This window comes from Streptomyces megasporus, assembly GCF_000718985.1.
Lineage (GTDB): Bacteria > Actinomycetota > Actinomycetes > Streptomycetales > Streptomycetaceae > Streptomyces > Streptomyces megasporus.
Map to the genome: position 1 here is coordinate 55,632 of NZ_JODL01000024.1, position 56,295 is coordinate 111,926.

At 74.4% G+C, this 56,295-nt stretch carries 48 protein-coding genes and 1 pseudogene (1 of these 49 cut by a window edge); 19 read left to right on the plus strand and 30 right to left on the minus strand.

What is annotated here, in order from left to right; translation table 11 throughout:
- From IF47_RS0119545 to IF47_RS0119560, 4 genes are all read right to left on the minus strand, one after another.
- On the minus strand, window positions 1-313 hold the start of the coding sequence (locus IF47_RS0119545) for an aldo/keto reductase (protein WP_031510160.1). 677 nt of this gene lie to the left of the window's left edge; 313 of the gene's 990 nt are visible here — the first part of the coding sequence; its start codon is at window positions 311-313; the stop codon falls past the left edge of the window.
- A gap of 135 nt (window positions 314-448) precedes the next feature.
- On the minus strand, window positions 449-3,406 hold the full coding sequence (locus IF47_RS0119550) for a tetratricopeptide repeat protein (RefSeq protein WP_031510161.1): 2,958 nt from the start codon (window positions 3,404-3,406) through the stop codon (window positions 449-451).
- The gene (locus tag IF47_RS0119555; RefSeq protein WP_031510162.1) at window positions 3,406-5,274 is read right to left on the minus strand and encodes an HSP90 family protein; all 1,869 of its coding nucleotides are present in this window, start codon (window positions 5,272-5,274) and stop codon (window positions 3,406-3,408) included. The genes IF47_RS0119550 and IF47_RS0119555 overlap by 1 nt, the downstream gene beginning before the upstream one ends.
- A gap of 35 nt (window positions 5,275-5,309) precedes the next feature.
- A complete protein-coding gene (locus tag IF47_RS0119560; RefSeq protein WP_245641174.1) occupies window positions 5,310-6,347 on the minus strand; it encodes a hypothetical protein in 1,038 nt (345 codons plus the stop codon).
- Between the two features lie 284 nt (window positions 6,348-6,631).
- Between IF47_RS0119560 and IF47_RS0119565 the strand changes: the two genes are divergently transcribed.
- Entirely contained in the window at window positions 6,632-7,471 is an 840-nt protein-coding gene (locus IF47_RS0119565) for an SDR family NAD(P)-dependent oxidoreductase (RefSeq protein WP_037732983.1), read from the plus strand.
- 25 nt (window positions 7,472-7,496) lie between these two features.
- Here the strand turns inward: IF47_RS0119565 and ptsP are convergent, their stop codons facing one another.
- The 9 genes from ptsP to IF47_RS0119610 form a co-directional block, all read right to left on the minus strand.
- Window positions 7,497-9,155, minus strand: coding sequence for a phosphoenolpyruvate--protein phosphotransferase (gene ptsP, locus IF47_RS0119570; RefSeq protein WP_031510165.1), 1,659 nt, complete (start codon window positions 9,153-9,155; stop codon window positions 7,497-7,499).
- Complete coding sequence (locus IF47_RS0119575; RefSeq protein ID WP_031510166.1) at window positions 9,152-9,430, minus strand: HPr family phosphocarrier protein; 279 nt, start codon at window positions 9,428-9,430, stop codon at window positions 9,152-9,154. The genes ptsP and IF47_RS0119575 overlap by 4 nt, the downstream gene beginning before the upstream one ends.
- A gap of 158 nt (window positions 9,431-9,588) precedes the next feature.
- On the minus strand, window positions 9,589-11,703 hold the full coding sequence (locus IF47_RS0119580; protein ID WP_031510167.1) for a PTS fructose transporter subunit IIABC: 2,115 nt from the start codon (window positions 11,701-11,703) through the stop codon (window positions 9,589-9,591).
- Window positions 11,704-11,788: 85 nt separating this feature from the next.
- Window positions 11,789-12,736 (minus strand): 1-phosphofructokinase, encoded by a 948-nt coding sequence (gene pfkB / locus IF47_RS0119585; protein ID WP_031510168.1) that lies wholly within the window; start codon window positions 12,734-12,736, stop codon window positions 11,789-11,791.
- Window positions 12,733-13,494: a DeoR/GlpR family DNA-binding transcription regulator gene (locus IF47_RS0119590; protein WP_031510169.1), complete on the minus strand. Its 762-nt coding sequence runs from the start codon at window positions 13,492-13,494 to the stop codon at window positions 12,733-12,735. Before IF47_RS0119590 ends, pfkB begins: the two co-directional genes overlap by 4 nt.
- 164 nt (window positions 13,495-13,658) lie before the next feature.
- Window positions 13,659-14,084 carry a hypothetical protein gene (locus tag IF47_RS0119595; protein WP_031510170.1) on the minus strand — a complete coding sequence of 142 codons (426 nt, stop codon included), beginning with the start codon at window positions 14,082-14,084 and terminating at the stop codon, window positions 13,659-13,661.
- Between the two features lie 144 nt (window positions 14,085-14,228).
- On the minus strand, window positions 14,229-15,491 hold the full coding sequence (locus IF47_RS0119600; protein WP_031510171.1) for an NAD(P)/FAD-dependent oxidoreductase: 1,263 nt from the start codon (window positions 15,489-15,491) through the stop codon (window positions 14,229-14,231).
- 172 nt (window positions 15,492-15,663) lie between these two features.
- Complete coding sequence (locus IF47_RS0119605) at window positions 15,664-16,182, minus strand: DUF421 domain-containing protein (protein WP_211257231.1); 519 nt, start codon at window positions 16,180-16,182, stop codon at window positions 15,664-15,666.
- Window positions 16,183-16,365: 183 nt separating this feature from the next.
- Window positions 16,366-17,010: an Rv1733c family protein gene (locus tag IF47_RS0119610; protein ID WP_031510173.1), complete on the minus strand. Its 645-nt coding sequence runs from the start codon at window positions 17,008-17,010 to the stop codon at window positions 16,366-16,368.
- A 907-nt stretch (window positions 17,011-17,917) separates the two neighbouring features.
- Between IF47_RS0119610 and IF47_RS0119625 the strand changes: the two genes are divergently transcribed.
- Entirely contained in the window at window positions 17,918-19,525 is a 1,608-nt protein-coding gene (locus IF47_RS0119625; RefSeq protein ID WP_031510175.1) for a PucR family transcriptional regulator, read from the plus strand.
- 102 nt (window positions 19,526-19,627) lie between these two features.
- Here IF47_RS0119625 and IF47_RS0119630 read toward each other — a convergent pair whose 3' ends face one another.
- Complete coding sequence (locus IF47_RS0119630; RefSeq protein ID WP_051717903.1) at window positions 19,628-20,074, minus strand: ATP-binding protein; 447 nt, start codon at window positions 20,072-20,074, stop codon at window positions 19,628-19,630.
- Window positions 20,075-20,290: 216 nt separating this feature from the next.
- On the opposite strand from IF47_RS0119630, the gene IF47_RS0119635 reads away from it, so the two are divergent.
- On the plus strand, window positions 20,291-21,361 hold the full coding sequence (locus IF47_RS0119635) for a glycoside hydrolase family 5 protein (RefSeq protein WP_051717906.1): 1,071 nt from the start codon (window positions 20,291-20,293) through the stop codon (window positions 21,359-21,361).
- A 158-nt stretch (window positions 21,362-21,519) separates the two neighbouring features.
- On the opposite strand, the gene IF47_RS0119640 is transcribed toward IF47_RS0119635, so the two are convergent.
- Entirely contained in the window at window positions 21,520-22,380 is an 861-nt protein-coding gene (locus IF47_RS0119640) for a hypothetical protein (protein WP_211257232.1), read from the minus strand.
- Between the two features lie 256 nt (window positions 22,381-22,636).
- Window positions 22,637-23,278 (minus strand): TetR/AcrR family transcriptional regulator, encoded by a 642-nt coding sequence (locus IF47_RS0119645; protein WP_031510179.1) that lies wholly within the window; start codon window positions 23,276-23,278, stop codon window positions 22,637-22,639.
- A gap of 256 nt (window positions 23,279-23,534) precedes the next feature.
- On the opposite strand from IF47_RS0119645, the gene IF47_RS0119650 reads away from it, so the two are divergent.
- Both IF47_RS0119650 and IF47_RS0119655 read left to right on the plus strand, forming a co-directional pair.
- Entirely contained in the window at window positions 23,535-24,428 is an 894-nt protein-coding gene (locus IF47_RS0119650; RefSeq protein WP_031510180.1) for a Vgb family protein, read from the plus strand.
- A 136-nt stretch (window positions 24,429-24,564) separates the two neighbouring features.
- A complete protein-coding gene (locus IF47_RS0119655; RefSeq protein ID WP_051717909.1) occupies window positions 24,565-25,104 on the plus strand; it encodes a hypothetical protein in 540 nt (179 codons plus the stop codon).
- Window positions 25,105-25,148: 44 nt separating this feature from the next.
- On the opposite strand, the gene IF47_RS0119660 is transcribed toward IF47_RS0119655, so the two are convergent.
- From IF47_RS0119660 to IF47_RS0119670, 3 genes are all read right to left on the minus strand, one after another.
- A complete protein-coding gene (locus IF47_RS0119660) occupies window positions 25,149-26,609 on the minus strand; it encodes an aminotransferase class I/II-fold pyridoxal phosphate-dependent enzyme (RefSeq protein ID WP_031510182.1) in 1,461 nt (486 codons plus the stop codon).
- 195 nt (window positions 26,610-26,804) lie between these two features.
- Window positions 26,805-27,368, minus strand: a complete 564-nt coding sequence (locus IF47_RS0119665; RefSeq protein WP_031510183.1) for a hypothetical protein — start codon at window positions 27,366-27,368, stop codon at window positions 26,805-26,807.
- Between the two features lie 171 nt (window positions 27,369-27,539).
- Window positions 27,540-28,523 carry a hydroxyacid dehydrogenase gene (locus tag IF47_RS0119670; protein ID WP_031510184.1) on the minus strand — a complete coding sequence of 328 codons (984 nt, stop codon included), beginning with the start codon at window positions 28,521-28,523 and terminating at the stop codon, window positions 27,540-27,542.
- A gap of 205 nt (window positions 28,524-28,728) precedes the next feature.
- On the opposite strand from IF47_RS0119670, the gene IF47_RS0119675 reads away from it, so the two are divergent.
- The gene (locus IF47_RS0119675; RefSeq protein ID WP_031510185.1) at window positions 28,729-29,280 is read left to right on the plus strand and encodes a 2'-5' RNA ligase family protein; all 552 of its coding nucleotides are present in this window, start codon (window positions 28,729-28,731) and stop codon (window positions 29,278-29,280) included.
- A gap of 110 nt (window positions 29,281-29,390) precedes the next feature.
- Here the strand turns inward: IF47_RS0119675 and IF47_RS0119680 are convergent, their stop codons facing one another.
- Both IF47_RS0119680 and IF47_RS0119685 read right to left on the minus strand, forming a co-directional pair.
- Window positions 29,391-30,026 (minus strand): response regulator, encoded by a 636-nt coding sequence (locus IF47_RS0119680; RefSeq protein WP_031510186.1) that lies wholly within the window; start codon window positions 30,024-30,026, stop codon window positions 29,391-29,393.
- Complete coding sequence (locus tag IF47_RS0119685; RefSeq protein ID WP_031510187.1) at window positions 30,023-31,249, minus strand: sensor histidine kinase; 1,227 nt, start codon at window positions 31,247-31,249, stop codon at window positions 30,023-30,025. The genes IF47_RS0119680 and IF47_RS0119685 overlap by 4 nt, the downstream gene beginning before the upstream one ends.
- A gap of 174 nt (window positions 31,250-31,423) precedes the next feature.
- On the opposite strand from IF47_RS0119685, the gene IF47_RS0119690 reads away from it, so the two are divergent.
- Together IF47_RS0119690 and IF47_RS0119695 are read left to right on the plus strand one after the other, a co-directional pair.
- Window positions 31,424-32,512 carry an ABC transporter permease gene (locus IF47_RS0119690; protein WP_031510188.1) on the plus strand — a complete coding sequence of 363 codons (1,089 nt, stop codon included), beginning with the start codon at window positions 31,424-31,426 and terminating at the stop codon, window positions 32,510-32,512.
- The gene (locus IF47_RS0119695; RefSeq protein ID WP_031510189.1) at window positions 32,509-33,192 is read left to right on the plus strand and encodes an ABC transporter ATP-binding protein; all 684 of its coding nucleotides are present in this window, start codon (window positions 32,509-32,511) and stop codon (window positions 33,190-33,192) included. The genes IF47_RS0119690 and IF47_RS0119695 overlap by 4 nt, the downstream gene beginning before the upstream one ends.
- Window positions 33,193-33,297: 105 nt before the next feature.
- Here IF47_RS0119695 and IF47_RS0119700 read toward each other — a convergent pair whose 3' ends face one another.
- The gene (locus IF47_RS0119700) at window positions 33,298-34,404 is read right to left on the minus strand and encodes a CapA family protein (protein ID WP_031510191.1); all 1,107 of its coding nucleotides are present in this window, start codon (window positions 34,402-34,404) and stop codon (window positions 33,298-33,300) included.
- 319 nt (window positions 34,405-34,723) lie between these two features.
- The gene (ppk2, locus tag IF47_RS0119705; protein WP_051717911.1) at window positions 34,724-35,584 is read right to left on the minus strand and encodes a polyphosphate kinase 2; all 861 of its coding nucleotides are present in this window, start codon (window positions 35,582-35,584) and stop codon (window positions 34,724-34,726) included.
- 142 nt (window positions 35,585-35,726) lie between these two features.
- Here ppk2 and IF47_RS0119710 point away from each other — a divergent pair, with 142 nt between their 5' ends.
- The 3 genes from IF47_RS0119710 (at window position 35,727) to IF47_RS30305 (ending at window position 37,426) form a co-directional block, all read left to right on the plus strand.
- Window positions 35,727-35,978, plus strand: a complete 252-nt coding sequence (locus IF47_RS0119710) for an acyl carrier protein (protein ID WP_245641176.1) — start codon at window positions 35,727-35,729, stop codon at window positions 35,976-35,978.
- Window positions 35,979-36,044: 66 nt separating this feature from the next.
- Complete coding sequence (locus IF47_RS0119715; protein ID WP_031510194.1) at window positions 36,045-36,485, plus strand: YchJ family protein; 441 nt, start codon at window positions 36,045-36,047, stop codon at window positions 36,483-36,485.
- Between the two features lie 290 nt (window positions 36,486-36,775).
- Window positions 36,776-37,426: a peptidoglycan-binding domain-containing protein gene (locus IF47_RS30305; RefSeq protein WP_106982613.1), complete on the plus strand. Its 651-nt coding sequence runs from the start codon at window positions 36,776-36,778 to the stop codon at window positions 37,424-37,426.
- Window positions 37,427-37,548: 122 nt separating this feature from the next.
- Here the strand turns inward: IF47_RS30305 and IF47_RS0119725 are convergent, their stop codons facing one another.
- The 3 genes from IF47_RS0119725 to IF47_RS0119735 are packed head-to-tail and all read right to left on the minus strand — an operon-like array spanning window position 37,549 to window position 40,372.
- Window positions 37,549-38,301, minus strand: coding sequence for a cupin domain-containing protein (locus IF47_RS0119725; RefSeq protein ID WP_031510196.1), 753 nt, complete (start codon window positions 38,299-38,301; stop codon window positions 37,549-37,551).
- 5 nt (window positions 38,302-38,306) lie between these two features.
- Window positions 38,307-39,242, minus strand: coding sequence for a DUF6807 domain-containing protein (locus IF47_RS0119730; RefSeq protein WP_031510197.1), 936 nt, complete (start codon window positions 39,240-39,242; stop codon window positions 38,307-38,309).
- Window positions 39,239-40,372, minus strand: a complete 1,134-nt coding sequence (locus IF47_RS0119735) for a Gfo/Idh/MocA family protein (protein ID WP_031510198.1) — start codon at window positions 40,370-40,372, stop codon at window positions 39,239-39,241. Before IF47_RS0119735 ends, IF47_RS0119730 begins: the two co-directional genes overlap by 4 nt.
- Before the next feature lie 266 nt (window positions 40,373-40,638).
- Between IF47_RS0119735 and IF47_RS0119740 the strand changes: the two genes are divergently transcribed.
- The 5 genes and pseudogenes from IF47_RS0119740 to IF47_RS0119760 all read left to right on the plus strand — a co-directional run bounded on the left by IF47_RS0119740 (window position 40,639) and on the right by IF47_RS0119760 (window position 46,335).
- On the plus strand, window positions 40,639-41,052 hold the full coding sequence (locus IF47_RS0119740; protein WP_031510199.1) for a YciI family protein: 414 nt from the start codon (window positions 40,639-40,641) through the stop codon (window positions 41,050-41,052).
- A 92-nt stretch (window positions 41,053-41,144) separates the two neighbouring features.
- Window positions 41,145-43,334, plus strand: coding sequence for a DUF4139 domain-containing protein (locus IF47_RS0119745; protein ID WP_078591982.1), 2,190 nt, complete (start codon window positions 41,145-41,147; stop codon window positions 43,332-43,334).
- A gap of 8 nt (window positions 43,335-43,342) precedes the next feature.
- On the plus strand, window positions 43,343-45,010 hold the full coding sequence (locus tag IF47_RS0119750; protein WP_245641177.1) for a DUF4139 domain-containing protein: 1,668 nt from the start codon (window positions 43,343-43,345) through the stop codon (window positions 45,008-45,010).
- 151 nt (window positions 45,011-45,161) lie between these two features.
- Window positions 45,162-45,841, plus strand: a pseudogene (locus tag IF47_RS28020) (SAM-dependent methyltransferase).
- A 185-nt stretch (window positions 45,842-46,026) separates the two neighbouring features.
- Complete coding sequence (locus IF47_RS0119760) at window positions 46,027-46,335, plus strand: Thoeris anti-defense Tad2 family protein (protein ID WP_078591983.1); 309 nt, start codon at window positions 46,027-46,029, stop codon at window positions 46,333-46,335.
- Between the two features lie 154 nt (window positions 46,336-46,489).
- On the opposite strand, the gene IF47_RS0119765 is transcribed toward IF47_RS0119760, so the two are convergent.
- Together IF47_RS0119765 and IF47_RS0119770 are read right to left on the minus strand one after the other, a co-directional pair.
- Window positions 46,490-48,394 carry a calcineurin-like phosphoesterase C-terminal domain-containing protein gene (locus IF47_RS0119765; protein ID WP_031510203.1) on the minus strand — a complete coding sequence of 635 codons (1,905 nt, stop codon included), beginning with the start codon at window positions 48,392-48,394 and terminating at the stop codon, window positions 46,490-46,492.
- A 336-nt stretch (window positions 48,395-48,730) separates the two neighbouring features.
- Window positions 48,731-50,029, minus strand: a complete 1,299-nt coding sequence (locus IF47_RS0119770) for an alpha/beta fold hydrolase (protein ID WP_031510204.1) — start codon at window positions 50,027-50,029, stop codon at window positions 48,731-48,733.
- 225 nt (window positions 50,030-50,254) lie between these two features.
- Between IF47_RS0119770 and IF47_RS0119775 the strand changes: the two genes are divergently transcribed.
- Both IF47_RS0119775 and IF47_RS0119780 read left to right on the plus strand, forming a co-directional pair.
- Window positions 50,255-51,667, plus strand: a complete 1,413-nt coding sequence (locus tag IF47_RS0119775; protein ID WP_031510205.1) for a glutamine synthetase family protein — start codon at window positions 50,255-50,257, stop codon at window positions 51,665-51,667.
- Window positions 51,667-52,788, plus strand: coding sequence for an amidohydrolase family protein (locus IF47_RS0119780; RefSeq protein WP_031510206.1), 1,122 nt, complete (start codon window positions 51,667-51,669; stop codon window positions 52,786-52,788). Before IF47_RS0119775 ends, IF47_RS0119780 begins: the two co-directional genes overlap by 1 nt.
- An 80-nt stretch (window positions 52,789-52,868) precedes the next feature.
- Here IF47_RS0119780 and IF47_RS0119785 read toward each other — a convergent pair whose 3' ends face one another.
- Window positions 52,869-53,672: an SDR family NAD(P)-dependent oxidoreductase gene (locus IF47_RS0119785; protein WP_031510207.1), complete on the minus strand. Its 804-nt coding sequence runs from the start codon at window positions 53,670-53,672 to the stop codon at window positions 52,869-52,871.
- 189 nt (window positions 53,673-53,861) lie between these two features.
- On the opposite strand from IF47_RS0119785, the gene IF47_RS0119790 reads away from it, so the two are divergent.
- Window positions 53,862-54,662: an SDR family NAD(P)-dependent oxidoreductase gene (locus tag IF47_RS0119790; RefSeq protein ID WP_031510208.1), complete on the plus strand. Its 801-nt coding sequence runs from the start codon at window positions 53,862-53,864 to the stop codon at window positions 54,660-54,662.
- 79 nt (window positions 54,663-54,741) lie between these two features.
- On the opposite strand, the gene thiI is transcribed toward IF47_RS0119790, so the two are convergent.
- On the minus strand, window positions 54,742-55,953 hold the full coding sequence (thiI, locus tag IF47_RS0119795; protein WP_031510209.1) for a tRNA uracil 4-sulfurtransferase ThiI: 1,212 nt from the start codon (window positions 55,951-55,953) through the stop codon (window positions 54,742-54,744).
- Window positions 55,954-56,295: the final 342 nt, after the last annotated feature.

The following is a 56,295-nucleotide window of genomic DNA, read 5'->3' on the forward strand; positions in this document are numbered from 1 at the left end:
TCGCGGGCACCTGGAAGCTCTCGTCCGTGCGGCCCGCCGGGTCCTGGGGGACGAGGATTCGGCCGACCTTGGTCGACAGTGTGAACTCCCCGCGCGGCATCCGGCGGAGGAAGTCGCCGAAGCGGCGTTCGGAGTGCCCGATGCCGTAGTGCGGGGCGGTGTCGAAGTACCGGATGCCGTGCTCCCAGGCCGCCGCCAACGCTCCCGCGGCCGTGTCGTCGTCCAGCGGCTCGAACAGCCCGCCGAGCGGTCCGCCTCCGAATCCCAGTTCCGTGACCTCGACCGTGCTGCGTCCGAGCCGGTTCGTCCTCATTCGGCCGTTCCTCCTCGTGGTTGCGTCCCGACCGCGCCTTCCGGGGGGAGTGTTCCCCCGGAAGGCGGCGGCCCCCACCGTCTCCGGGAAGGCCGGCCCCGACCGCCCCCGGCCGGTGGCCCTCCGGGGGCGGGCTCAGCGGGAGACCAGGTCCTCGCGCAGGGCGCTCAGTATCCTGGCGGCCTCGTCGAGACCGGCCTGGGAGCAGCGGTGGATCGCCGCGTCCAGCCTGGTCACGGCGGCCTTCGGCCGGTTCAGTCCGTTGCCCTCGAACAGCGCGGCGAGCCGGGCCGTCTCCGCCCGCTCGACCTCGCCGTCCGGGCCGCCCTCGACGAAGCGCGCGTCCGCCCGTTCCGCCTCGGCGAGCGCCTCCTCGAAGCGCTCGGCGCGGGCCAGGCAGCGGGCGCGGCACCGGTGGTTCTGCCCGACCTGGTACCAGTGGGGGAAGCCCTCCCACCCCTCCTCGCCGGCGATGTCGGCCAGCAGCTCGTCGGCGGCGGCCAGGAACCCGAGGGCCTCGTCGATCCCGCCGCCCTCGCCCTGAGTGGCGAAGTCGGCGAATCCCCGCAGCATCTCCGCGACCGGGGCCGGATTCGGCGCCTTCGCGTGCGAGGCCAGGGCGCGTTCCCGGGCGGCCTCGGCCGCCTCCGGGCTGCCCGCACGGGCCAGTGCCACGGCTGCCTGGGCGGCGACCATGGTGTGGGTGACCTGCTCCTCCCATCCGGCCACCGTGTCGGCCAGGCGCAGGAACTCCTCCGCCGCCGCGCGGTGTTCCCCCAGGTCCACCAGGCCACGGGCGAGGGTGAGCCGGATCTGGGCCAGCAGCCGCTCGTCGAGCGGGCTCCCCGAGTCCGCGGCGCTCTCGCGGACCACCGACTCCAGCACGGCGACGGCGTCCTCCGCCTGCCCGGACGTGAACAGGGCGTCGGCGAGTTCCAGTCGGCACTCGGCGGCGGCGTCGTGGTCGCCCTCCCCGTCGAGCCGGGCGGCGGCCTCGGACAGGTGGCGGACGGCGCCGGAGAGTTCGCCGGCGTGCTTGCAGGCGTGGCCGAGCATCGCGTGGACGGACGTGACCGGGAACGCCCGGTCGCCGTACCGCGCGGCCTGTGCCATGGCCTGTCGGAACACCCCGACCGCGTCCTCGGGCCGTCCGGTCCGCATCAGGATCTGGCCCAGCAGCAGCATGCCGCGGGTGGCCCGCCACGGGGTGCCGATCTCCTCCAGGATCTCCTGGGAGCGGCGCTGCTCCTCGACGGCCTCCTCCGGCCGTCCGCCGCGGGCGGCGACGTCGGCGACGTAGAGGTGGGCGGCGGCCGTCTGGTGGGGGATCTTCCACCGCTCGGCCGCGGCGTGCAGGGCCGCCACCTCCGTCTCGAACCGCTCCACCACCGCCGGGTCGGCGTCCGGCAGTCGGTCCACCAGTTCGGCGTGCGCGACGAAGGCCCGGCAGTGGACCACGACGAGGTACCTGTCGGGGTGGAACTCCTCGCCCGGCTCCCGCCCGTCCTCGGGGAGCATCCGCTCGGCCCGCTCCAGCAGGGAGTCCAACTCGGCCCACGCGTCGGACGGTGTGGTCGGGGCGTCGTCGGCCTCCGCGGCGCCCTTCGCCGGCATGTCCCGGCACACCGCGCGGGCCCGCGCGGCCAGCGCGTGCCAGGGCATGCCGGCCCGGTCGTACAGGTCGGCCGCCTCGGTCATCCCCGCCCGGCCCTCGGCCACCCGGTCGTTCTCGTAGGCGGCGAAGGCGCGCTGTTCGGCGAGTTCCGCCGCCAGGTGGTCGGGGTGGCCGAGCGCCGGGTCGTGGACGTACCCCTCGGCGGCGACGCGCTCGGCGATCCGCTCCCACAGCGGTGTGTCGCCGGGGTGGCCGTCGGCCGCCATCCGACGGGCCGTGGCGACCAGTTCGGCGAAGTCCTCCGGGACCGTCACCCGGTGTTCGACGGCGGGAGCGGCCGGGGCCGTCCCCGCGCTCCTCGGACCGGCCGGCGGTGTGACGCGCAGGCCCAGCGGGAGCGGCTCGTCGAGCAGCGGGCGCTGCGCCAGGCGCCGGCGGCGGCGTTCGCCGACCGTCGGGGTGCCGTTGCGCCGGTCGAAGGCCGCGGCCGACTCCTCCGCCTCGGCGCCGATGTGGGCGAGCAGGGAGTGGGCCGTCCACTGCCGGCCGGGCGGTCCGGCGACGGGCGTCTCGGTGTGTCCCTCCTCGACGAGGCGGCCGAGCAGCACCTGGACACCGGTGAGGAAGGCCAGCCGCGCCCTGGGGGCGCCGGTGAAGCCGAACAGCTCCCGGTTCTCCGCGAGGATCTCCAACCCGCGGCCCTCGTTGCGGGTCAGCGCGCAGAACTCCAGGTGCAGGCCGATCTCCTCGACCATCCCCGTCTTCCCGCGCGCGTGGCGGTACCCGGCCAGATGGTGCGAGCGGGCCTGGTCGAGGCGGCCGGTGCGCAGCAGCGGCAGCAGCGCGAAGGCGTGGCTGACGTACGGCTCCTCCTGACAGCTCACCATGCCGGCGAAGAGCGGCGCCCAGATCTCCAGCGCCTTCTCGTCGTCGCCCAGGGCGACGTGGTGGAGCGCCCGGTGCCGGACCTCGCACGCCTCGCAGTCGCTGAGTCCGTCCCGAGGGCGGGTCACCCACAGGTCGTAGGCGGACTCCAGGCCGTTGCCGGTGTGCATCGCGAGGCGGTGGGCCATCGCCGCCGGCGGCTGCATGCCGTGGCCGGCGTCCCGGTAGCGCTCCCGCATCCGTTCGATCCACTGCTCGATGGTGGCCAGCGGGACGTCCGGCACCTCGATCAGGGAGGTCGTCACCCATTTGAAGCACCAGTGGAGCCGGTGGACCTCCCACTCGCTGAACGCCTTCGGCCGGCTGTCGTGGAGTTGGAGCAGCCGGGCGAAGACCACCGGCGACTTGCGGTGCTCGCCGGTGTACTCGTACGCCTCCAGCAGCTCCAGCAGGGCGGTGACGAGCACGTCGGGTTCCTCGAACTGCTCGGCCGCGGCCACCAGTTCCTCGGCGGTCACCGTCCTGGGCAGCCCGTAGGGGCGTTCGTGGTTCTCCCGCAGCGCGTCGAACACGGCCTCCGGGGTGTCCGGCATCACGGCTCCTTTCGGGTGGCCGAGCCGCCCCGGGGGGCGTCGTGGTCGTGCATGGCGTGGTCGAGCAGGCCGAGGAAGGCCCGGTTGAGCAGGGCGCTCTCGGCGGCGCGCAGCGGGCGGCGGGTGAGCAGCAGCGCCTGCCCGTAGAGCGCCTCGGCGGTGACGCCGGCCAGTCCGCGTTCGGTGATCGTCACCGCGCGGCGGACCAGTGGGTTGAGGTGGTTGAGCACCAGTCGGGCCCGGGGGGTCTCGGTGCGCAGCGAGCCGAGGATGTCGGCCCACAGCCCGTCGGCGGCGCCGGCCAGCTCGGATCTGGTGCGCTCGTGGCGGGCCTCCCGGTCGTCCAGGAGCAGCGCGGGGGCGGTCACCGGCTGGAAGCTGCGCAGCACCACGTCGCAGTCGTGGGCGCCGATCACCTCGCGGGCGACGGTCAGGAAGGGCGCGGCGGCCAGTTCGGCGGCGGGGTCCACCGCGTCCAGGTGCGCGGTGACGGTGGCCGGGTCCAGGTCCTCGACCAGGGTGCCGGGCCGCACCTCCGGCAGCCGGTGCACCAGGTCCCGGTCGTAGGTGTAGCCGCCGTTGACGACGCCGAGGCCGGCCGCCGCGGCGACCGGGGCGACCTGCCGGAACTCCTCCACGGTGCGGGTGACCAGGATCGTGGAGTGGCCGCGGGCGAACTCCTCCAGGGTGACGTTGCCGTCGGTCGTCTCGAACGGCAGCCAGGGCAGCAGCATCCGCAGCAGGGCGTCGTCGTGGCGGGCCAGCGCCTTGACGGCCAGGTGGTGGATGTCGACGAAGCGGTGCAGGAGGGCCGGGTCGCTCGCGGCCAGGCCGGTGAGCCAGTCGCGCAGCCGGGCGCCGAGCGCGTCGCGGACGGCGCCGAGCGTCTCGTCCTCGTACAGCGCCTCTCGGGAGGCGGTCGGCCGCAGTCCGGTGGTGTCCACCACGCAGCGGACGAAGAACGCCCAGTCCGGCAGGAGTTCGGACGCCTGGTCGGACAGCAGCATGCCCTTGAGGTGTACGCGGTGCCCGGCGCGCTGCGACGGGCTGACCGCGGTCGGCAGCACGTGGGCGACGCCGCGCAGCCCGACGATCGGCAGGTCCAGCTCGATGGTGTCCAGCGGGGTGAAGCCGAAGGTGGACCGGCAGTGTTCGGCCAGCGCCTCGCGGCGGGCGAGCGGCGAGGCGTGCCGCCGCTCCCACGGCGGGGTGCGGTTGATCCGGGTGGCCGTGCCGCGCGCGTCGACCACGGTGACCTCGTGCCGCAGCAGGCCGCCGTAGTGCCGGGCGAGTTCGACGACCCGGTCGTGGCGCGTCCACTCGGTGCCGTCCGCCCGCGGGGTGAGCCGCACCGTCGTCCCCGGCTCGGGCTTGGCGCGCGGGGGCAGGGTGCGGAGGGTGTAGCTGCCGTCGGCCCGTCCGCACCATTCGACGACCGGGGCGTCGGGGCGGGCGGCCGAGCGGCTGACGACGGTGATCTCGTCGGCGACCACGAAGCAGGCGAGCAGTCCGATGCCGAACTGGCCGATGAACTCGGAGCGGGCGGAGGCGATGGCGGTGCCGTCGAGGCCGCCGTCGGCGGAGCGTTTGGAGCTGCGGCCGATCGTCGCCAGGAAGGAGTGGACGTCCCCTTCGGAGAGCCCGACGCCGGTGTCGGTCACGGCGAGCGTGCCGTCGCCGGCCTCCACGGTGATGCGGGCCGGGGCGTCGGGGTCCAGCGCCTGCCGCGCGGTGATGGCGTCCACCGCGTTCTGGAGCAGCTCGCGCAGGTAGACGCGCGGGCTGGAGTAGAGGTGGTGGGAGAGCAGGTCGACCAGGCCGCGCAGGTCGACCTGGAAGGTGTGGGCGGTGTGGGAGTGGGGCGCCAAGGTCGTTTTCTTCCGTGAGGATCGGGGGCGGAGTGTCAGCGGCCGGCGTGCCAACGCCACTTGCGGAACACCGCGACCGGGTCGTCGGAGCCGAAGTAGCTCCAGGGGAACTCGGTGACCCGGCCGTCGAGCGCGGCGAACGCGGCCGCCGCCGCCTTGCGTTCGCCGGCCAGTGAGAAGGCCATCGCGAAGGTGTTGTGCACGCCGATCCACTCGTATGGACGGCCGGGGTCGAAGTCGGGGTGCCGGATGGAGCGGTCGGCGGCCTCGTGCAGGTCGGCACGGACCTCGGGGCGGCGCATGTACTTCTCGTCCTCGTCCGCTTCCAGGTCCACCCAGCGCTCCAGGTGGGCGAGGGCCACGAGCTCGCCCAGCGCGCTTCCCCGGGGGGCCGCGAGCATCGAGTCGCGGGCGAAGGCGTGCATCTCCTCGTGCGAGCCGCCCCACTTGGCGCACACCTGCTGCAACTGCTGCCGGTGGGCGCCCAGGTGTCCGGGGCAGCGGCGCACCGTCGCCTCGAAACGACGTCGGGCGATCTCCTGTCCGACCTGGAGACCGCGCCCGGAGACCTGGAGCATGAACCAGGGGGCGACCCAGTCCGGTTCGCGTTCGGCCACCCGGTAGAGCAGGTCCTCCGCCACTCTCAGCCGCTCGTGGAAGATCCGGAACTGCTCGCGGGAGACCTGGGAGGCCTGGGCGGCGGTGCGCGCCTCCCATCCCCAGTGGATGTGGTGCGCGCCGGCCGTCAGCAGGGCCAGGGTGCCGTCCGGCTCCCGATCCAGCACACCGCCCATCCAGCCGCCCATCCGGTCGGCCATGCCCGGGGTGCCACAGGTGTGCCACACGAGCCGGCACAGCCTCTCCCCGTCGGTCACCGTCTCCAGGATTCCCCGCATCGCGGGCCAGTCGCCCGCGCGGGCCGCGTTCCGGAGCCGGGCCGACTCCGGGTCGTCGAAGTCCGTCGCCAGACGCGCCGGTGACGCGCGCCTCCACGACCCGAACGAGAACAGCGACCGGCGCCGTCCGCTGCCGTCCTGCTCCCGTGTCGTGGAGCGGTGATCGGCGAATGCCATGACGTCCCCCTCGTGAAAACCCCGACAGGGCCGTTGATCACCGCCCCCGGAGAACGAATATCATGCGGTGCCGACAACGCTTCGACCAAGGGTTTTCGAAGAGTGATCGCCTGTGGTCCCGGCGGCGCACGGCCGCCCCGGTCGGGAACGGGGCGGGGCCGGCCGGGACGGTCCGGCGGGCCTCGGCCGTGGCCTCGCCCGTGGGGCCTCCACCCCGCCCGAGGCGTCCTCGGCCCCCCGGGACGCCCGAGGTGACGGAGCCGGACCAGGGGTACTCGGGCGGCATGAGCGAACACCCCACCACCGACACCCGACCGCTGGCCCTGGTCACCGGAGCCTCCAGCGGCATCGGTCTGGAACTGGCCCGACAGTTCGCCGAGCACGGCTTCGACCTGCTGGTCAACGCCGAGGACGATCGATTGACGGACGCCGCCGAGCGGCTGCGCGCCTCCGGGACCGAGGTGCTGCCCGTCCGGGCCGACCTGCGCCGGCACGACGAAGTGGAGCGGCTGTGGTCGGCCGTCGCCGGCACGGGACGACCGGTCGACGCGGCGGCTCTCAACGCCGGCATCGGCCGGGGCGGCGCGTTCGTCGACACCGACCTGGCCGACGAACTCGACCTGATCGCCCTCAACGTCGCCTCCACCGTGCACCTGGCCAAGCTGCTGTTGAGGGACATGGCCGCCCGCGACGAGGGACGGTTGCTGATCACCTCGTCCGTCGCGTCCACCATGCCCGGCCCCTACCAGGCGGTCTACAACGCCTCGAAGTCCTTCCTGCAGTCCTTCGCCGAGGCGGTGAGCGACGAGTTGAGGGACACCGGGGTCACGGTCACCTCGCTGATGCCCGGACCGACCGACACCGACTTCTTCCGCCGGGGCGACCTGGAGGACACCAAGCTCGCCGAGCAGGCCACGGACGACCCGGCGCTGGTCGCCCGGCAGGGTTTCGACGCCCTGATGCGGGGCGAGGAGAAGAAGCTCGCCGGCTCGGCGAAGTCGCGTGCCCTGGGCCGGGCCAACGCCGTGCTCCCCGACCGTCTCAAGGCCGCCGGGCACCGGAGGACGGCCGAGCCCGGCTCCGCCGACCGGAGCGCCGGCCGGAGCCGGGACGAGAAGGGCTGAGTCCGGGGACGGCCCCGGCGTGCCGTCAGTCCAGTGCCTCGCGCACCGCGGCACGGGCCGCGGTCGCGTCGGGGGCGGCCAGCGCCAGGTCCGCCAGGCGGCGGCAGTCCCGGAGGGTGTGGTCGGCCAGGGCGGCGCGGACGTCCGCCAGGCGGCCGGGGGCGGCCGACAGGCTCGTCACGCCGAGGCCGGTCAGCACCAGGGCCAGCTCGGGGTCGGCCGCGGCCTCCCCGCACACCCCGACCGGGCGGCCGTGCCGGGTTCCCTCCCGCGCCGCCGTGCGCACCAGTTCCAGCAGCGCCGGCTGCCAGGGGTCCAGCAGTTCGGCGAGGCTGCCGAGGGTGCGGTCGGCGGCGAAGGTGTACTGGGCGAGGTCGTTGGTGCCGACGCTGAGGAAGTCACACGCCCGGGCGAGTTCCCCGGCGCGCAACGCCGCCGCGGGAACCTCCACCATGGAGCCCGCGACCGGCAGGCCATGAGCGCGGACCCGCGCGGCGAACTCCGCCGCCTCCCGCGGCAGCGACACCATGGGCGCCATCACCCACACCTCGGCCCCGCTGTCCTCGGCGGCCGCGGCGACAGCGGCCAACTGGGTCTCCAACAGGTGCGGGTCGCGTACGGCGGTGCGCAGTCCGCGGACGCCCAGGGCCGGGTTCTGCTCGTCGGTCGCGGTCGCGAACGGCAGTGGTTTGTCGGCCCCGGCGTCCAGGGTGCGCACGACGACGCGACGTCCGGCGAAGGCCGTGAAGACCTTCCGATAGGCGGCGGTCTGTTCCTCCTCGGTGGGCGCCTCGGCGCGGTCGAGGAAGATGAACTCGGTGCGGAACAGGCCCACGCCCTCGCTGTCGGCCGCCGCCGCGGCCGGCAGTTCGCCCAGCGCGCCGAGGTTGACCAGCAGCTTCACCGGGTGTCCGTCGGCCGTGCGACCGGGCCCGTGGGCCCGCGCGGCCCGTTCGCGCCGTCGCTCCTCCCGCCGGGCCGCTTCGGCGACGGCCTCGGGGCTCGGGTCGGGTTCGACGGTGCCGGCGGTGCCGTCGACGAGCACCCGACGCCCGTCGGTCAGGCCGGCGGCGAGGTCGCAGCCGACCACGGCGGGCAGTCCGAGGGTCTTGGCCAGGATGGCGGTGTGGCTGGTGGGGCCGCCGCGCTCGGTGACCAGGGCCAACACCTTCGCCGGGTCGAGGAGGGCGGTGTCGGCGGGCGCGAGGTCCTCGGCGACCAGGACGTGGGGGTGTCCGGGGTCGGGCAGGCCCGGCATGGGCAGGCCCAGCAGCCGTGCCGTGCAGCGGTCCCGCAGGTCGTCCAGGTCGGCGACCCGTTCGGCGAAGTAGCCGCCCGCCGCTTCGAGGGCGGTGCGGAACTCCCCGAAGGCGGCGGCGATCGCGTGGGCCCCGTCGGTGCCCTCCAGCACCAGGGACTCGACCCGATCGCCGAGGGCGGGGTCCTCGACCATCAGGGCCTGTGCGGACAGCACGTCACGCGCGGTGTCGTCGGCGGTCTCCGCGCGTCGCCGGAGGTCGTCGGCGGTCTCCCGCAGCGCGCGGCGGGCGGCGTCCGCCTCGGCGGGCGCCCGGTCCGGTTCGACCGCGCGCGGCGCGGGGAGGGCGGGCGGGGGCGCCATGCGGGCGACGGGGCCGGCGACGCTGCCGCCGCCGATCCCGATGCCGGTCAGCACGGTCGTCATCGCAGCTCCTCGGCGTCCAGGTCGCTCGCGAGGAGGCGGGCCAGTTCCTCGATCGCGGCCTCGGCGCCGTCACCTTCGGCGGACAGCACCACGGAGTCGCCGTGCCGGACGCCCAGGGCGAGCACCGAGAGCAGGCTCCGGGCGTCGACCGGGGCCTGACCGTCACGGGCGATGGTCACCTTGACGGGCCGGCGGGCGGCGGCCTGGACGAAGAGGGAGGCGGGGCGGGCGTGCAGTCCGCTGCGGGAACCTATGACGACGGTGCGCTGGGGCACGGGGATCACACTCCGTTGGGGGTGGTGGAGCCATGGGGCTGGTGAGAGACGGCCGAGCGCGCGGGGCACGACGGTGGGCGTCCGCGCGTCCGGCCGGGCCGGTGGGGCGGTTCGACGATGGGTGCGCGACGGGCGGGTCGGCGGGGGCGGGGTTCGGCTCAGGCCGCCACGGGCGCCCCGGTCTCGGCGGTCTCGGTCCCGGTGGGCGCGGTCCGCTCCTCGGGGGCCCGCCGGCGACCGCTCTTGAGGAGGACGACCAGGGTGGCGGTGACGACCGTGCCGGCGGCGATCGCCACCAGGTAGAGCAGCGGTCCGCCGATCAGCGGCACCACGAAGACACCGCCGTGCGGGGCGCGGAGCGTGGCGCCGAAGGCCATCGACAGGGCACCGGTGACCGCGCCGCCCGCCATCGCCGACGGGATGACCCGCAGCGGGTCGGCCGCGGCGAAGGGAATGGCGCCCTCGGTGATGAACGAGGCGCCCAACACCCACGCCGCCTTGCCGTTCTCCCGTTCGGTCCTGGTGAACAGCCTGCCGCGCACCGTCGTGGCCAGCGCCATCGCCAGCGGGGGCACCATGCCGGCGGCCATCACCGCGGCCATCACCTTGAGGCTGCCGTCGTTGGGGGCGGTGAGCCCGCCGACGGCGAAGGCGTACGCCACCTTGTTGAGCGGTCCGCCCAGGTCGAAGCACATCATCAGGCCGAGCACGGCGCCCAGGACGACCGCGTTGGAGCCGGACAGGCCGCTCAGCCAGTCGGTGAGGGCCTTCTGGAGGGCGGCGATCGGCTCGCCGATCACCACGAACATCAGGAAGCCGACGGCCGCCGAGCCCAGCAGCGGGATCACCAGGACGGGCATGATGCCGCGCAGTGTGGCGGGGATCCTCACCCGTTGGATCGCCGTGACCACCCCGCCCGCGATGAGGCCGGCCACGAGGCCGCCGAGGAAGCCGGCCTCGATGGTGACGGCGATGGCGCCGCCGACGAAACCGGGGACGAGTCCGGGTCGGTCGGCCATGCCGTAGGCGATGTACCCGGCGAGGACGGGCACGAGGAAGCCGAAGGCGGCGCCGCCGATCTGGTTGAGCAGGGCGGCCCAGCTCTCGGTCTCGGTCCACACGAAGTGCTCGGCCACGGACTTCGCGTTCGCGATCTCGTAGCCGCCGAGCGCGAAGGACAGCGCGATCAGCAGGCCGCCCGCGGCGACGAACGGCACCATGTAGCTCACGCCGCTCATCAGGTAGCGGCGCAGCCGTGATCCGAAGCCCTCTCCGGAGGCGGTGTCGGCTCCGGCTCCGACTTCGGTGGCGGTGGCGGTTCCGTCCGGGCCGGTCGCGGCCGGTCCGGCGGCGTTCGCCGTCTCCCCGCGGGCGGCCTTGGCGCGTACCCGGGCGATCAGGTCGGCGGGCCGGTTGACGGCTGCCTTCACCCCGACGTCGACGGTGGGCTTGCCCGCGAATCGGGCGCGTTCGCGCACCTCCACGTCGTGGGCGAGGATCACGCCGTCGGCGGCGGCGATCACCTTCGGGTCCAGCCGGGTGAATCCGGCCGAGCCCTGGGTCTCGACGACCACCTCGACGCCGGCCTCCCGTCCGGCCCGCTCCAGGGCCTCGGCGGCCATGTAGGTGTGGGCGATGCCGGTGGGGCAGGAGGTGACGGCGACGATCCGGAAGGGCGCATCGGCGGGCGCCGATCCGTCCGTCCCGTCCTCGGACGTCTCCGCAGCGGACGTCTCTGCGGCGGGCGTCCTCTCCTCGGGGTCCCCCGCGCTCTTCCCGGTCTCCTCGGTTCCGGCGGGCGCGGCCGGGGTGTCCTCGGCGGTCGGCGGTTCGTCGCCGCGTATCAGGGCCGCCGTCGCCGCCGCGTCGGCGGAGTCGCGGAGGGCGGCGGTGAAGTCGTCGTCCATCAGCCGGCGGGCCAGGGCAGAGAGGATCGACAGGTGGTCGGAGTGCGCGCCGGCCGGTGCGGCGATCAGGAAGACGAGGTCGGCGGGGCGATCGTCCGGCGCCCCGAAGTCGATGCCGCCCGTGCTGCGGCCGAAGGCCAGGGTGGGTTCCGTGACGTGTCCGCTGCGGCAGTGCGGAATGCCGATGCCGCCTTCCAGACCGGTCGGCATCTGCGCCTCGCGGGCCGCCACGTCGGCGAGGAACCCTTCGAGATCGGTGACGCGGCCGGCGGCGACCATCCGCTCGGCGAGCGACCGCACGGCGTCTTCCTTGGTCCGGGCGGACAGGTCGAGGTCGACCAGTTCCGCGGTGATCAACTCGCTCATCACGCGGCTCCTTCCTGGCGGACCGCCCGGTGGGCGGAGGGACGGGGGACGTGGGGGCCCTGTGGGAGCGGCCGGTGGCGGAGGGTCATGGCACGGGCTCCGTCAGGGCGCGGTCCGAGGGGATGTCTGCGGTGGTGGTGACCGCCGTCGGGTCCAGGTCGGTCGGCGTCGGCATGGCACTGCCGGGCAGTTGCACGGCGGCGGCCCCGTGGGCGACGGCCGCCGCGAGCGCGGCGGGGCCGCTGCCGCCGGCCGCCAGGAAGCCCGCCAGCGAGGCGTCGCCCGCGCCGACGTTGCTGCGCACCACCCCGACCGGGGCGCGGCCGAAGTGCGTCCCGGTGTCGTCGACCAGGAGTTGCCCGTCGGCCCCGAGGCTGGCCAGGACGGCCCGGGCACCGCGTTCGCGCAGTTCCTCGGCCGCCTTGACGGCGTCGCCGACCGTGGCCAGGGGACGCCCCACCGCCTCGGCGAGTTCGGCGGCGTTCGGCTTCACCACGTCCGGCCGCTCCTCGAGCGCCGCGGTCAGGGCCACTCCGGAGGTGTCCAGGGCGATCCGCGCGCCCGCCCGGTGGGCACGGCGGACCAGTTCGGCGTACCACCGGGGCCGCAGTCCCCTCGGGAGGCTGCCGCAGCAGGCGATCCAGTCCGCGTCGGCCGACCGCGACCGCACGGCCTCCAGCAGCGCCTCGGCCTCGGCGCCGGTGACCTCGGGGCCGGCCGCGTTGACCTTGGTGAGGGTGCCGTCGGGTTCGACGAGGGTGATGTTGACGCGGGTGGAGCCGGCCACGGGCACGCCGACCGCCTCGATGCCGTGGTCGGTCAGCAGACGGGCCAGCAGCGCTCCCTCGGGTCCGCCGAGGGGGACGACGGCGACCGTCCGCCGGCCGGCCGCCGCCACGGCGCGGGAGACGTTGACGCCCTTGCCGCCCGGGTCGACCCGGTCGGCGCGGGCCCGCAGCACGGCGCCGCGGTCCAGCGCGGGCAGTTCGTAGGTGCGGTCCAGGCTCGGGTTCGGTGTGACGGTGAGAATCACGCGCGCACCACCTCCGTGCCCCGCTCCTCGATGGCGCGGGCGTCCTCGGAGTCGAGTCCGGTGTCGGTGACGAGCAGGTCGACGCGGGACAGGTCGCCGAAACGGGCGAAGTGCCGCTGCCCGAACTTGGCGGAGTCGGCGAGGAGCACGACCCGGCGGGCGGCGGCGACGGCCGCTCGTTTGACGGCCGCCTCGGCCAGGTCGGGGGTGGTGAGGCCGCCGTCGAGGGAGAAGCCGTTGGTGGCGAGGAAGACGACATCGGCGTTGATCTCGCCGTAGGCGCGCAGGGCCCAGTCGTCGACGGCGGCCCGGGTGCGGTGTCGGACGCGTCCGCCGACGAGGTGCAGGGCGATGCCGGGATGGTCGGCGAGTCGGGCGGCGACGGGGAGCGCGTGGGTGACGACCGTGAGGCCCGCGTCCACCGGGAACGCGGCGGCCAGGCGCGCGACGGTCGTGCCGGCGTCGAGGATCACGCTTCCGTCGGCGGGCAGTTCGGCCAGCGCGGCGCGCGCGATGCGGTCCTTCTCGTCGGCGGCGACGGCGTCGCGCTCCACGAGATCGGGCTCGAAGTCGAGCCTGCCGGCGGGGATGGCGCCACCGTGGACGCGGCGGATCAGCCCGGCTCGATCGAGGGCCTTCAGGTCGCGCCGGACGGTCTCGGCGGTGACCTGGAATTCCTCCGCCAGGGCCAGGACGTCGACCCGCCCTCTCTCACGGGCCAGGCGCAGCATTTCCTGTTGGCGCTCCGCAGCGTACATGTGGTTTTGGGTCCGTTCCGTGCCCGATCCTGTTGTTCCGCTGCCATGCTAGGAAGAAGATGCCGGAAAGTAAACACACCCGGACAGCGAAACGGGCAGGAACGGAAACGAACGGGCGCGGGCTCCGGGAGCCCGCGCCCTTCCCCCTCCGTGGACGGGTCGCGCTATGGACGGGTGTCGTATCGGTTCCGCAGCCCTCCGTCCGGCCCGAAGACGTCCAGCAGGTGACCCCGCTCGGACGAGAACCCCTCCTCCCCCCGCAGGAAACGGAGGATCGACTCGTCGAGCGCCTCGAGGGCCGCGGCGCCGCCGTCCGGATCGCGCGTCCACACGACCACCCGGGGGGCTCCGTCGGAGCCGGGATCCCACCGAATCCCGTACACGTCCTCCGCCCCGCCCTGGCGGCGGTACCGCTCGGCCAGCCGGATCGCGGTGTCGGGCGGGGCGGTCGTGGTGGCGGTGGGGCCGGCCGAAGAGCGCTCGGGGGCCGGCGCGCCGTCGACGGTGCAGCCGGACAGCCCGGACACCCCGGACAGCAGGGCCGCGATTCCGACGCAGACCGGTAACGCCGAGCGGGTGATTCGTCTCATCGCGCCATTCTCCCCTCGTCGTCTCCCCTCGTCGTCTTCCCTCGTCGTCTTCCCTCGTCGTCTTCCCTCGTCGGCGGAGGCGGCCCCGCCCGCGGCGGTCCGCCCGGAGCGGCGCCGCCGCGGGGAACGGGCGGTCGGGGAACGTCACCGCAGCGGGTCGAACGGCCTCAGTTCGGCCGGGGAGCGGCCGGTGGCCACCCGCTCCGCGAGGAGCCTGCCCGTGACCGGGCCCAGGGTGATGCCCCACATGCCGTGTCCACCGGCGGCGAAGACCCGCGGGGAGCCGGTGACGCCGATCAGCGGCAGACCATCGACGGTGCAGGGGCGGGAGCCGACCCACTCGTCCTGCCGTTCGTCCAGCTCGGCCCCCCGGAGCAGGGGGCGCGCCGCCTCGACGATGGCCTTGATCCTGCGGCGGTCCAGCGGGGCGTCGGGACGGCGGAACTCCATCATCCCGGCGACCCGCAGCCGGTCGCCCAACGGCGTGCAGGCCACCCGCTGGGCCGGGAAGTAGACCGGCCCGGCCGGCGTCCTCTCCACCGGCACGCTGAAGCTGTAGCCGCGGCCGGCCTGTACGACGCGGCGGACGCCGAACTTCCTCCCCAGCTCGCCGAGGTGGACTCCGCCGGCCAGGACGACCGCGTCGAAGCGCTCCGTGGTGCCGTCGGACAGGACGACGGTCGCCCCGTCCGCCCGGTCGCGGACGTCGGTCACCTTCACGCCCGTGCGGATCTCGCCGCCGCGCGAGCGGACGGAGTCGGCCAGCGCGTGCACGAACGCGCCGGGGTTGACATAGCGCTGCCCGTGGAGACGGACCGCCGCGCCGATCCGCGGCGACAGGCACGGCTCCGCCTCGCGGGCCTCGTCGCCGTCGAGGAGGTCGAAGTCGATGTCCTGACCGGCGGAGCGGATGTGTTCGAGCTCCTCCAGCAGGACGGTGCGCTCCCGCGCGGTGCGGTAGGCCGCGACGAAGGACTTGGCCTCGACGGTCGGCGCCGCGACGCCGCCCGCGGCCAGCAGGTCGAAGCTCTGCAGGGCCAGGCGGTTGACGGGGACGAGCGCGCCCATCGCCTTCCGCCACCGGGCGGTGGTGCTGTGGCGGGCGAAGCCGGTCAGGAACCCGATCAGCTTCGGGTCGGCGCTGGGCGGGACGTAGACCGGCGAGGAGGGGCTGAGCACCGCGCGCAGGCCGTACCTGAGAACGGCGGGTTCGGGCAGCGGGGTGGCCAGGCCGGGGGTCAGCCAACCGGCGTTCCCCAGCGAGGCCCCGGACGCCACTTCCCCGCGGTCGTAGACCGTGACCTCCACCCCGTGGTCCCGCAGGAACCAGGCGGTGGACAGTCCGACCATGCCGGCGCCGACGACGGCGACGCGGTCCGGGCGGGGACCGGAGACAGAGGAAGCCATGAGGGAGCCTCTCCTTTCGACCGAGGTGTTTTCCGATGGTGGGGGCGGTGGCCCCGCCTGTCTTTGTGCCGGTCGGCCCATCCGGACGAGGAAGGTCGTTCGGCGCGCACAAACGTCCACGACGCGGTGGGACCGCGGGTCTCCGTCACGCCCTCCGTGCCCCGGCCGTCCGTCAGATCGGCGGACCGGACGGCGTCTCGGTCTCCTCGCCGCCTTCGCGGAGCACGCTGATCATCCCGTTGGGTTCCAGGTAGGCCAGATGGACCTGCGCCGGGTCCTGGATGCCGTGCAGGCGGAGTTGACTGAGCACCTCCTCCACGGTCATGAACTCCCGACGCATCAGTTCGCGGTTCAGCCGGCCGTCCCGGATCAGGGGACGCGCCCTGGCCTTCATGGCGTCGGCGAAGCGGGGAAACCGGTAGGAGGCCGCGTCGACGGCCACGCTGCACGCCAGGATCGTGGCGACCAGCAGGATGCCGTCGGTCACCGAGCGGGAGTCGCCGGTGAGGCCTCCCGCGACGGCCTCGGCGACCAGTACGACGATCAGCACGTCGGTGAGCCCCAAACCGCCGGACTCCCGCTGGCCCACGACGCGCAGCATGATCAGCACCGCCAGGTAGACCACCACGCCTCTCAGGACGGTCTCCAGGATCGGCGCGTCGGGGGCGAACATGTCACTCACATCGGGCATGGCGTCCGGTTTACCCGGTTTCCAAGGAGCGGGACGGGTGACGCGCTGGGGCCGTCTCCCGACCGTGTGGTCCCGTACCGGTTCGCGGGCACGGCCGCGGCACGCCGCCCGTCCCGTGGTGCGGCGCTCCTGCGGGACGCCCCTCGCCGGCCGTGCGGGAACGTCGGGCGGCCGGCCGTCGGGTCAGGGCGAACTCGACCAGCGGGGGGCGGTCTCCGCCCACTTCCTGTCCCACTCGGCCATGCGGCGGCGGTCGAGCACCCGTCCGGCGACGGTGTAGGCGGCCCAGCCGCCGGCGACGACGGCGAGGACGGCCAGGACGGCCCAGCCGGCGGCGCTGCTGCGGACCTCGTCCGAGCTCATCGGGGGCTCGGTGATGTCGCCGTCGTCGTCGATCCACACGTGGACGGTGTCGCCGACCACCTGGTCGGAACGGACGTCGACGGTGGCGGTGCGGACGGTGCCGTCGGGGGCCCTGTAGCGCACGGGAGCCTGGTGGGCGGCGTTCTCGGAGGTGCGGGAGCCGGAGGTGGTGTCCCGGGTGTCCTGGGCGTCCTGGGAGCCCTGGGGATCGTCACGGGTGAGCACGGCCGTGACCCGGTGTCTCGCCTCGGCCTGTTCGGCGGCCGTCCGCTCCAACGAGCGGTGTGTGGCGGCGTTGACGGCCAGCGCGGTCGGCAGGGCGGTCACCGCGACGGCGACGGTGAGGACCAGGCCGATCCACGCCTGGAGCACGTCCGTGGGGCGGCGCAGCGGGTTGTGTCTCCACCGCCATCCGCGCGCGGGCCGAATGGGGGGTGGTTGGGCTTGTGGCGTCGGTGCGGTCACGCTGTCCTCCTTCGACGTCGAGTCCACGGAATGGCGAGACGACCGGGGTCGGTCGAACGGCGCGGCCGGCGAGAGGGCCCTCGGACGGGCCGCGGGACTCCGGCGGCACCGCGCCGCACACCGACGGGTACCACGACGGCCTCGGCGAGCGGCTGCCCGCGGGCGCGCGGTACCCGGAGGGGAGGGCTGTGGTCCGGTCGGTGCCGGGCGGCGTGGAGCGGCGGCGGTCAGTCGGTCCGCCGCCGGCGGGTGATGCGGCATCGCACGGGCGGCGGGATGTCCGGCCGCTCGACGGGAAACCCGATCGGGAGCCCGCCGGAGAACCCGACGGGAAAGGAGCCGCCCCGGCCTCCTCGGGTGGCGCGGGCACCGCCCTCCGAGCGTTCGCGGGCCTCGTACGCGGACGGGCCACCGGGACGCGAAACGGAGCGTGCGGTGTCAACCCACATCGATGCAGTTCCTCACCCAGAAGACCGACACGGACGGCGACGCTGCGGTCGCTGACTGTTCCTTCCCACCCTGGTCGGAAAACCGGTCCGTGGCCATGGGTGACAGGCCCCATTTTCGCCGGTACGCGGGGTGTAGTCCCCGTGCCCGCCGGCCCGTCGGAGCGCCCCCGCGCGGGTCCGGCCCCGACCGTGGCGGTCGGCCCGGTCCCGGCGCCGACGCGGGTTCCGGCGACCGTCACCGTGACGGTACCGTTCGCCGGGGCCGTCGCCCCCACCGGATGACCGTCCGGAGCGGGAGATTCGGAGCGGGAGACGGTGAGGGGCGGTTCGGCGCACGCGGACCCACACGGCACGATGAGGACCATGCGCACCTCCTCCGTGTCCTGTTCCGCGCCCCGCTCGGTGTGTCGCACCGCCGTGGGCGACGCCCACCGGGCGGCGGCCGATCGGGACCTGTCGTGATCACCGTCACCGACCTGGCGGAGTCCCTGGGCGCCGGGCTGCTCCGGGTGGTCGTCGCGGGGGCGGGGACGGACGTCCACGACGTCGTCCTGGCCGAGCCGGGTGACGGCGACAGCGCGGGGCGGCCCGGCGAACTCGTCCTGGGCATCGGCCTGACCGACGCGGCGGCGGCCGTCGCGCTCCTGGACGGCGCGGCGGACGCCGGGGCGGCGGGTGTGGTGGTGCGGGCCCACCTGGCCGGGGACCCGCACGTCGTCGACGCCGCCCGCCGTTCGGGCACCGCGCTCGCCGAACTCCAGCCGCACGTCTCCTGGGCCCATCTGGTGTGGCTGCTGCGGGGGGTCATCGACCGCGCGTCGGCCCCGGGCGTCGCGGCCCCGGACGCGTGGGGGTCGCATGGCGACCTGTTCGCGCTGGCCGACACCGCGGCGCAGGTCGTCGACGCGCCGGTGACGATCGAGGACACCCGCTCCAGGGTCCTGGCCTACTCGACCCGGCAGGACGCGACCGATTCGGCGCGGATGTCGACCATCGTGGGGCGGCGGGTGCCCCCGCACGTCCTCGCCCACTACCGCGCGGCCGGAGTCTTCCGCAGGCTGGCGCGCTCCGACGATCCCGTCCTGGCCCCGGCGGGTCCCGACGGGACGCTGCCGCGGCTGGTCGTCCCGGTGCGGGCCGGCGGCGAGTGGCTCGGCTCGATCTGGGCGGTGGTCCGCGGGCCCGTGCCGGCCGACCGCGTCCGCCGGCTCACCGACATCGCGTCCGTCCTCGCCCTCCACCTGCTCCGGCTGCGGGCGGAGTCCGACATCGCCCGGCGGTTGACGGCCGGGGCCCTGCGCACGGCGCTGCGCGGCGGCACCGGGGAGTTGGACGGTCTCCCCGCCGGCGGTGCGCCCGCGCTGCCGCCGGGACCGTGGCGCGTGGCGCGGCTGACGGGCGCCGGCGAGGAACCGGACGTGCGGGGACGGTTGGAGGTGTGGGAGTCGGTGGCGCGCCGGTTCGGCTGGCACCGACCGCTGCTCACCGATCTCGACGGCCTGCTGTTCGGGGTGTTCACCGAGGCCCCTCCGGGTCGGGGCGAGGCTCTCGGAGCCGACGATCCCGGCTCGTTGGCCTGGTTGCGGAACGTGCTGGACCGAACGCGTTCGCACGACGACGGTCTCCGCGCGGCGGTCGGCGGGCTCGCCCGCTCGACGGCCGAGTTGCCGCGCTCGCGGACCGAGGCCGCCGAGGTGGGCCGGTTGCTCGACGCCGGGCGGCAGGCTCCCGATCTCGCCAGGGCCGGGGTCGTCGTGCTGGAGGACGTCTGGGACGCCGTCGTGGTCGAGCGGGCCCGCGTCGCGGTCGGGGCCGGGACCGGCCTGTCGGGCAGCCCGCTCGCGGCGCTGCGGGACCACGATCGGGCCCACGGCACCTCCTACCTGGCCACTCTCACGGCCTGGCTGGACCACTACGGCGACCCCCAGCGGGCGGCGCGGGACTTGCGAGTCCATCCCAACACCCTGCGCTACCGGTTGCGCAGGCTCGGCGAGGTGGCCCCCATGGACCTGTCCTCGCCGCGTGTGCGGCTCGCCCTGAGACTGCAGCTCGCCGCTCTGGAGTGAGGGCCCCGCCGTCGAGCCCGCCGTCGAGTGGGCGATCGGCGCCCGCCGGCCGCCGCCGACACGGTGTCAGGGGACGTGGCCGCGCCCCCGCCCGACGGGCCGTCAGTCGCCGGCGGGCGTCACGGCGATCCGGACCTTGATCCGCTTGCCGACCGGGTCCCGACGGACGTCGAAGCCCTCACAGAGCGAGAGCACGATCTCCAGGCCGTGCTGGCCGACCCGGCCCGGCTCCGCGGCACGGGTGATCGGCAGCCTGGGATTGGCGTCCCAGACCGTGATCTCCAGGACCTGTTCGGACAGCTCCAAGTCCAGCACGCAGGGGCCGGGGGCGTACTTGCACGCGTTGGTCACCAGCTCGCTCACGACCAGTCGGGTCGTATCGATCGTCTCCCGTGAGACGGGGAAGCCGTGCAGGGTGCCCGCCCTGGTCAGGAAGCCGGTGGCGAACCGCCGTGCGTCCGCGATGGAGCCCGGTTCACCGTCATAGGCGGCACCGGCCCGCAGTCGCGGGTCCGTGGATGCCGACTCGCACGCGTCGTCCAGCGTCATCCGATCCATGTTCCCTGCCCCCGTGCCCGCTGTTCTCCGGATATTTCGCGCGGACACCCGTCCGTGTACCCCCCTCCGTCCCCGTCATGCGTCGGGGAGGTTCACCGAGAGAGAGCACACGGTTTCCGACCACCCCATTGACAGGAAAGGTTCCTAACGCTTTTCTGTCGGCTGTCCGAAGCACTCCTCCCCCACCTTCGGCAAGGAGCATCAGCGATGCCCGCTTCCCCACGGACACGTGCCAAGCGCCTGCTGGCCACCGTCGCGGCACTCGTCTCCACCGCCCTCCTCGGACCCTCCCCCACCGCCACGGCCGCTTCCGGGGCCGGCGCCGGCGAGGCCGCCGCACCGCCCGGTTCGCCGGTCGCCGCCAACGGCCGGCTCGCCGTCTGCGGCACCCGGCTCTGCAACAGCCACGGCAGAGCGGTGCAGTTGCGCGGGATGAGCACCCACGGCACCCAGTGGTACGCCCACTGCGTCACCGACCGTTCCCTGGACGCCCTCGCCGGCGACTGGCGCGCGGACGTGCTCCGGGTGTCCACCTACGTCCAGGAGGGCGGCTACGAGACGGATCCCCGGAAGTTCACCGACCTCGTCCACCGGATCGTCGAGCAGGCCACGGACCGCGGCCTGTACGTGATCGTCGACTGGCACATGCTCAGCCCCGGCGACCCGCACCACAACCTCGACCGCGCCAGGACCTTCTTCACCGAGATCGCGCGGCGCCACGGGGACAAGCCCAACGTCCTCTACGAGATCGCCAACGAGCCCAACGGCGTGAGCTGGTCCCGCATCAGGGACTACGCCGAGCGGATCATCCCGGTCGTCCGCGCCCAGGACCCCGACGGCGTGGTGCTGGTCGGCACGCGCGCCTGGTCCTCGTTCGGCGTCTCCGAGGGCTCGGGGGAGTGGGAGGTGGTGAACGATCCCGTGCGCGCCTCCAACATCATGTACACGTTCCACTTCTACGCCGCCTCGCACCGTGAGGCGTATCTGGAGACGCTCTCCCGCGCGGCCGACCGACTTCCCGTGTTCGTCACCGAGTTCGGCACGCAGGACTACGCGGGCGAGGGCCCGAACGACTTCGCCATGGCGCAGCGGTATCTGGATCTGATGGCCCGGAAGAAGATCGGCTGGGTCAACTGGAACTTCTCCGACGACCACCGCTCCGGCGCCGTCTTCCGGCAGGGCACCTGCGCGGCGGACTCCGTCTGGGCGGGCACCTCCGTCCTCAAGGAGGCCGGGGTGTGGATCCGCGACCGGATCCGCACGCCCGACGACTTCTGACCGCTCCGTCCGGATGTGCCGTGTCCGGCCCCCTCCCCGGCCCCCTCCCCGGCTCGGACACGGCACACCGGGCACAGGCGCCGGGCCGGACCACCGGGGAGCCGTCGAGGAGGCGTGAAGGCGGGTTCCCCGGTCGGCCTCCCGGCCGGGAGCGGTGTTCAGCGCGGACGGTCGGCGGTCCTCTTCTCACCGGCCGCCGGGCGTCCCGCGGCCGTGCCGCCCGGCGGGACACCGTCGTCCCCACCCGTGTCGCCGGGGTCGGGGCGGCCGGCGATCAGGTCCGAGAGCCGGTCCGCCAGCCGTGCGAGCGGCTCGCGCACCCGACGCTCGCGCCGGTTCGCCCGCTCCAGCTTGCGGCTCGGCCGGACGCCGGGCCGGTGGTAGCGCCACCGCGCCCAGGGGGCGTTCGGCCGGGAGAGCCGCACCGCGCTCACCAACAGGAGGATCGGGAAGAACAGGCCGAAGAAGCCGGTCCAGAACTTGCCCTTGAACAGGGTGACGCCGGCCAGGACGGCGTTGAAGGCGGCCAGCGCGAAGCCCAGGGCCCACCGCTCCACGCCGCCCTCGCCCGCCGCCTCCATGAAGTCGCTCACGAAGACCGGCCGCTCCCCGATCAACAACAGTCCGATCATCGCGAGCGCGACGAACACCGCCTCGACCGACAGCCGTCCCTCCTGCGACCAGTAGACGTCACGCAGCCGCAGGATCAGGGCGAACTCGTCCAGGACGAGCGCCGATCCGACGCCGAACAGCGCCGCGGCGGCGGCCCGCCAACCGGGCAGGTCGTCCGGGACGGCGAAGCCGACCACGCCGCCGAGCAGCATCATCACCACGCCGAACACCACATGGTGGATGTGCATGCCACCGGGGGTGACGTTCCCCGGCCACCAGGAGACCCCCGCCCTGATCATCCGGGTCGAGAAGCGGATGAACGCGAAGCCGACGATCATGGCGGTGAAGAAGCAGAACAGGGGCAGCCTGCCGGTGTCCACGACGGTGTGCCGGAACCACTCGCCCATGTCAGCCCCGCTCGCGTGTCCCGCCGTTCCGGCGAGCCCGGTCGAGACCGGGGACGCCGCCCGGATGCCTGCGCGCCGTACCCGGCCGCGGTGGTGTCATGGACCCTCCCCGCGCTGCGGAGGCTTCGGTCGCGGGGCCGGCGGTCGGTGACGGTCCGGCGGTCGGCCGTTCTCCGGCCCGCCCCGGCGATGTCGGGGACGCACTCCAGGCTACCGCGCGAGCGGGGCGGCACGGCCCGCCGCCGGCCGTGCCGCCCTACGGCCCGACGAAGGCCCCGGCCGCCGCGGCGAGGGCGGCGGCGCGGGCCGCGTCCTCGGGCAGGCGGGGGTCGGGCGGCGTGCGCAGGAGCACCAGCCGGTGGTAGAGCGGCGCGGTGGCGGCGACGAGCAGGCCGCGCGCGTCGGTGTCCGCCGGGACCTCCCCGCGCCGCACCGCGCGGTGGACGACGACCTCGCAGCGCGCGTACCGGTCCTCCCAGAAGCGCCGCAGGGCGTCGGCGGCCTCCGTGGAGCGGAACGAGGCGGCGATCAGGGCCGCGGTGATCGACGGCCGTTCCGTCAGGGCCGCGTGGACCTCGCGGTTCAGCGCTACCAGGTCGCTCTCCAGACCGCCGGTGTCCTCGGGGCGCCAGTCGTCGTCGCCCGCCGCGTCGAGGACGTCGGCGAGCAGGCCGCCGACGTCGCGCCAGCGCCGGTAGACCGTGGTGCGGTGCACGCCCGCGCGGGCGGCGACGGCGTCCACGGTCAGCCCGTCGTAGCCGTGTTCCACCAGTTGCGCGCGGACCGCGTCGAGGACCCGCGCACGGACGCGGGCGCTGCGGCCTCCCGGACGGCGGGACGGTGCCGGCCGACCGGCGTCGTCCGGGTCCGGACCGGCCGCGGTGGCCCCGGGAGTCATGCGGGAAAGCGGATTGCTCGGATGGATGGGGCCATGGGAGCATGGTAAAGCAACTGTTGTTGCTTTAAGGAGTCGGTCGTGCTCTTCCAAGGCGTTCCCCCCCGCCTCCCGGCTCCTGCCGACCGCCCTGCTCCCGAACGCCTCGGAGGCCGTGCACGACCACGCGGATCACCGCCCTGTCCTGCCGCGCCCGGCGTCCCCCTCGCCACCGCACCGAACGGGAGAGCACCGTTCCCGCCCCCGAGAAGGAGCCCGCATGACCCGCCGTACCGTCTCCGTCGAGCGGACAGCCGTCCCCGACCCCGCGTCCGGCCCTTACTCCATCGCCGCCGGCGCGGACGGCGCGCTGTGGTTCACGATGGTCCACGCCGGGCGGATCGCCCGCCTGACGCCCGACGGCCGGCTCGACGTCCACCGGCTCGACTCCGACACCTGCGGACCGACCGTGATCACCCCCGGCCCCGACGGGGCGCTGTGGTTCACCCGGTACCAGGACGGCCGGATCGGGCGCCTCACCACGGACGGACGGGCCGACTCGTTCCCCGTCCCCTCCCCGGACAGCGGCCCGTACGGCATCGTGGGCGGCGCGGACGGCGCGCTGTGGTTCACCCAGACCCGCACCGACCGGATCGGCCGCGTCACCCCCGACGGGCGGATGACGGAGTTCCCGCTGCCCGTCGCCGGTTCCTTCCCCTCGGCCGTCACAACCGGCCCCGACGGGGCGCTGTGGTTCACCCTCAACCAGGCGGACGCGATCGGCCGGATCTCCCTCGACGGGGACGTCACGGTCCACCCCCTGCCCACCGAGGGCACCGCGCCGGTCGGCATCGCGTGCGGCGCGGACGGGGCGCTCTGGTTCACGGGGATCGGTGCCGGCCTGGTCGGCCGCGTCACCCCCGACGGCCGCGTCGAGGAGTTCGTCCTCCCCGACCGCGCCTGCCGGCCCCACGCCATCACGGCCGGACCCGACGGCACCCTGTGGTTCACCGAGTGGGGTGCGGGCCGTGTCGGGGCCATCGCCCCCGACGGCCGTCTCGAGGAGTACGACCTGCCGGTCCCCGCCTCCGAGCCGCACGGTCTGGCCTTCGGGCCCGACGGCGCCCTCTATGTCGCGCTGGAGATCGGGGAGATCGCCCGGCTGGAGCCGTGACGGGTCGGTTCGGGCGCCGCGGCGCCCCGCCACACGTGGGTCGGCCGCGAGGAGGGCGCGACGCCCGTCCGGCTCCCGGAGGGGTCTCCGGGGCGATCGGTTGCGGAAACCGTCTCGGAGGCTGTTGGCTTCGGGCATGACGGCATCGGACGACCTGCTGCGCCGGATCGAGAACGATCCGGCGCTCGCGGAACTGCTGGTGTGGCCCGGCGATTTCGACATCGCCCGCCGGGACCCGGTGGAGGACCTCCGTCTCCCCACCGGGGTGCCGCTGTACCCGGTGGCCGGTTGTGGGGCCGGGGGGACCTGGTTCCTGTGCGGCGAGCCCGGCGCGGCGCGCCGTCCGGTGCTGTACGCCGACTCCGAAGGGCGGGCCACCCTGGTCGCCGCGGATCTCGTCGAGGCGGTGGAGCTGATCGCCGTCCTTCCCCACTGGCAGGACGCGGGCACCGGCGTCCCCCTGGAGGAGTTGGCGGCCATGATGCGCGAGGACCACCCCGATTACGAGGAGCGCCGAAGCCGTCTGGTGGCCGCCCTGGACACCGTGCCCCCTCCTCCGGAGGAGGTCCTGGCCCGGCTCCGAGAGGCAGCCGCCGCGACCGCCCCGGACTTCGTGCCGATCGCGGACGTGGACGGTGCGGAGCCCTACGAGTTGCTCTTCGGGGACGGTCTCTGACCTCCTGGACCGGGTGGCCCGCGGGCGGCACGGTCGGGGCACGGTCAGCGGGCCATCACCCGGATGGTCTCCACCATGGGATCGGCTGCGTCGGGGATCAGCATGCCCGCCGCGACCCCGCTGCGCAGGTACTCCACCACCTCCGTGGTGATCACCTCGCCCGGGGCCACCGCCGGCACACCGGGCGGGTAGGGGCTGAGCATCTCCGCGGCGACGCGCCCGACGGCCTTCTCCGCGGGGACCCGTTCGGCCGGTCCGAGGAACGCCTCGCGCGGCAGGACCGCCTGTTCCAGCTCCAGCGCCCGCGGTTCGGGGAGCCTCACCCGGGGCTGCCGCTCGATGGCGTCGGCCCCCTCGACCAGCTTCCGCAGCGACTCGACCAGCAGTTCCTCGGTCCGGTCGTCGTCCGCGTGGGTGATCTGGGCGTTGATCCGGCAGGTGTCGGCGGCGCCGACGTCGATGTGGCGGTCGGCGCGGAGCCACTCGGCCGCCTGCATGCCGCTGATGCCCAACTCCCGTACGTCGATGCTGATCTTCAACGGGTCCAGTTCCGCCGCCAGCCCCTCGTCGACGACCTCCCGGTCGAGCGGCCGCAGCCCGGGCGTCTTCGCGATCGCCTCGCGGACGCGGGCCGCGCGGCGCAGCGCCGTGCCCAGCAGGTCGTGTCCCTGTTCCGCCATCTGGCGGCGCCAGCCGTCGAGGGTGGCGAAGACCAGCGAGGAGGCGCTGGTGGTGCCCAGCAGGTCCTCGCGCTGTTTGAGGACGTCGGGCGAGATCCGGTCGCCCTTGAGGTGGAAGACGGAGCTCTGCTCGACGGCGCCGCCCATCTTGTGGACGCTGGTGACCACCAGGTCGGCCCCCACGTCCATGCCCCACGCCGGCAGGTCGGGGTGGAAGGGCAGGTGCGCTCCCCACGCCTCGTCGACGATGAGGGCGACGTCGCGCTCGTGGCACACCTCGGCGACACCGCGGATGTCGGCGCAGGTGCCCCAGTCCGTGGGGGTGATCAGCAGCATCCCCTTGGCGTCCGGGTGGGCGTCGAGGGCCCGCCGGACGTCCTCGGGCTCCGGGGGGTGCGCCATGTGCCGCTCACCGTCGAACTTGGGGTGCACCCACACCGGGTCCACGCCGTTGACGACGACGGCGGCGATCACGGACTTGTGGGCGTTCCGCGAGATCAGCATCTTCTCGCCCGGTCCGGCCACGGCCAGCATGGCCGTCTTGACCGACAGGGAGCTGCCGCAGGTGGAGAAGAACGCCTTGTCGGCCCCGACGGCGTCCGCCATCAGCTCCTCCGCCTGGCTGACGATCCCCTGTGACTGGCGGCGGTCGTCCAGGCCGTTGAGGGAGAGGACGTCGGCGCGGAAGAGGTCCTCCCCCAGGATCTCCAGGACCCTGGGATCGACGCCACGGCCCTGCTTGTGCCCGGGGGGCCCGTACACCACGTCCCCCCGACGCCGGAACTCCTCCAGCGCCTCCAGAACGGGCACACGCGAGTGGTCCATGGACTACCTCCCGGGACGGCGGCCGTGAAAACGTGCCCGCGTGCCCGGCCGGCGGTCGGGCACGCGGAATCCTCTCGGGGTCCGGATAACCCCACGCGGCGACTCGAAACGGAGAGGGCCGGGGTCGGCCGTCCGGGTCGCCGAACGCGGGGACCCGGACGGCCGGGACGGGACACGTCGGGCGCGTCGGGCGCGTCAGTCCAGGTCCAGGCGTGCGGCGGCCCGGCCCAGCATGCCCATCTTCTGCTGCGACGGGCGCTGTTGCTCACCGGCGAGGGCGCTGATGACGGTGAGCGCCCCGGTCAGGACGGGGATGCTCCACTGCGCCCAGCGCAGTTGCCGCTCGGTGTCCTCGACGGTCCTGTGGTGCTCCTCGGTCCCGCCGGGCGTCCCCGACTCGGGCGACGACGCCTTCTCGATCTTCTTTCCCAGCACCCGGCTGTAGGCGGTGGCCCCCAGGGCGGCGGCGGTGATGGCGGTCTTGGCCACCGACATCGCCCCCACCCCCCGCTGGTGCTCCACTCGGTAGAAGTCGGATGCCAGCAGGGACACGGCGCCGACGAGGTGGGCGGCGATGGCCACCCCGTTGGCCGGGGTCCACTTCGCCCATCCGATGCTCGCGATCCTGTTTCCGGTCTTCTCGTCGTCCCACTCGCGTGCGGCGCCGTTCAGGCCCACGGCTCCCATCAGGGAACCGCCGAACCACGCCCCCATCCCCAGGTCGTGCAGGCTGCGGGCAAGCGTGTGGCGTTCGTACACGGCGTCCTCCATCGCTTTATGCCTTTTGTCCGGTTGCTCCGGATTCAAGGCATACCAGAGGCTCGAAGAGAGCGCCCCTCGGTCCCGACCGATCACGTGTCGCGCCGGTCCGGTCGCGTGCCGCGCCTCATGGGGGTTTCGGCCGCCGTGTCCGTCGCGCGGGCCGGGGAGTCACGCCTGCACCGTCAGGGCCTGTCGGGTGACGGAGGCACGGGGCGGCAGCCCGGCCGCGTACCGCTCCAGCTCCTCCAGCGCCGACGCGGCCATCCGCCGCGTCTCCGAGCCCAGGGAGCCCGCGACGTGCGGGGTGAGCACCACGTTGGGCAGGTCGTACAGCGGGGAGGAGGGCGGCAGCGGCTCGGGGTCGGTGACGTCCAGGATCGCGTACAGGTCCCGTTCGACGCAGGCGCGTTCCAACGCGGCGGTGTCCACCAGGGCGCCGCGCGCGGTGTTGACCAGGACGGCGCCGGGCGGCAGGGCGGCCATCTCGGCGGCGCCGATCATGTGCCGGGTCCGCGGGAGGGAGGGCGCGTGCAGGCTCAGGACGTCGGCCCGGGGCAGCGCTCGTGCCAGGGTGACGGGTTCGGCTCCGGCCCGACGGATCTCGTCCGGGTCGACGACGGGGTCGACGACCAGCACCCTGGCCAGGCCGAGTTCGACCAACAGGCGCGTGACGCGGCGGCCGACGCGGGAGAAGCCCACCAGGGCCACGGTCCGGTCCTCGCCGCTCAACTCCCCGTGGCGGTCGCGGTAGCCCCAGTCGTCGCGGAAGCGGCGGGCGTCGGCGGCCAGGAACGGCACCTTCTTGAACGCCCACAGGACCGCGGCGAGGGTGTACCGGGCGACAGGTTCGGCGTTGGCGTCGGCCGCGGTGGTCACCAGCAGTCCGCGGTCGAAGACGGCGTCGCCGACATGGTGACGCACGCTGCCGGCGGCGTGCAGCACGGCGCGCAGTCTCGGGGCGGCGCGCAGCACCTCCTCGTCCAGTGGGGGGCAGCCCCAGGAGGTGACCAGCACCTCCGTCTCGGCCAGTCGCGCGCGCGCCGCGGGCGAGGCGAGTTCGTGGGTGGCCGCCGGTTCCCCGAGGGAGGCGGTGGCGCGGAGCCTGGTCCACTCGGTCTCGCCGAACTGGGTGCGCAGCGTGCCGGGGTCCATCACCAGCAGCGTCTCGGGGCGGCGGCGGGATGTCCGGGGCGTCGTCCGCGTCACGTGGTTCCTCCTCTGGTCGGGGCCGGGCGGAAGGATCCTTTCCGGGTTCCGGCGGACCGGAACGGTCCGAGCGTCACCGCACCGGACCGGACGGCGAGGGCGACGGCACGGACACGGCACGCGACCCGTGCCCCGGCCGTACGCTGACCGTGTGCGCACCGTGGAACTGCTTCCGGACGACGCGACGGACCGGGCCGTGCGGGAGGCGTGGCGCCGACTGGCGGAGGCCGGGCTGCCGAGCCAGGCCGGGCACCCCCACCCGACGAACCGCCCCCACCTCACCCTGGCCGTCGGCGAGGCGCTGCCGGACGCGGTGCGGGCACGGCTGGAGGAACTCCTGGGCACGGCGCTGCCGGTGCGGATCCGCCTGGCGGGGCTGGTGCGGTTCACCGGACGGGTGCGGGTGCTGGCCTGGGCCGTCCGCCCGGACCCCGAGCTGCTGCTCCTGCACGAGGAGGTCTGGCGGACGCTGGCCGAGGCGCCGGGGGTGGGCCGGCTGAACCCGCTGCACGCTCCCGGCCGGTGGGTGCCGCACGTCACCCTCGGCCGCTCCCGCCGCGTCTCGTGGGACCTCCCCGACTCCGAGCTGCTGCCCGTCCCTCCGCACGCGCCGCTGCCGGGGCTCCTCGTCGCCGCCCGCGGCTACGACTCCGTCGCCCGCACCGTCGAGCCCTTGGCGCCGCGCGAGCACCGACCAGGCTGACGGACCGCCGGCCGGAGCGTCCTCCTCGATGCCGTCACCCCCGCCGTTCTCCTCGGCGACCTCGCCGCGTTCACCGCGGTCGCGAGGGGCGCCCCGGCGGGGCGTGTCCCTCAGGGGCGGATGAGCCCCTTGCGGGTGGCCGCGACGACGGCGGCGGTGCGCGACTCGACGTCGAGCTTGGCGTAGATGTGCACCAGGTGGGATTTGACGGTGGCCTGGCTGAGGTGGAGCCGCTCGGCGATGGCGTGGTTGGACAGGCCCTCGGCGACGAGGGTCAGGACTTCCGTCTCCCGGCGGCTGAGAGCGGTCGCGGGGGCGCGCAGGCGGTTCACGAGCCGGTCGGCGACCGTGGGGGCGAGGGTGGTGCGTCCGGCCGCGGCCGTGCGCACGGCCGCGGCGAGTTCCTCGGGCGGGGCGTCCTTGAGGAGGTAGCCGGTGGCGCCCGCCTCGATGGCGGGAAGGGTGTCGGCGTCGGTGTCGTAGGTGGTGACGATCAGCACGCGGGGCGCGTCGGGACGGGCGGTGATGGCGGCGGTGGCCTGGGCGCCGTTCATGCCGCCGCCGAACCGCAGGTCCATCAGGACCACGTCGACGCCACCCTCCACGGCGAGGGCGACGGCCTCCTCCGCGGTGGCCGCCTCGGCGACGATCTCGATGTCGGGCTCGGTCTCCAGGACGGCGCGCAGCCCGGCCCGCACCACCGGGTGATCGTCCGCGATCAGGAGACGGATGGGGCGGTCGGTCATGAGCGGGCCCCGTCGGTCTCCCGGCTCCCGCTCACGGGGGCGAGCGGGAGCCGGGCGGAGAGGGCGGTGCCCTCCCCGGGGGCCGACTCGATGGTCAGGGTGCCGCCGAGTTCGCGCAGCCGGGCGCGCATGGCGGCGAGCCCGAACCCTCCGGCGGCGGGGTCGGGGAGGTCGGCGGGAAGGCCGGCGGGGTCGAAGCCGGTTCCGTCGTCGACGACGTCGAGGACCACCGCGTCGTCCGCGCGGTCGAGCGTGACCTCGACGTGGCGGGCGCGGGCGTGGCGGGCGGTGTTGGACAACGCCGACTGGGCGACGCGCAGCAGCGCCACCTCGTAGGCGGTGGGCAGCGGGGTCGGTTCGCCGGTCGTCGTGAGGCGCACTCGGAGGGCGTGCCGGTCGGCGACGGTGTCGCACAGTCTCTCCAGCGCGTCGGCCAGGGTGGTGCCCTCCAGGGCGGGCGGCGCGAGGTCGGCGACGAAACGGCGGACCTCGGCGAGGTTGTCGACGGCGGCCCGACGGGCCTGCTCGACGTGGCGGGCGGCGGTGTCGGCCCGCGGCGGAAGGGCCCGTTCCGCGGCGCGCAGCAACAGGTGGATGCTCGACAGGCCCTGGGCGAGGGTGTCGTGGATCTCCCGGGCGAGGCGTTCACGTTCGGCCAGGACCCCGGCGGTGTGCTGGGCCGCCGCCAGGTCCGCGCGGGTCTCGGTGAGCTCCTCGATCAGTCGGCGCCGGGCCTCGCTCTCCCGGTACAGCGCCCGATAGCCGTGGACGACGGCCACGGCCACGGCCGCGCCCAGGGCCGGCCCGACGGCAGAGGCCGCGCTGAAGAAGCCCTGGTGGAGGGTGAAGGCGACGATGGCGGTGCCGGCCGTGGCGCCGACCGCCACCACTCCGGCACGGGGCGACAGCAGGTGGAGCTGGAGGAAGAACAGGGGGAAGGCCAGCCACACCCCGTCGGCCGTCGAGGCGAGCAGCGCCGCCCACAGGACGCCGACGGCCCCCAGCCACACTCCCGTGGCGGGCGCGGACCGACCGACCGCCGGCAGCAGCGGACGCGCCGCGTACCCGGCCCCCAGCAGCACGCACAGGGCCGTGATCGCGGCCGTGTCGGGGTCGTCCGCGAGGACCGCGTGGCCGGCGGTCAGAGCGAGGAGCCCCGCGAACAGCAGGTGCACGCACCGGATCAGGGCGCGGGGAGCGGGGGCGGGAGCGGGGATGTTCACAGCGGTTCCAGCATAGGAAGCCGTCCCCCGCCCGGCATCGATCGAAAGGTTGAACCGGGCCGCCTCCTTCCGGCGCGCGAAAACGGAACCATGCGGGCGATGCCCGGCGAGGGGTCCCGCCGCGAGGCTTGCGGACGTCACCCGATCCCCGTCCACGAGGAGGACAGGCCGGACATGTTCGTCGCCGTGAGAGACCTGCGGTTCGCCAGGGGGCGGTTCGCCCTGATGGGCGCCGTCGTCGTGCTCCTCACCCTGTTGGTCGGCCTGTTGTCGGGCCTGACCGCCGGGCTGGCCCGGCAGAACGTCTCCGCGATCACGGGGCTGCCCGCGGACCACATCGCCTTCTCCGCCCCCGCCGACGGACGGTCCCCGTCCTACGCCGACTCCGCCGTCACCCGGGACCAGTGGCGGCTGTGGGAGGAGGCTCCCGGTGTGGAGGCCGCCTGGCCGCTGGGCATCTCCGCCGCCAAGGCCGGCGCGGACGACCGGAGCGCCTCGGTGTCCGTCTTCGGCGTGCCGCCCGACTCCCCCCTGGCGCCCCGCGGGGGCCCGATCGACGGTGAACGGGCGGTGCTCTCCACCACGGCCGCCGACGAACTCGGCGCCGCGCCCGGAAGCACCGTCACCCTGGGCGACCTGCGGCTGACGGTGACGGCCGTGTCCGGCGACGCCTCCTTCGGCCACCTGCCGGTCGTCTGGACGTCCTTGCGCGCCTGGCAACGGGTAGCGCCGCCCACGGGGGCCGGCGACGGCGAGCGGGCCACCGTCGTCGCGCTGGACACCGGGCCCGGTGTCGACCCGGCGGCCGTCGACGCCCGCGCCGGCACCGAGACGGTCTCCCTGGACGATTCGCTGTCCGCGATCGGCTCCTACGCCGCCGAGAACGGCTCCCTCCAGTTGATGCGCGGTTTCCTGTTCGTCATCTCCGCCCTGGTGACCGGCGCGTTCTTCACCGTGTGGACCATCCAGCGCGGCGGCGACATCGCCGTCCTGAAGGCCCTGGGCGCCTCCACCGGCGCCCTGTTGCGCGACGCGCTCGGTCAGGCGCTGGTGCTGCTGGTCGGCGGCACCCTGCTCGGCACCGCGCTCGCCGTGGGGATCGGCGCCGCCCTCGCGGGCTCCGCCGTGCCGTTCGACCTCACGCCCGCCACCATGCTGGGTCCGGCCGCCGTACTGATCGCCCTCGGCGCGCTGGGGGCGGCCCTGGCCGTGCGCCGTGTCGTCTCCGTCGATCCGCTGACCGCCCTGGGGAGCGTCCGATGAGCCTGGAACTGACCGGGATCACCCTCACCTACCCGGACGGCGACGGCCGGCTGACCGCTCTGGACCACCTGTCGCTGACCGTCCCCAGAGGCGGACTCACCGCCGTCGTGGGGCCCTCCGGCTCCGGCAAGTCCAGCCTGCTGGCCGTCGCCGCCACCCTCGTCCGCCCCGACAGCGGCACCGTCGTCGTCGACGGCACCGACACCACCGGGATGGGCCGCGGCGAGCTGGCGGAGCTGCGGCGCCGGCGGATCGGCATCGTCTTCCAGCAGCCCAACCTCCTGCCTTCCCTCACCGCCGTCGAACAACTCCAGGTGATGGCGCACCTCGTCGGCCGTTCCCCGCGCCGGGCCCGGACGCGGGCCCTGGAGCTGCTGGACGCGGTGGGGCTGGCCGACCGGGCCGACCACCGCCCGCACCGGCTCTCCGGAGGTCAGCGGCAGCGCGTCAACATCGCCCGGGCCCTGATGAACGAGCCCACCGTGCTGCTGGTCGACGAGCCCACCAGCGCCCTGGACCACCACAGCGGGGCGGCCGTGGTCGGTTTGATCGCGGAACTGGCCCGCCGGAACGCCACGGCGACGCTGCTGGTCACCCACGACCGCTCCCACCTGGCCGTGGCCGACCGGACGGTCGAGGTGCGCGACGGCCGGCTGCGCCCGTCCGCCGCGGTGTCCTGACCGCCGGCCGGGCTCCTCACGAGGCGGGTCACGGGGCGAGTCACGAGGCGGGCCACGGGGCTTCTCGCGGGGCTTCTCACGAGATGGGGCCGGCGCCGCGTCCGCTCACGACCGGTGGAGGACGAGCGTGCCGCCCGGTTCGCGGTCGACGCGCGCGCCGAGCTCCCGGCAGGCCCGGTCCAGGACGGCCCGCAGCCATCGGGAGTCCTCCGCCGAGGCGTGCCACAGCCGCATCCGCCGGGACTGGAAGGGCACCATCCGGACACCGACCGGACGGCCGTCCGGATCGAGCCGCACCAGGTACAGCAGTCGGAGGTCGTCCCGGTACCGCTCGTAGCCGGCGATGCCCTCGTAGTCGTTCACCAGGTCGCCGCAGCCGTAGAGGACGAGCCCGTCCCGGTACGTCTCCAGGGGGCGGGGGTGGTGCGAGGAGTGCCCGTGGACGACGTTCACACCGCCGTCGATCAGGGCGTGCGCGAAGCGGACCTCGTCGCCGGAGACCCGGTAGCCCCAGTTGGGGCCCCAGTGGACGGAGACGACGGTCACGTCGCCCGGCCGCCGGAGCCGTCGTATCCGGTCGGTCAGCGCGTCGGCGGCGGCCCGTGTCGGCTCGGCCACCACCTCCACACCCGCCCGGTCGTCGGTCGCGGCCCAGCCGGGCGGTATGCCGCTGGAGGGCATGCCGACGGAGAACACCGACAGCCGGCGGTCGCCGTCGAGGGGGACGGTCGCGGGTCGACGCGCCGCGACGGCGTTCCGTCCGGCCCCCGCCGTCGCCACGCCCGCGCCCGCCAGCGCGTCGAGGGTCTCCTCCAGCCCGGTGCGGCCGAAGTCCAGGACGTGATTGTTCGCCAGGACGCAGACGTCGGGGCGGACGGCCGTGAGACAGGGGAGGTTCTCCGGGGCCATCCGGTAGTGGATGCCCTTGCCCGGCGCGAAGTCGTCGCAGCGGGTGACGCCGGTCTCCAGGTTGAGCACCCGGGCGTCGGGCGCGGCCTCGTCGAGCGTCTCCAGGGCCTCGCCCCAGGGCCAGGTGTGGTCGACCGGGTAGGGGATCGGCCCGTTCGCGGCCTCCGCCAGTTCGACGTAGGCGTGGGCGTCGCGGACGTACGCCTCCCGCAGCCGTGGATCGCCGGGGTGCGGGAGGATCTGGTCGACGCCGCGACCGAGCATCACGTCGCCGCAGAGGAACAGGGTGACCGCCCCGCGCATGCCTCCAGCCTAGTGCCGTTCCGGCCGGGATCGCCGTGCGCGAAGGACGTTCGGCCCTGCCGGAAAGGGCCGATGGACCCCAGGGCCGGGGGCGCCGGCGTGGTGTCCTGGTGGTGGCCCCGGAGGCGGCCGGCGGACGCGGGAAGCGGTTCCCGAAGCCGCGTACCGCGTCCTCGCGAGCCCGCGAGGAGCGGGTGGCCTTCCGGCGGCCCGTGTGCCCGGCGGTGCCCCCGTCCCCTGGGCGCACGTGGGCGGGCCGGGCAAGGGTCCCGGCCCGCACCGTGCTCCTCCCCCGGTCACTCCTCCGGCCTCTCTCCGGTCACCGTGTCCCGTCCGCTCCCGGCAACGACGCGGCGTGGTCGGGGACGTGGGTCTGCGTCTCCTTCGGCGGGCGCCGGTACCCGGTGGACGGCGGGCGGGGCGGCAGGTTCGGCTCGGGTCGCTCGACCCGGTGGTAGGGCACGGTGGACAGCAGGTGGGCGATCATGTTGACGCGCGCCCGGCGCTTGTCGTCCGCTTCGACGACGTACCACGGGGACTCGGGGACGTCGGTGTGGGCGAACATCTCGTCCTTCGCCCGCGAGTACGCCTCCCAGCGGGCACGGGACTCCAGGTCCATCGGCGACAGCTTCCACCGTTTGACCGGGTCCTCCATCCTGGCCCGGAAGCGCCGCTCCTGTTCCTCGTCGCTCACGGAGAACCAGTACTTGCGCAGCAGGACGCCGTCCTCGACGAGCAGCCGCTCGAAGACGGGGCACTGGCGCAGGAAGCGCGCGTGCTCCTCCTCGGTGCAGAACCCCATGACGCGCTCGACGCCGGCGCGGTTGTACCAACTGCGGTCGAAGAACACCATCTCGCCCGCGGCCGGCAGGTGCTCGACGTAGCGCTGGAAGTACCACTGGGTGCGCTCGCGTTCGGTGGGCGCGGGCAGGGCGACGATGCGGGCTCCGCGCGGGTTGAGGTGCTCGGTGACGCGTTTGATCATACCGCCCTTGCCGGCGGCGTCGCGTCCCTCGAAGACGACGACCAGCCGGGTGCCGGTGGAGCGCACCCATTCCTGCAGGACCACCAGTTCCTCCTGGAGCCGGCGCAGTTCCCGCTCGTACACCCGGCGGGGCAGGCGGGGCGGACGGTCGTCGCGCGCGGGCCGCGCCCTCTCCCCTCGGTCCTCCGGTGGCATCCCTCTCCCTCCCGTGCGCGGGCCGTTCCCGTCCCGTTCCGGTCGGTGGTCGGGCGTCCGGGAATTCCGCGAACCGCACCGGAAGCTGTTTCCCCGCGCCGTCCCGGGAAACCACGGCCAGTGCAGTCAGCCGATTTCGGAGATGATCGAGATGGCAACCGGAGAGACGGGATTCAGCGACGTCGCCTACGACCTGATCTCGGTTCAGTACCACGCCCTCAAGGGCGGGCACGACTACGGACAGTACGTCCGCGACGCCGAGAACGCCGGCAAGAAGGAGATCGCCGACTTCTTCCGCAAGGTCATGGACGAGGACTCCAAGCGCGCCGCCCAGTGCCACGACTACCTGGTGCAACTGGCCGCGACGAAGGACGCCGGGCCGGCCGCCGCGTAGGGCCGCACGGAGCCCCTCGCCCCACCCCCGCCGCGCGGTCCGCCGTGCGGCGGGCACCATGGGGGCATGTCCCGACGCCGTCCGCGCCCGCGCCCCACGCCCGTCACTCCCGCCGTCACCGCGTCCTCGCCCTGCCCGTGCGGGCTGCCCGCCTCCTACGCCGACTGCTGCGCCCGGTACCACCACGGGCCGTCTCCCGCCCCCACCGCCGAGGCGCTGATGCGTTCGCGCTACAGCGCCTTCGCCGTCCGCGACCGGGCCCACCTGCTGCGCACCTGGCACCCGGACACCCGACCGGAGGGCCTGGAGTTGGATCCGGCGACGCGGTGGCTCCGCCTGGAGGTCCTCGCCACCACCGGCGGCAGCCCGTTCCACACCGAGGGCACCGTCGCCTTCCGCGCGCACTACGCCGAGCGGGGAGACGAAGGGGTGATGGAGGAGCACAGCCGGTTCGTGCGTCACGCCGGGGCCTGGGTGTACCTGGACGCGGCGGGCGGCGCGGTCTGACGGCTCCCGCGCCGTCCCCGCCCGTCGCGTCCCCACCGACCGTTCGCCGCCCTCTCCCGTCCGTTGCCCGGCTCCGGCACCCGTTCGCGGAAAGGGCTTTCTCCACCGCGTGCACGACGGGTTACCGGACGACCGGAAGCGAGTATCGTCCTTCGGAGACGATCCGTGAGCGGACGCGCACTCTGCGACGCGGAGCCGTGCGGATCGACGTCCGGGCCCGGGGGTGCCCGTGGTGGCGCCGCGGGCCTCGCACGCCCTCCGTGCGGGGGTGGAGAGACAAGGAGGTGGGGGTGGCGCCCCGTCCCGATACGGCACCGTCGTTCCGCACCCCGACCTCCGGGCCGGTGCGCGCTCCCGACCCCGACGTCCCCGCGCGGTCGGACGTCCCGCGCCCCCACGCGGGCTTCCTGAGCGGCCGGCGCGGTCCGCGCACCGCCACCCTGCTGTTGACCACGGGGGCGATCGGCTCCGCCCTGGCCGCCCTGCTGCTGACCTCCGGCGTCCTGACCCCCGTCGATTCCCGTGGGCCGATCGGTCCGATCGCGCCCCTGCCGCACACTTCCCCGGCGCCCTCCCCGCCGTCCTCCCCGTCCCCCTCGTGGGCTCCCGAGCCGTCGGCGACGGCCTCCTCGATCTCCGGGGCCCCGACCCGGACCACCGCTCCGGCGACCTCTCGGCCGGCCTCCGTCCCCTCCTCCGGGCCGTCGCCGTCCGAGGCCCCCGGGGTCCTGGGGCCGGGCGACAGCGGTCCGGCGGTGGCGGAGTTGCAGAGGCTGCTGAGGACGGTCCCGCACATGTACCCCGACGGGCCCGTCACCGGCCACTACGACGACGAACTCGCCCGTGCCGTCGCCCGGTTCCAGGAGTGGTACGGCGTCCGGGGCGACGAGGAGGGCGTGTACGGCGACGACACGCGGCGCCGGCTGGAGGAGGTCACCTAGATCCGTTCCGTTCCCGCCCTGCCGCGCGCCGCGCGCGGGGCAGGGCGGGAACCCCCGGGAATCACCCGGCCTGGCGGGGGGCGGGCCGGTGCCGGGGGCCGGGCGGTCCGGCCCCCGGCTCGTCATTCGCCGTGGTAGGGCAGGGTGGCGCCGGGGATCTCGTACTCCTCGCGCCGTCCGCACATCCCGTAGCCGCCGTGCCGGGTCGGGGTCGCGCTCTCCACCCGGGCCTCGGCGAGGTGCGCGGCGTCGCCCGCCGCGAGGGCGGCCAGGTGGGCGCCGGTGCGTTCGGCCGCGGCGAGGGCGCCGGCCCGCCACCGGCGTTCCCAGGCGGGCACCCTCGGCGCGACCAGTCGGGCCGCCGCCCGGTGGAACTCCAGCAGGGGTCCGGCGTCGCCCTGCCGCAGGGCGTCCCGCAGCACGAGGTAGCCCTCGACGGCCAGGTCCCGGCGGCGCCTGGCGGCCTCCTCGGCCTCCGGCCCCTCCTTCGCGGGCAGAGAGGCCGCCGCCGCGTACCGTTCGGGGTCGGCCAGGACGGCCGGCGGGAAGGTGAAGACGGCGTCCCCGGCCTCGGGGAGGCCGCTGTTCTGCATCAGCACCGTGACCCTCAGCCCGTCCCGCTGGACCATGCGGTGCACGGTGCCGGGGGTGAACCAGACCACCGACCCGGCCGCCAGGTCCGTCTCCCGGTGTCCGTCGGGGGTGAGGGTCTGCACGGCGCCGCGGCCGGCGGTGACGACGTACGCCTCCGTGCAGACCAGGTGGAGGTGCGGGCTGCCGCCGCACACCCCGTCGGCGGCCTCCCAGTCGTAGGCGCTGACGTGGGACAGGCCGACCGCGCCCGGCAGCGGGGCGGGCGGCGGTGTCCGCCGCATCGCGCTCACCACCCGTGCGTCCGGAGCCAGGAGTCCACCCGTTCGCGGTCCCAGGCGCCGTCCGCGACGACCACGCGGTAGCGGTAGGCGAAGCCCTCCCCCGGCGGCAGTTCGAACTCCTCGAAGAACGCCCAGGAGAAGGCCACGGTCGGGGTGGGTTCGGAGCGCACGAACCAGTGGGAGGCGTGGATGGCGTCGTCGTTCTCCGGCGCGTGGGCGAAGACGAGGGTGCTGTGCGCGTCCGTGCCGTCGTGCTCGCCGGTGAACGCCAGCCACGGCGCTCGGACGCCCATCATGGCCGCGGCGCCGGTCTCCCCCTCGCCGCCGAGACCGTCGGGGCCGAGGACGTCGCCGCCGGTGAGGTCGCGCGGGCCGCGCCAGTGGAGTCCGGTGTAGCCGGCCATCTCCCGTCCCGCGGTGGTCGGGGAGCCGAAGCGCAGCGGTTCGGCGCGGATGTTGGCGAGGTGGATCGACCAGTCGAGCGCCCAGGCGCCCTCCTCCGGTTCCACGGAGTGGACCTCGACGGTGCGCGTCTCGCGCGCCCACTCCTCGCCGCCGTTCTCGATCCAGGTGAGGCGTTCGGTGAAGGACAGCCGGTCCTCGCGCGCGTCGAGGGCGTCGAACCCCTCGTGCCGCATCCAGCCGACGCGGTCGTGGAGCGGCAGGTATCCCCGGCCGTGGACGTAGGAGTTGCCGCCCCAGAAGTTCTGCCCGGACAGGTGACTGGCCGTCATCTGCAGGCCCTTGTGCCAGCGGTGGTCGTTGGGCCGGTAGCCGGTGACGGTGTTGCCGGCCAGGGTGCGCAGCGGGTGGGCGTAGGGCTTGCGGGACTCGAAGGGCTCCGGATCGGGCCGGTAGACGTACGACATCAGCTCGACGCCGCCGGAGGCGACCGAGATCCGCTCGCCGTGGACGTGGGTGACGGTGATCCGCGCGCTCATCGGTTCTCCTTCGCCATGGCCCGCGGGGCCCAGTCGGGGTGGTCGCCGTGCATGGCGGCGTAGTACGGGTCGCCGGGGACTATCTCGCCCGCGCGCACCGGAAGCCCGGTGAAGGCCGCCTTGTACAGCGCGGCGGCGAGCTCCAGGGTCCGGCGGGAGTCGTGGCCGCTGCCGGGCGGACGGACGCCTTGGCGCATCGCGGCGAGCAGGCCCGTGAGTTGGGCGGTGTGCGAGCTGGGCAGGTCGTCCGCCGGGGTGCGCCAGACCCGGACGCGCTCGGCGTCCTCCGCGACGTGGGGGGCGGGGGTGTAGACCCAGTCGTCGTTGCCGTGCCCGTACAGGTGGGTGAGTTCGACGGTGGCGTCGGAGCAGTCGACGCGGATGCGGCTGACCTCGTCCGGGGAGAGGACGCTGTTGACGACGGTCGCCATCGCGCCGCTCGCGAAGCGCACCAGCGCGGTGGAGACGTCCTCGCTCTCCAGGTCGTGCACCAGGCGTCCGGCCATGGCGCGCACCTCGGTCCAATCGCCGAGCAGGTGCAGCAGCAGGTCCATCTGGTGGATGCCGTGCCCCATGGTGGGGCCGCCGCCCTCGGTGGCCCATCTGCCGCGCCAGGGCGCGGAGTAGTAGGCGGCATCGCGGTACCAGGTGGTCTGGCAGTGCGCGACGAGCGGCTTCCCCAGCGCGCCGGAGGTGATCAGCTCCCGGGCGTGGACGGCGCCGGAGCCGTAGCGGTGCTGGAAGACGGTGGCGACGTAGGGGCCGTCCGTTCCCTCCGCGGCGGCGATCTCGTCGTACTCGGCCAGCGAGAGGCACAGGGGCTTCTCGCACAGCACCCAGGCTCCCGCCCGCAGGGAGGCCACCACCTGCTCCCGGTGCAGGGAGGGAGGGGTGCCGATCAGCACCAGGTCGGGACGCTCCCGCTCCAGCATCTCGGCCATGTCCGTGTATCCCGCGATCTCCGCTCCCGCGGCGGCGCGGAAGGCGTCGAGCCGTTCGTCCGCCACGTCGACGGCGGCGACCGGCTCGACCTCGTCCGCGTGGGCTCTCAGAGCGGGCAGGTGGCCGCCGGTGGCTATGGCTCCCGTGCCGACGACGGCGGCGCGGAGGCGTGGGGTGGCTGAGGGCATCGGAAGAGGCTCCTTTGGCGGTCAGCGACGATAGAAAGCGCTTGCCAAAGAGGCACCCTACGAGGGGTCCGAATGTCAGGACAAGAGGCCACGGGCAGGAGTTACCACTCCTTCACCTCTGCTTCCTCGCCTCCGTCCGGGCTGCTCCCCACGGGTGGTTCCAGGGCTCCCTCCCCGTGCCGCGCGGGACACCCCGCCGACGCCGGCGTCCCATGAGGGGTGCCGCCCGCGGGGGCGGCACGGGAGCACGCACGAGGAGCGGTGCCGTGAAGTACATGGTGATGGTGGAGGCCTCGCAGGCGGACTACGAGGCGATGAACGGCAGGGCGCCCGAGCACGGCCCCGCCTGGAGCGAGGAGGACATGCGGGCGATGTTCGCCTTCATGGAGGAGGTCAACGACGACCTCGCCCGGTCCGGGGAACTCGTCGACGCCAACGGCCTGGCCGAACCCGCCCGGACCCGCCTCGTCGGCGTGGACGACAACGGCGACACCGTGATCACCGACGATCCGTACGGGAAGGACGACGTCCTGATCGCCGGTTACTGGGTGCTCGACTGCGAGAGCCCGGAGCGGGTCACCGAGATCGCCGCCCGCATCGCCCGGTGTCCGGTACCCGAGGGAACACCCGACCGCCCGGTGGTCGTGCGCCCCGTCCCCGACGCCGCGGACGGCGTCTGACCCCCGCGGTTTCCCGTGCTTTCCCGTGCTCCGCCCCCGACCAACGGCTATGGTGCGGTCACCTGTCCGGGCGAGGTGTGCGAGGGGGAGGCATGACGGCCGAGCCGGTCGAGGACGGCGACGCGGGGCCGGTGCCGCGCGTGGCGTCCGTGCTGGAGTCCGTGGTGGTGCACTCCGTCGGCGCCGTGTGCGTGCGGCGGGCCCGCTGCGTCCTCCCTCCCGCCCCGTGGCCGTCCCCGGGCGCCACCGCGCGGGTCCGGATCGAGGGCCTGCCGATCACCCTCGTCGAGCACTCGCTGCGCGGCCGGATCGTCTCCGGTCCGCCGGGCGTGCGGGTGACGGACGCGCGGGTGGAGCGGACCGCGACGCTCCGGCGGGCCGACGAACCCGCCGGGCCGCGGGCGGCTCTGGAGGAGGCCGAGAACCGCCGGGACGAACTGCGGGAGAGGCGCGACCGGATCGCGGCGGAGATCGACGAGGTGGCCGGGCTGCGGGCCGTTCCCCCGCAGCCCCGCCGCGGGGACCCGCCCCGCCGGACGCCGGTGGAGTCCCTCCTGGCACTGGCCGATTTCCTGGACGACCGGCTGACCCTGCTCCACGAGCGGCTGCGGGCCGCCGAGGACGGACTGCGTCGGGCGGAGCACGAGGTCGACGTCCTCGCCGACCGGCTCCGGAAGGCGTCGAGCGCGCGGTCCACGGCACGGGTGCCGGAGGCCGTCGCCGCCGTCCTGACGCTGGACCGGGACGGACGGGGCCGGGACGGCGGCGCGGGGGCCGAAGACGAGACCGCCGAGGCCGTCGAGGCTGTGGAAGCCGTGGAAGCCGCCGGGTCCGCCGTCGAGTTCGAGGTCGAGTACCAGGTGCCCGGGGCGACCTGGCTGCCGGTGTACCGGATGCGGCTGGAGGACACCGGAACCGGCTCCGGCGGGACGCTCGTCCTGCGAGCCTGCGTGGCACAGCGCACCGGCGAGGACTGGACGGGCGTACGGCTGGGCCTGTCCACCGCCGACCTGTCGCGGCGCACGGACGTGCCACGGCTTCGGTCGCTGCGGATCGGACGCCGTCGGACGGAGCCCACGGCGCGCGACTGGCGCGAACCCCCGTCCGGGTTGGAGGAGTTGTTCGCCGGTTACGACGCCGCCGTCGCCTCCCGGCCGTCCCCGCCCGCTCCCCGAGCCGCCGCCGTGGCCGGTGCCGGACGGCCGCGCGGCGCCCCTTCCGGCGCCGTGGCCCGTGCCGCCGCCCTGCCCGCCGCTCCCGCGCCCGCGCCGTCGCTCGTGGCGGGAGCGGCGCCCGCGCCGGTGCCCTCGGCTCCCCCACCGCCGGGCGCCTCGGACACGGCGTGGAGGGAACACGAGGCGCCCCGCGAGGTCGCCGGATTCGGTGGGCCGGCGTCTCCGGAACCGCCTCGGGAACCGTCCTCGCCGAGGCCGAGCGAGGAGATGCTCGACTACTCCCGTCTGACGCTGGCCGGGCCGGACGAGCCCGCGCGGCGCGGCAGGCTCCGGCCCGCGCCCGACGAGGGAGGTCCGGTCGCCGCCGAACACCGGCGGCGGGCCGAGGCCGTGGCGCGCCTGGCGCGACCGTCCCGGGCCGTCGACGTGCGGCACTCCGCCGGGTCCTTCCACCACCGCTACGACACCGCCGCTTTGGTGGACGTGGCGGCGGACGGCGCCTGGCACACGGTCCCGGTGTGCGAGGTGCCGGTGGAGACGGTGCCGGAGTACGTGTGCGTTCCCTCGGTGGACCGGACCGTGTACGGCACGGTGCTGCTGACCAACGCCTCCCGCCACGCGCTGTTGGCCGGACCGGCCGACGTCACCGTCGACGGCGACTTCGTCCTCACCGCGCCGCTTCCCACCCTCGCCCCCGGCGAGCGCCGGCGGGTCGGGATCGGCGCCGTGGAGAGCGTGCGGGTGACGCGGCGCACGCACCTGCGCGAGTCCACCGCCGGACTGCGCGGAGGGACCACGGTGCTCGACCACACCGTCGAGGTGGAGCTCGCCAACCGTCTCCCGCACCGGGTGACGGTCGAGGTCCGCGAACGGGTGCCCGTCTCGGACGAGAAGGACGTGCGGATCGAGGAACATCCGGCCACGCCGCCCTGGACGCCCCACGACGAGCCGTTCGACGGGGACGACGGCGGCACCGGCCACCACGTGCGTGGGGCCCGGATCTGGCGGGTGGAGTTGGAACCCGGCCGGACGACCGTGCTCAAGGGCGGATACGAGATCCGCGTCCCCGCGGGCAAGGCGCTGGTCGGCGGGAACCGGAGGGACTGAGCCACACCATGACGGACACCGCGTTCCCGGTCGACGCCACCGGCGGGCCGGATCCCCATCGGATGCCCACTCCCCTGCCGATCACCGCCGTGACCTGCATGGAGGATCGCGCCCAGGTCGAGCGGCAGGGCCGCGTCGAACTGGCCGCGGGGGTGGGGAGGTTGCGCGTCGGGCCGGTGACGCCGCTGGCGGTGGACCGCTCCCTGCGCGCCGAGGTCGTCCCCGGCCCGTCGGACGACGGGGCGACCGGGGCGACCGGGGCGGGAGCCGCCGGCGTCCGCGTCGTCGACGCCCGGATCGTGCGCACGTACGCGCCCGTGCCTCCGGGGGAGGCGGGAGAGGGCGCGTCCGAACTGCGGCGGAGGGTCCACGCGCTGGAGGAGGAGATCCGCGACGCCGGTCTGCGGCGCCGGCGGTTGGAGAGCCGGCTCGCGATCGTCGCCCAGGCCAGGGCGGACCTGTACCGCGAGGTCACCGAGGGCTCGGGGGCCGGCGCCGCCGACCCGGAGCGCTGGGCGGACCGGCTGGAGCGGATCGACGAGGAGGCCGAGACGCGCGGCACGGAGGCGCACCGTCTGCGCCGCCGGCTGCGGGCCCTGGAGGAGGAGCTGCGGGAGGCGCGCCTGGCCCTGGAACACACCGAGGAGGAACCGGAGGAACTGACGGCCGTCGTCGAGGTGGTCGTCGAGGCCGACCGCGCGGGACCGGCCCTGCTGCGCGTGTCCCATCTGGTGCCCTGTGCCCTGTGGCGTCCCGCCTACCGGGCCGGCCTGGCCGGGGACGAGCGGTCGGTGTATCTGGAGACCGACGCGGTGGTGTGGCAGCGCACCGGCGAGGACTGGGACGGGGTGCGGCTGTCGCTGTCCACCGCCCGGCCCACCCTGGCCGCGGGGCCTCCCGCGCTGCGCGAGGACGCGCTCGTCCTGCGGGACCGCTCCGCCGAGGAACGGCGCGCGGTCGAGATCGACCTGCGCGAGGAGGAGGTCCGCACCGTCGGCGCCGAGTCGGCCGGGAGCGAGGAGCTGCCCGGTCTCTCCGACGGTGGCGAGGTGCGGGTGCTGAGCGCTCCGACTCCCGTCCGGGTGAGGTCCGACGGGCGTCCCCACCGGGTGCGCCTGTCGTCGTTCACCGCTCCGTGCCGCACCGAGGCGGTCTGCGTCCCCGAGCTGTCGCCCCTGGTGGCACGGGTGGCCCACCTGGTCAACGAGGGCGGGCACGTCCTGCTGGCCGGACCGGTGGACCTGCTCCGCGGCGGCGGGTTCGTCGGGCGGGGCGAGCTGCCGTTCACCGGGCTCGGCGAGGAGCTCCGGCTGTCGTTCGGCAGCGAGGACACCTACCGGGTGGTGCGCCACGTCGAGGAGAGCCGCGACACCGTCGGCCTGGCGGGGATCAACCAGCGCACGGTGATCACGCGCAGGGTGCGGCTGTTCGTGTCGCGGCTCGACGCCTCCTCGGACGGCGAGACGGTGGAGGTCGTCCTCCGCGAGCGCGTCCCGGTCTCCGAGGTCTCCGCGGTCGAGGTGCGGCTGCGGAAGGACGCGTGCCGGCCGGAACCGGACGAGGACGTCGATCCGGACGGCATGCTGCGGTACGGGCTCCGGTTGGCGCCGGGAGAGAAGCGCGAGATCACGCTGGAGTACGAGATGACGGCGGCGAGCGGCGTGGTGGGCCTGTGAGTCGCCATCCGGGCCTCGCCCGCGGCTCCCCGCTGCCCACCGCTCACATCCCGCCATGTTGAAGGCGGTTGTCGAGAGGGCCTGACTCCGCGTCGCCTCCGGACTACGGTGATCGTCGACACCGGGCATCCGAGCGGTAGGAGCATCCCCCATGACGGACGGCGGCATCCGGCCGACACCCACGATCGACTCCACGGTGCCGCACTCGGCCCGGGTGTGGAACTACCTGCTGGGCGGCAAGGACAACTACCCCGTGGACCGGACGCTGGGCGACGCGATCCTCCGGGCGTCGCCGGGGCTGGCCGATGTCGCGCGCACCTCACGGGAGTTCCTGGGCCGTGCCATCCGGCATCTGGCCGGCGAGGTGGGCATCCGGCAGTTCCTGGACATCGGCACCGGCCTGCCGACCGCCGACAACACCTCGACGCCGACCTCCACGACACCGACACCATCCTGGCCGCCGCGGCCCGGACCCTGGACTTCGACCGGCCCGTCGCGCTCATCCTGATGGGGGTCATGGGGCACGTCGCCGACCACGACGAGGCCCTGGCGATCATGCGGAAGCTGGTGGACGCCCTGCCGTCGGGCAGCCACCTCGTCCACTACGACGGCACCAGCACCAGCGAGTCGATGGTCGACGCGCAGAATCGCTACAACGACAGCGACACCGCCGCCTACCACGTGCGCACACCGGAGCAGATCGAGCGGGCCTTCGACGGTCTGGAACTGCTCGAACCAGGAGTCGTGCCCTGCACCCACTGGCGTCCCGAGCCCGGTGCCGGCGAGCCGCGTCCGGTGGACGCCTACTGCGGAGTCGGCCGCAAACCGTGAGGGGCGCGTCCTCCCGAGGACGCGTTCCCGCTCCGGTCCCGTCGTGGGAGCCTCGGTGTTCGGGGCTCCCGCCGGCCGTGCGCGGTGCGGCACACCCCGCCACTGCCGAGGTTTCGAGAAGAGGCCGTACCACAGGCAAAAGCGTACTTTCAAGCCCCTTCCGGCGGCCCACTAGGCTCGACGGCATGGACTTCTCCGCAGCGTTGGAGTTACTGAGGGACGGCCGTCGCATGGCGCGCCGGAGTTGGATCCAACCGGGCAAGTACGTCTATCTGGAGCCGGAGTCGACCTGCGTCTCCCCCGACGGGCTGAGTCGGGTGCTCGCCGCCCACCTGCGGTTCGTCACCGCGGACGGCACCGTGCAGGTCGGGGTGCAGCCCTCGCACGCCGGGCTGCTGGCCGACGACTGGTACGACGTCGACGCCGACACCGGCGTCGGGCCCGATGCCCGGTCCGAGCCCGAGAAGGGGGAGTTGACGCCGCGCCCCACGTGAGTTCCGAGCGTCGTCCGTCGTCGGCGGCGAAGACGGCGGTGCGACCGGGTGGCCGGGCGGCCGAACGGCCGGGCTTCCGCACGGCCCGCGGCCCTTCCCCGGCAGGAGCACCGGGGAAGGGCCGCGGGTGATGTGGGGTCGGGGGTGTGGTCGGTCAGCGCTCCTCGACCACCGTGAACCGCAGTGTGTCGGTGAAGGTGCGGCCGTGGGCGTCGGTCGCGGTCACCGTGGCGCGGTGGGTTCCGGGCCTGAGGTCGGCGGGCAGTTCGAACCGCCACAGGTGCATCGTCCGGTCGGCCACGCTGCCGCCGTGGACCAACTGCCGGGCGACCGCGTGCGGGTCGGACCACTCCGGACCGACCAGTTGGTCCTCACCCCTGGCCCGCTGGGTGCGCACGGCCTCGCGGGCCCGGCCGCCGTCGAGGGAGACCTTCACCTTCGAACCGGTGGAGCCCATCCAGAAGTTGGTGGTCAGCCAGGTGGTGCCGGTCAGGTCGGCCCTGTCGATGACGCTGGTGTCGCCGAGTTCGGGGGCCGGGCCCTGCTTGTTCTTGTTCCAGGCCTGCCGGTCGGCGTACCACTGGCGGTAGGTGGGCGAGTTGACGCCCAACTGCATCTGGACGTCGTCCTTCTCGCCCGTGACGGTGAAGCGCTCCGTGAAGGAGTTGCCCTTGATCTCCAGCGTCAGGACGCCCGGGCGCGCACCGTCGCGGCCGACGGCGACCGGGTAGCCCTTGTCGGTCAGTTCGCCGGAGTACCAGTCGCCGGAGACCGCGCCGGCGGTGATGTGCGGGAAGGGCAGCCCCTCGACGCCGAAGATGTCGCGCCAGCCCTTGAACAGGTCGCCGGTCTTCATGTTCTCGATGGAGTGGGTGTGTCCGGCCACGGAAACCGCCTTGCGGCCCTTCAGCAGTTCGTAGACCTCGCGGACCTGGTCGACCTGGTGCCGGGCGCTGCCCTCGTCGGCGAAGGTGAGCAGCGGGATGTGTCCGGCCACGACGATCAGCTTGTCCGAGGGGACCTTCGCCAGATCGCGCTCCAGCCACGTCAGTTGGTTCTCGTCGAGCCGGCCGTTGTAGGACGGGCTGCCCACGGGGTCGTCGCAGTTGGGGCGGCGTCCGTCGACGTTGTCGACGTCCGGGGTGCACGGGTAGCGCACGGTGTTGAGGGCGACGACGTGGGCCCGGCCGACGTCGTAGGAGTAGTAGGCCGGGGCCAGTTGGGCCCGGAAGGTGTCGAAGGAGTGCTCGGCTGTCCTGGCGTCGTAGTCCAGGTCGTGGTTGCCGGGCAGGAAGCGCACCGGGCCGTTGAGTTCCCTGACCAGGTCCTTGACGTCCGGGTACAGGGAGAGGTCGTCGCCGACCACGTCGCCGATGAAGAGGGCGCCGCAGCTCGCGTAGTCGTTCCGCTTCGCCAGGTCGGCGATGGCTCCGGCGCGGGCGTAGCCGACCTCGGTCCTGTTGTACGTCTGGAGGTCGCCGGCGATGACGCAGTCCTGCTCGCGGTTCTTGGTGAACCGGCTCTCGACCAGCGGGAAGTTCACGGCCTTCGGGAGCGGGCCGGTGGGCTCGATCCCGCCGTAGCGCAGTTCGGGAGACCCGGCGGGCAGGTGGTTGTAGTGGAACTGCGCGATGTTGTGCTCGTCGACGGGCACCTGGTAGCCGGCCGGCTGAGTGATGAAGACGGTCATGTTGTCGTGGGCGGGCAGCCTGTAGCGGCCGTGGCGGTCGGTGGTGACCACGTCGCGGCCGTTGGAGACCAGCACCCCGGCCACGCCGCGCTCGCGCCTGTCGCTGCTGCTGTCGCGGTCGGCGTCGAGGAAGACCCGGCCGGTGAGCGTCTTCCCGTCCGTGTCGGTGCCGTCGCCCGGCACGACCTCGACCTTGCCCCGGTAGGCGCTCGCGTCCCAGTCGTTCCTGTTCGCGTCGTTCCTGTTCGCGTCGCTCCTGTTCGCGGCGCTCCGGTTGACGTCGTTCCGGTCGGCCGGGGCGGCGGACGCGGGCGTGGCCGTCGTCGTCTGCACGGCCACGGCGGCGAGCGCGGAGCTCGCGATCGCCACCGCGCTGAGCGTCGCGAGTCCGGCGCGCACCGGTCTGGACGTGGGGCGAGTGAGTGACACTGCTCCTGACACCTCCATGGGTCCTTCGCTGACCTGTCGTCGACTGCCGGTGGGCCGGTCCGACCCGTGCCGCACCCGCGTACGGTGACCCTGCCGGGTGGAGCTGAACTGCGGGCGAGGAGAAAGCGACGTGTCGGAGGACCGTGTCGCTCCATCGTTTCCGCTGCCCCCGGGAAGGGACGGAAAGGGCGTCCGGGGACACAAACCACCGGAACGGCGTTCCGGTGGGCATCCTCGCCCCGGCCGGCTCGTCCGGGGCCCGTCCGGGTCCTGCCCTCAGAGCTCGCCGCGCGCCATGGCCGACAGCCGGTCGAAGACGGAGGCGTCCACCCGTACCCCGTCGTGGGCGTGGGCGTTGGTGATCCAGGGACGCAGCCCGCGGACGTGCGCGGCGGTGCGCAGGGAGTGCTCCCGGTCGACGTACATGTCGTCGTGGTACACGGCGGCCACCACCGGAACCCGGTTGTCGGCGAGCCGGTCGAGGTCGTACAGCGGGGGCCAGTCGACGCGTTCGGCCAGCAGGTGGGCGGCGTCGCGCAGCGGCACCAGCGCCGGATCCTCCTCGAAGTGCCAGGGGTAGACCATCTCGCCGGTGAAGCGCAGTGGTCCGCCGCGGGAGGCGTCGAAGGCGGGGAACTCCTCCCGCACCCGGTGCGCTGACCAGGCGGTGGGCCGGCCGCCCTGGGCGTAGATGGCCTCGTGGAGGACGGCGTAGAGGGGGCGTTCGGCGAAGGAGACGGTGGACTCCACGCCGCGCAGGAAGGTGTCGGAGAGTTCCGGCCCGTGGGGACCGGGGACGAACGCGGTCTCCAACAGGTAGTGGATGCGGTCGAACGTCGAGACGCCGCCGAGGGTGATGCCCAGGGTCTGGAAGCGACGCGCGGTGAGGCGCTCGCCGGTGGGCAGGCGCACGTCGTGCTCGGCCAGGTGGGCGGCCACGGCGTCGGCGAGGCGCTGGTCGCCGGGGTAGCGGTCGAAGTAGCGGGCGTTGTGCTCCAGGACGCGGGCGTAGGCGGCGCGGTAGACGTCGTCGGCGTGCGCGGTGAGGGCGGGCAGGCCGCCGGTGATCAGCACCTTCTCCAGGCCCTCGGGGGCGAGGGAGAGGTAGCTCAGGGCGCAGAAGCCGCCGAAGCTCTGGCCGAGGACCGTCCAGGGGCGGTCCTCCTCCCCGTCGGCGGCGAGCCGGCGGCGGAGCAGTTCGGCGTCGCGGACGATCGAGTCGGCGCGGAAGTGCGCGAGGTGGTCGGCGGTGGCCGCGGCGTCGGGGTGGACGGCGAGGGTGCGGCGGTCGGCGGGGGTGCTGCGTCCCGTGCCGCGCTGGTCCATCAGGACGACGCGGTGGTCGCGCAGCGCTCCGCGCAGCCAGGCGCCCGGGGCGTCGGGGCGCTCGGCGCGGTGGCCGGGGCCGCCCTGGAGCCACAGCAGCCGGGGCAGGTTCTCCCGCTCGCGTCCGGCGGCGGTCACCTCGCGGGCGAACAGGGTGATCGTCTCGCCGTCGGGGCGGGCGTGGTCCAGGGGCACCTCGAGGGTGTGGTCGGTGAGGACGAGCCCGTTGTGGCGGTGGACGACGTTCATGGCGGCCTGCGGTTCCTCGCGTGGTGGTGGGCGGTGTGGTGTCGGGGCCGGAAGCGGTCCCGGTCCCTTTCGGCACCGTACCGCCACCGCCCTCGGAGCCCGCCCTCCGATCGGGTGGCCTTCCCCGACCGCGCCGGCGACGGCGGGAGTCGCCGCGGCCGGCTGCGGCATGATCGCCTCACGGCCGTCCGGGCGGCCGGCCGGTCCGGGCGCGGAGGAGGAGCCATGGAGACGGGGGCGGCGGAACGCGAACGGGCTCAGCAGAACGCCCGGCACGAGGCCGGCCGGCTGCGGGCCGAGGGCATCCGCGGCATCGCCCTCACCTGGGTGGACAACGCGGGCATCACCCGCACCAAGACCGTGCCCACCTCCCGGCTCGCGCACGCCGCGCGCTGGGGCGTGGGCATGTCGCCCGTCTTCGACGTCTACACGGTCGACGACTCGATCACCACCAGTCGCCACATCGGCGGTCCCTGCGGCGACCTGCGTCTCTTCCCCGACCTGGAACGGTTGACGGCACTGGCCGGACAGCCGGGTTGGGCATGGGCCCCCGTCGACCGGTACACCCAGCGGGGCGAGCCGTACCCCGCCTGCCAGCGGCTCTTCGCCCGGCGTCAGACCGAGCGCGCCCTGGCCCTCGGGCTGGAGCCGCGGATGGGCTTCGAGACCGAGTGGACCGTCCTGCGCCGCGACGCCCCGAAGCCGGGGTCCGGGGAGCCCGGGGAGCCCGGAGAGTCCGAAGAAGACGCCTGGGAGACGCGCTACCCGGACCGCGGTCCCGCGTACGGGATGGCCCGCGTCGTGGCGCTCTCCGACTACCTCGGTGACGTCCTCGGCGCCCTCCTCGACCAGCACGTCGACGTCCTCCAGCTCCACCCGGAGTACTCGCCGGGGCAGTTCGAGGTGTCCACCGCGCCCTCGGACCCGGTCGGCGCCGCCGACCTGGCCGTGCTGGTGCGGGAGACGGTGCGGGCGGTGTCGGCGCGGCACGGGTTGGCCGCCTCCTTCGCCCCCGTCGTCGAGGTCGGGCGGGTCGGCAACGGCGGCCACCTCCACCTGAGCCTGTGGCGGGAGGAGAGGAACCTGTGCCGGGGCGGCGAGGGCCCGTTCGGCATGACGGCGGACTGCCAGGCCTTCCTCGCCGGGGTGCTGCGGGAGCTGCCCGCGCTGCTGGCCGTCGGCGCACCCTCACCCGTCAGCCATCTGCGGCTGGAGCCGTCCCGCTGGGCGGGGGTGTTCCGGTGCTGGGGCCTGGAGAACCGGGAGGCCGCCCTCCGTTTCATCACCGGGGCGCCGGGCGACCCCGGTGGCGCGAACGCCGAGGTCAAGTGTTTTGACGCGGCGGCCAACCCCTATCTGGTGACCGGCTGTGTGATCGCCGCCGGACTGGCCGGGATCGCCGACCGTCTGACGCTGCCCGAGCCGGTCTCCGGCGATCCCGCCGAGCGGGGGGACCAGCCCCGGCTGCCCACCTCGGCGGCCGAGGCGCTGGAGCGCTTCGAGCGCTCCGGCGTGCTCCGCGAGGCCATGGGGGACCCGCTGTTCGAAGCGTTCGCCGCCGTGCGCCGGGCTGAGATCGAGTTGTTCGCGTCCGCCGCGCCCCAGGACGCGGCGGACGCGGTCCGAGGGAGGTACTGATGGCCGAGGCGTCCGATCTGCCGCCGTTGGTGGACCACCACTGCCACGGCGTGGTCCGCGGCGACCCGGACGACGAGACGTTCGCGTCGTACCTGGTGGAGGCGGACTCCCCCGCCGCGCCCGGCACCTCGTACTTCGACACCCAGTTGGGGTTCGCGGTGCGCCGCTGGTGTCCGCCGCTGCTGGACCTGGAGGCCCACTGCCCGCCCGAGGAGTACCTGGAGCGGCGTCGGGAACTGGGCGCGGCGGAGGTCACGCGGCGGCTGCTGGGCGCGGACGGCATCGCCGACTACGTGGTGGACACCGGCGTGGCCGCCGACCTGACCGGCCCCGACGAGATCGCGGCGGCGGGCGGCGGACGGGCCCACGAGGTGGTGCGGTTGGAGCGGCTGGCCGAGGAGGCCGCCGACGCCGCGGGCACCGTCGCCTCCTTCCTCGACGTCCTGAACGGCGCCGTGGCGGGGTCCGCGCGCACCGCGGTGGGCTTCAAGTCGGTGGCCGCCTACCGTCACGGGCTGGACCTCGACCCCGAACCGCCCTCCGACGCCGAGGTGCGGACGGCGGCCGACCGTTGGCTGGTGGACCGGGAGCCCGGCGGCCGGGTCTTCGACCCCGTCCTGCTGCGCCACCTGCTGTGGTCCGCCGCGCGGACCGGCCTGCCGCTGCAACTGCACACCGGGTTCGGCGACACCGACCTGCGACTGGACCGCTGCGACCCGCTGCTGCTCACCGACTTCGTGCGCGCCGTCCGTCCCACCGGCTGCACGCTGGTCCTGCTGCACGGCTACCCCTACCACCGGCACGCCGCCTACCTGGCGCACGCCTACCCGCACGTGTACGCCGACGTGGGGTTGGCGCTGAACCACACCGGCGCGCGGGCCGGCGAGGTGCTGGCCGAGGCGCTGGAGCTGACCCCGTTCGGCAAGCTGCTGTTCTCCACCGACGCCTACGGCCTGCCCGAGCTGTACGTGGTGGGGTCCGCCGTCTTCCGCACCGCCCTGACCCGGGTGCTGTCCCGCTGGACGGGCGAGGGGCTGTGGTCCTACGACGACGCCGAGCGGGTGGCCGCCATGGTCTGCGCGGACAACGCCCGGCGCGTGTACGGACTCGATCAGGGCTGAGCCCGGCCCCGGCCGTCCCGAGGCGGGGGCGACGCCGGACGCCCTTCCGGGCCTGCGGACGGCCCGCCCGTGGCATGAGGTCACGTCCGCAGGTGGGAGGCCCCGTTGAGGTCCAGGACCGCGCCCGCGCTCCATTCGGCCTGGGGGGACGCCAGCCACAGCACCGCCGCCGCGACCTCCTCCGGCGAGGCCACCCGCCCGTAGGGGCTCTGTGCGCGGATCGCCTCGCCCTCGGCCCCCGTCAGCCGGTGGGCGACCCGGTCGGTGTCGATGAAGCCGGGCGCCACCGAGGTCACGGCGATGCCGTGGGGGGCCAGGGCCACGGCGAGGGACTGGCCCAGCGCGTGCACCGCCGCCTTGGTGGCGCCGTAGGCCGGGTGGTCCGGTTCGCCGCGGAACGCCCCGCGCGAGCCGATGTTGACGATGCGCCCGCCGGTGCCCTGGTCGATCATCCGTCGGGCGACGGCGTGGCTGAGGTTGGCGGTGCCCAGCAGGTTGACGGCCGTGTGCTCCCGCCAGGCGGCGCACCACGTGTCGTAGTCCGTGCTCGCGGGCGGGTGCGGGGTGTTGATCGCGGCGTTGTTCACCAGGACGTCGATGCCGCCCAGTGCCTCGGCCGCCGCGTCCGCGAGGTCCGCGGTCTGTCGCGGGTCGGCCAGGTCCGCGCCGAGCAGCACGTGTCCGTCGCCCGCCAGCCGGGCCAGGGTGGTCTCGGCGTCCCGCCGGCGGGTTCCGTGGTGGACGGCCACCCGGTCCCCGTTGGCGGCGAACGCCTCGGCCACCGCCCTGCCCAGCCCCCGGGACGCGCCGGTGACCAGGACGCGCCGCCCGGTGGCGGGGAAGGCGGGCGCGTCGGCGGTCGTGTCCTGCTCCGGGTACTGCACGGCGGGGCTCCTCACGGGCGGGTGCGTCATGGGCGCCCACACCCTAATGCGGCCGCGTCGGCGGGGCCTGGCTCGGCGACGCCGAGTACGTCGAGCGCCGCGAGCACCTGTGGCTGCGCGCTCTGCTCGACCGAGCGGACCGGCCGATACCCGGTTGACGCATGGGGCCCGGTCCCGGATGCTGCGACCGTGATCGACACCGGACTCGCCGAACGGACCGTCCTCGTCACCGGTGCCGCCGCCGGGATCGGCGCCGCGACCGCCCGTGCCTTCGCCGCCCAGGGCGCGCGCGTGGCCGTCCACCACCTGCCCGCCCAGGACCCACCGCCCACGGGGGTGCGGTGGGAGCACGCCGCTCCGGCCGCGGAGGCGGCCGAGGCGTTGGCCGCCGAGTCGGACGGGGCGGTCGCGGTCGCCGCCGACCTGGCCGAACCGGACGCGGCGCGGCGGCTGTTCGACGCGGTGGAGGAGCGCCTGGGGCCGGTCGACGTGCTGGTGAACAACGCCGCGCACTGTGAGAGTCCGGACACCCTCGCCGAGTTGACCGCAGGCGGCCTGGAGCGCCACTACCGGGTCAACGCGATCGCCCCGGCCCTGCTGACGGCCGAACTCGCCCGCCGCACGCGGGACCGGACCGGCCGGGTGGGGGACGGCGCGGGCCCGTGCGTGGTGAACGTCTCCACCGACGCCGCGCGCGCCTTCCCCTCCCAGATCGGGTACGGCACGTCCAAGGCGGCGCTGGAGGCGCTCACCCGGGCCGCCGCCTTGGACCTGGCCCCCGACGGGATCAGGGTCAACGCGGTGGCGCCGGGTCCGGTCCAGACGGGGTGGATCGGCGAGGAGATGGTCGAGGAGGTCCGGTCGATCGTGCCCCTGGGGCGGCTGGGCGAGCCCGAGGACGTCGCCGACGCCGTGGTGTTCCTGGCCTCCCGTCAGGCCCGCTGGATCACCGGGCAGGTCGTCCAGGTCTCCGGCGGCCACGCGCTGTGAGTTCCCTCGTCCGCCCGGAGGGCGGCGCGTTCCGCGTCCCCGGGCCGTGGCGGAGCCGAGCGGCGGGGCCGGGCCGGCATCACGCCACGGCCCCGGCCCGTGCCGTCTCGACGCTCTCCCGCTCGTCCCGGCCGGGGCGCATCACCTGGGCTCGGTCCAGCAGTTCCTCGACGGTGTGCTCCACGTCGAGCCGGTTCTCCAGCCGTACGAACTGTCCGGGGGTGGTCCCGGTGGCGACCCGCGGCGGGGTGAGCAGCCGGCAGCAGTCCTCGTCGGGCAGCCGTGAGATGTCGGCGGTGCCGATCCTGGCGGCCTCCTCCATGATCTCGGTCTTGTCCCAGCCGAGCAGGGGGCGCAGCACCGGCAGGGGGCTGGCCTCGTCGACGGTGGCGATGTTGGACAGGGTCTGGCTGGCCACCTGGCCGAGGCTGTCGCCGGTCACCAGCGCCCTGGCGCCGACGCGGCGGGCCAGTTCCCCGGCCACCCGGACCATCAGCCGCCGCTGCGCCATCACTTGGAGCCGGCCCGCGCCGGCGGTGGCCAGGGACCGCTGAGCGGTGCCGATCGGCACGATGTGCAGCCGGGCGTCGGGCTGGTACCGGGTGAGTTCCCGCACCAGGGCGTAGGCCTTGTACGCGGAGGAGGGGCCGGTGTAGGGGGCGCCGGTGAAGTGCACGAAGTCGCACCGCAGTCCGCGTCGCATGGCACGGTGGGCCGCCACGGGCGAGTCGTAGCCGCCCGACAGCAGCACCATGGCACGGCCGCTGGCCCCGACCGGCAGGCCACCCTGTCCGGGGAGCCGTTCGACGGAGAGGTGGACCGCGTCCCGATCGACCTCGACCGCGACCTCCACGGACGGGGACGTCAGGTCCACCGGCAGGCCCAACTCCCGCTGGATTCGGGCGCCGACGAGGGCTGCGAGGTCGCTCGACCGCAGGGGGAAGCTCTTGTCGCGGCGCTTGGCCCGGACCGCGAAGCCACCGGTGGCCGGGGCGCGGTCGCGCAGCAGGTCGACGGCGGCCTCGGCCACGGTCTCCGGGTCCTTGGCCACCGCGATCGCGGGCTGGATCACGCTGAAGCCCGGCACGCGCCGCACCCGTTCCACCATCCGCTCCACCGGGACGGAGCCGGTGAGCACCGTGACGCTGTGTCCGGTGCGGATGCGCACCTCTCCCTCGAGCCCTTCGAGGGCCTTGCGGAGGTTGCGCTGCAGCAGTTCCTCGAAGCGTCCGCGGTTGCGGCCCTTGAGGACGACCTCGCCGTGCTTGAGCAGAACGCAGGAATGGGCCATGGCATCCTCCAGACGGTTCCGGGGGCGCTTTGGGCCCCTCCCGGTCCGTTCGCTGTCCGTGTTCCGAGTCCGTACTCCGACTCCGGCCTCCGTACTACGGCCTCCGTGCTCCGTGCTCCGACTCCGGCCGTGTCTCACACCGTGGCGTGTGGGCCGGCTCGGCGTCCGCGTCGTCTCCGCAGCGGGCGGCCGGCGCGCGGGCGTGGTTTCCCCACCTGTCCATTCTCCTTCCCCTCGGTCTGCCGGGGGCTCGACGGCCCCCTTCCCGCCTTAGATCTTGAGCCCGAGTTTGTCAACTTACTTTACGTGATGTATATGAAAAGTATTGAAGTCGGAAGATCG

Excerpts from the sequence above, each read along its gene's own strand:
- IF47_RS0119550 (WP_031510161.1), bottom strand. The coding sequence starts at position 3,406 with ATGCCGGACACCCCGGAGGCCGTGTTCGACGCGCTGCGGGAGAACCAC.
- IF47_RS0119560 (WP_245641174.1), bottom strand. The coding sequence starts at position 6,347 with ATGGCATTCGCCGATCACCGCTCCACGACACGGGAGCAGGACGGCAGC.
- IF47_RS0119565 (WP_037732983.1), top strand. The coding sequence starts at position 6,632 with ATGAGCGAACACCCCACCACCGACACCCGACCGCTGGCCCTGGTCACC.
- ptsP (WP_031510165.1), bottom strand. The coding sequence starts at position 9,155 with ATGACGACCGTGCTGACCGGCATCGGGATCGGCGGCGGCAGCGTCGCC.
- IF47_RS0119580 (WP_031510167.1), bottom strand. The coding sequence starts at position 11,703 with ATGAGCGAGTTGATCACCGCGGAACTGGTCGACCTCGACCTGTCCGCC.
- IF47_RS0119590 (WP_031510169.1), bottom strand. The coding sequence starts at position 13,494 with ATGTACGCTGCGGAGCGCCAACAGGAAATGCTGCGCCTGGCCCGTGAG.
- IF47_RS0119595 (WP_031510170.1), bottom strand. The coding sequence starts at position 14,084 with ATGAGACGAATCACCCGCTCGGCGTTACCGGTCTGCGTCGGAATCGCG.
- IF47_RS0119600 (WP_031510171.1), bottom strand. The coding sequence starts at position 15,491 with ATGGCTTCCTCTGTCTCCGGTCCCCGCCCGGACCGCGTCGCCGTCGTC.
- IF47_RS0119605 (WP_211257231.1), bottom strand. The coding sequence starts at position 16,182 with ATGCCCGATGTGAGTGACATGTTCGCCCCCGACGCGCCGATCCTGGAG.
- IF47_RS0119630 (WP_051717903.1), bottom strand. The coding sequence starts at position 20,074 with ATGACGCTGGACGACGCGTGCGAGTCGGCATCCACGGACCCGCGACTG.
- IF47_RS0119635 (WP_051717906.1), top strand. The coding sequence starts at position 20,291 with ATGCCCGCTTCCCCACGGACACGTGCCAAGCGCCTGCTGGCCACCGTC.
- IF47_RS0119640 (WP_211257232.1), bottom strand. The coding sequence starts at position 22,380 with ATGGGCGAGTGGTTCCGGCACACCGTCGTGGACACCGGCAGGCTGCCC.
- IF47_RS0119645 (WP_031510179.1), bottom strand. The coding sequence starts at position 23,278 with ATGACTCCCGGGGCCACCGCGGCCGGTCCGGACCCGGACGACGCCGGT.
- IF47_RS0119650 (WP_031510180.1), top strand. The coding sequence starts at position 23,535 with ATGACCCGCCGTACCGTCTCCGTCGAGCGGACAGCCGTCCCCGACCCC.
- IF47_RS0119655 (WP_051717909.1), top strand. The coding sequence starts at position 24,565 with ATGACGGCATCGGACGACCTGCTGCGCCGGATCGAGAACGATCCGGCG.
- IF47_RS0119660 (WP_031510182.1), bottom strand. The coding sequence starts at position 26,609 with ATGGACCACTCGCGTGTGCCCGTTCTGGAGGCGCTGGAGGAGTTCCGG.
- IF47_RS0119670 (WP_031510184.1), bottom strand. The coding sequence starts at position 28,523 with ATGGACCCCGGCACGCTGCGCACCCAGTTCGGCGAGACCGAGTGGACC.
- IF47_RS0119680 (WP_031510186.1), bottom strand. The coding sequence starts at position 30,026 with ATGACCGACCGCCCCATCCGTCTCCTGATCGCGGACGATCACCCGGTG.
- IF47_RS0119690 (WP_031510188.1), top strand. The coding sequence starts at position 31,424 with ATGTTCGTCGCCGTGAGAGACCTGCGGTTCGCCAGGGGGCGGTTCGCC.
- IF47_RS0119695 (WP_031510189.1), top strand. The coding sequence starts at position 32,509 with ATGAGCCTGGAACTGACCGGGATCACCCTCACCTACCCGGACGGCGAC.
- IF47_RS0119700 (WP_031510191.1), bottom strand. The coding sequence starts at position 34,404 with ATGCGCGGGGCGGTCACCCTGTTCCTCTGCGGCGACGTGATGCTCGGT.
- ppk2 (WP_051717911.1), bottom strand. The coding sequence starts at position 35,584 with ATGCCACCGGAGGACCGAGGGGAGAGGGCGCGGCCCGCGCGCGACGAC.
- IF47_RS0119710 (WP_245641176.1), top strand. The coding sequence starts at position 35,727 with ATGATCGAGATGGCAACCGGAGAGACGGGATTCAGCGACGTCGCCTAC.
- IF47_RS0119715 (WP_031510194.1), top strand. The coding sequence starts at position 36,045 with ATGTCCCGACGCCGTCCGCGCCCGCGCCCCACGCCCGTCACTCCCGCC.
- IF47_RS0119725 (WP_031510196.1), bottom strand. The coding sequence starts at position 38,301 with ATGCGGCGGACACCGCCGCCCGCCCCGCTGCCGGGCGCGGTCGGCCTG.
- IF47_RS0119730 (WP_031510197.1), bottom strand. The coding sequence starts at position 39,242 with ATGAGCGCGCGGATCACCGTCACCCACGTCCACGGCGAGCGGATCTCG.
- IF47_RS0119735 (WP_031510198.1), bottom strand. The coding sequence starts at position 40,372 with ATGCCCTCAGCCACCCCACGCCTCCGCGCCGCCGTCGTCGGCACGGGA.
- IF47_RS0119745 (WP_078591982.1), top strand. The coding sequence starts at position 41,145 with ATGACGGCCGAGCCGGTCGAGGACGGCGACGCGGGGCCGGTGCCGCGC.
- IF47_RS0119750 (WP_245641177.1), top strand. The coding sequence starts at position 43,343 with ATGACGGACACCGCGTTCCCGGTCGACGCCACCGGCGGGCCGGATCCC.
- IF47_RS0119760 (WP_078591983.1), top strand. The coding sequence starts at position 46,027 with ATGGACTTCTCCGCAGCGTTGGAGTTACTGAGGGACGGCCGTCGCATG.
- IF47_RS0119770 (WP_031510204.1), bottom strand. The coding sequence starts at position 50,029 with ATGAACGTCGTCCACCGCCACAACGGGCTCGTCCTCACCGACCACACC.
- IF47_RS0119775 (WP_031510205.1), top strand. The coding sequence starts at position 50,255 with ATGGAGACGGGGGCGGCGGAACGCGAACGGGCTCAGCAGAACGCCCGG.
- IF47_RS0119780 (WP_031510206.1), top strand. The coding sequence starts at position 51,667 with ATGGCCGAGGCGTCCGATCTGCCGCCGTTGGTGGACCACCACTGCCAC.
- thiI (WP_031510209.1), bottom strand. The coding sequence starts at position 55,953 with ATGGCCCATTCCTGCGTTCTGCTCAAGCACGGCGAGGTCGTCCTCAAG.